Consider the following 57671-nt stretch of genomic DNA (forward strand, 5'->3'; position numbering starts at 1 on the left):
TCACCCTCGGTGAGCTGCTTGTATTTCATAGTGTTTTACTTCTTGGCGGGAGCAAAAAACTAAGGATATCGCAGTTCATCGTTTTTATTAACTTGGGTGTCGCACTTAGTATATGAATTCGGCAAGGGTAACAATATTAGTCTGTCGACGCTAAATTTCGTAGCACATAATGTAATATGCCACCATGTTGGAAGTATTTGAATTCGTTGGGTGTATCAATACGAATTTTCACTTCAAAGGAACGTTCATTACCCTCTTCAGTTTTAACGGATACTTTCACCGTTTTCTGCCCAATACTCACGGCAGGAATACTAAATTGCTCTTCACCGGTCAGCTTTCGTGACTCGGCATCATCATCTGGCATAAACTGCAATGGTAATATCCCCATGCCGACTAAATTAGATCGATGAATACGTTCGTAACTTTGTGCAATTACCGCTTTAACGCCTAATAAGGCAGGCCCTTTGGCGGCCCAATCACGAGAACTGCCCGTACCATATTCTTTTCCAGCTAAGACAATCGAAGCAATTTTTTGTTGTTGGTATTGCATCGCCGCATCAAAAACACTCATTTTTTCACCCGATGGCATCAGTGTCGTCCAACAGCCCTCAGTGCCTGGTGCTAATAAATTACGTAAACGAACATTCGCAAAAGTACCGCGCATCATCACTTCATGATTACCGCGTCTAGAGCCATAAGAGTTAAAGCCTTTAGGCGAGACGCCTTCACTTTGTAAATACTGAGCCGCGGGGCTATCTAGTGCAATTGAGCCGGCAGGTGAAATATGGTCAGTAGTGACACTATCACCCAGTTTTAACAAACATCGGGCATCTTTAATCGGGCTAATACTTGGTATTTTTGCGGTAATATTGTTAAAAAATGGTGGTAATTTGACGTAAGTAGAATCTGGCCAATCATATTTCTGGCTTTGTACTATATCCAGTGCCTGCCAGTCTTTATTGCCACTATACACATCTTCATATCGGGAAATAAACATTGAACTGTCGATAACTTTTTCGATAACTTGCTTAATTTCCTGACTATCTGGCCAGATGTCATGTAAATAAACCGGTTTACCTGTAGGGTCATCACCTAGTGAGCCCGTGGTAATATCTATCTTCATATTACCCGCTAAAGCATAAGCAACGACCAAAGGAGGAGAGGCTAAATAATTAGCTTGGACTTCTGGATGAATACGCCCTTCAAAGTTACGGTTACCCGATAAAACAGAGGTAACAGATAAATCGCCTTGATGAATAGCGTCGCTAATTTCGGTAGGTAAAGGGCCTGAATTACCAATACAGGTCGTACAACCGTATCCGACTAACTGAAAACCAAGGGCATCTAAATCTTCATTTAAGCCAGATTTAAGCAGATAATCAGTGACCACTTGAGAACCAGGTGCAAAACTGGTTTTCACCCAAGGTTTAACCGTTAATCCTCGCTGACGCGCATTTCTGGCTAATAAACCAGCGGCAATTAATACCGATGGATTTGAAGTGTTAGTGCAACTAGTGATTGCCGCTATCACTACAGCACCGTGTTTTAATATAAAATCTTCATCAGCATACTGACAGGGAACGCCTGAATCTTCATTATTAGCAGGTAATAGCACCGAAGGTTGTCCGCCTTCACTTTCAAAGCCACTTTCACTTTCGCTCAAGCCTGCTTGTTTAATACCGTGTTGTAAAGCTAACCAGTCACGATAAGCAAGACCGGCACGGTCCAGTGAAATTCTGTCTTGTGGACGTTTGGGCCCAGCAATAGAAGGCACTACTTCATCTAGTTTTAATGATAATCGGCTATGATAAACAGCATGCTGTTGAGACTGCGTTCCCCACATATCCATCGTTTTTAAATAGGACTCTACACGTTCAATGTGGTCACTGTCACGGCCGGTTAGTTGCAGATAATCGGTAGTTTGATGATCGATGGGGAAAATTCCACACGTTGCCCCATATTCTGGCGCCATATTGGCTATGGTCGCTCGGTCGGCCAAGGTCAGTTCATTCACGCCAGTTCCAAAGAATTCGACAAACTTACCTACCACACCTGCAGCACGTAATTGTTCGGTCACCGTTAAGACTAAGTCAGTTGCTGTAGTGCCTGCCGGTAATTTCCCCGTTAATTCAAAACCAACAATCTCAGGTATTAGCATAGTAACGGGTTGTCCCAGCATCGCCGCTTCAGCTTCGATACCGCCGACTCCCCAACCCAACACACCTAAACCATTAATCATGGTGGTATGTGAATCGGTGCCGACCAAAGTATCAGGATAAAGTAAATTATTTTCGTCGGGATTTTTGAATACCACTCGAGCTAAATATTCTAGATTTACCTGATGCACAATACCGCGACCTGGTGGAACCACCTTAAAATTATCAAAGCTTTGCTGGCCCCAGCGTAAAAACTGATAACGTTCACGATTACGTTGAAACTCAATCGCGGTATTTTTTTCCATCGCATCAGCTTGACCGAACACATCGACCATTACAGAATGGTCGATGACTAATTCTACTGGATTTAACGGATTTATTTGTTTGGCTTTTCCACCCATTTTTACTATCGCATCACGCATAGCCGCTAAATCAACTACGGCGGGTACTCCCGTAAAATCTTGCAAAATTACGCGAGCAGGAACAAAGGCAATTTCAGTATCTTGCCAGTTGTCTACATCCCAATTGGCTAAGGTTTCAATATCCGCTTGTTGAACAAAATCACTATCAGCATGACGTAATAGATTTTCTAAGAGAATTTTAGCGGCAAAAGGCAAACGTGAAAGGTCATACTTATCTGTTAAACCATCAAAACTGTGGTAGTGACAAATTTCACCATTAATTTCAAGCTGCTTCAAACGTTGTATAGAGTTGGCCATTGTCGTTATCTCCATTAAAAGTAGTAATCTGATTGGTACACGCATTATGATAAACGTAGTCAATATACCCTAGCATACATGGACGAAAACATAATGTGGCAGCCAAAATAAAGGGCTGGTGACATGTTTAATTATATAGCAATCAGTAGGGGGTTTATTAAAAATGAGACTCGAGTCAAATAATTTATCATGATAGGTCGATTTGATAAGACAGGATAAATTAGTGATACGAGCCGCGATGAACACCTGTTATGAAAAGGTAAGCCTAGCGGCAACCGATAGATAATTGACGATGTTCTATTAATTACCGACTCAATTGATTGGGTCGCTCACAGCAGGTTCGTTACCATCATAATATTCAAGGCAATATATTTATTGCTTAAATCAATGCTTATTGCTCTTTAAAACGCACCGCCAAGACATCACATATTGCGCCGTGTAAAATGGCATTTGTGGTAGAGCCTAACAATAATTGTAAACCATGAACGCCATGGCTGCCTGTTATAATTAAATCGACATGTTCGTGCTCTGCAAAAGCCAATATTTATTCGTTAATATATCCGACCGATATACACAATCGTTGTTCGTTGATATTTAGCCTTTTAGCTAATGGTTGAAGTACCTCTTTGGCTTGTTCTTTTCGTTTTTCTGTATTACCAAAACTGCCAACTGGGTCTGGACCCGGAACAACACCGAGTGCTCCTCCATAATTAGGTATCGGCTCTACCACATGAATAATACTGATCTTAGCTTTGGTGAACTGTTGTAATTGCGCGACTTTATCTTCAATATAACTTTTTTAATCATTAAGTTTTCTGGCAAATAAAATATGTTTATACATAAATTTTCCTTTCTTAAATTACAATATTTCTTGATTGGTGGCTGGCAAAGCTTAAATTTTTGTCTTTAAATATTATTGTTGTTTGTTATGTTGTTATCTGAACTTAAGGGCATGTACTGCTAGTGGCATAGAATTTTGATTACAGCGAAAGATACTTTTTGTTTACTTACTACCTAAATTAAAGAGAATTGTGTACGGTATCGAACTGAACAGCGAGTTTGTTTTTGTTAACGTATCATTATAACCTTTAGCTGCTTCATTCAATTATTAAGAAGGGACGCATATACGATGCAAAAAATAATCAACACCCAAATTACTCCCTTACAAAATCACTTACTAGCTGTCTTACCTGATGAAGTAAAAGAACGACTTTTTCCTTTTGTTGAGTTAGTAAAATTAGAGTTAGGAGAGGTGATGTACGAAGCAGGTGATAAACTCGCTAATGTGTACTTTCCCGTTGACTCCATTGTGTCTTTATTATACGTAATGGCGAGTGGCGCTTCGGCAGAAATCTCTGTGGTAGGTAATGAAGGCGTCGTTGGTATTGCGCTGTTTATGGGCGGAGAAAGTACGTCAAGTCGAGCCGTAGTTCAAAGTGCGGGTTATGCATATCGACTTAAAGGAAAACGCTTAACCGAAGAGTTCCACCGGCATGGAAAATTGTTAGGTTTAATGCTTCGTTATACCCAATCACTCATTACTCAAATGTCACAGACCGCAGTATGTAATCGCCACCATACTATTGATCAGCAATTGTGCCGTTTTCTTCTACTGTCGCTTGACCGTTTACCGGATAACAACCTAACGATGACTCAGGAACTTATTGCTAATATGCTAGGGGTACGCCGTGAAGGTGTGACCGAAGCTGCGGGGAAACTTCAGAAATTGGGTGTGATTGATTATCATCGCGGTCATATCACTGTGTTAAATAGGCAGAAACTTGAAGACTTAAGTTGTGAATGCTACGCGGTTGTAAAAAAAGAAACCGACCGATTACTCCCTCATGAAAACGAAAAATTTTATTATACCTCACAAAATGTTACTAATCTTTAATCAACGTTATTTATTCAAGTGAGTAACATTGTCTTTTATCTCCATAAACTGATGCTTTTTATGAATATAAAAATTTATTTTTAATCAATTTATGATGGTCGGCACAATATCAGCTACTGTGCTGAATAAGGCGCCACTCTATTTACTTTTATAAAACTCTTCCTTCAATATCCACGTAAAACGTTATGACTTTAGCGCTGACATTGAATAAATCCTCGCGACATTTTAGACACCGCTATTGCTTAGAACTTAATTATTTTAAATAATTAAGTTCTAAGCTCATATAATTAGCAATGTTTGCCAGCGCACAGAACCCATATTTTATAAGGCTTACACTTGATTATTGCTGCTATAAAGTTCAATTATTTAACGCAATATCATTTTTTCTGTATCAGAGAGCAAACATATGCGATCAAAAGAAAAACAAGAAGTCACCAATAAGCTGTTAGATGGGCTACCAAGTAAACTAAGAAAAACTATTTTAGCGCAATGCGAGCAGGTCCATTTAACCTCTGGTGATATATTACATGAGCGTGGGCAAGGTATTGACTACATATTCTATCCATTAACAGGGTATATTTCACTGGTCACTACCTGAACTAGACACCCACCGCTTGAGTTGTGCATTATTGGTAATGAAGGCATGTTGGGTATTTCCAATATTTCAGGAGTAAAATCGGCACCAGATAGAGCTGTTGTCCAGGGTTCTGGAACGGCGCTGCGCTTATCTGTTAAGCAATTCCAGTATCAACTGAAAAACTTTCCATTACTGTTAAAAAGGTTGAATGATTACCTTTATATTTTGTTTGTGCAAGGTTCTCAATCATTAGTCTGCATGCGATTTCATCCCATAGCATCTCGTCTTGCTCGTTGGTTACTCATGACTGATGATAGGGCACATTCTACTCATTTAAATCTAACACATCAATTTCTTGCTGATATGCTTGGCGTTCGAAGAAGCGGTATAACAGTAGCCGCTTGCCTATTAAAAGATAAAAAGTTAATTAGCTATAAACGAGGTACCATTCAGATACTTAATCGTAAGGGCTTAGAGCTAGAAGCTTGTGAGTGTTATCAGCTAATAAAAGGTAATTATACCAATATGTTAAACTAGACCACTTTAGCCATACATTTTTTGAATCTATTCTTTTATTGGGCTCTCCTCAATAAGTTTTATTATAGTAGAATTTTTTTTTAGTATTGCTAAATCAATAAGATAGCTTTTCTCAAGTGCTTGTATTGGCTGTTTTTCTAATAGCTCTCTTACTGATTCTACTTCTCCATTTGCGATGCAAGTTGTTAAAGCCGCAAAAGTAGCGATACTGCGTTCGTTTTGATTACTCATATTAAATCCCAATAGTTACGATCTGTTAAACTAGTTAAGTTATAGGTTACGACTATTATTTTGCACTGCATGTGAAAACAAATATGTACGCCATCACACACAACTTAACGGTTTTCTTATTTAGAAAGCTTACTACCCTCTGTATGCGCTATATTCTCAGTAGTATAGGTTATATTTAAATATGTATGTTGGCGGTATAAGCAATATCCCCCTTTAGGCTTTTATAACGCTAAAAATTGATTTTTGTTCTGATACATCAATATTTAAGTATGTGCGCTAGCGCACATCTAACAGGCTGATATTTTGTTACTTTGAGATGTGAAATAAATCCTACATGAAGAAATCATTCATGAATCAAAAAAATTCAAGCCGTGTTGTGCAATTTATAAGTTGATTGTTAGGTTCTTGGAAAATAGGATTATAAATCTAAAAATAGGCACACAGAAATTCAGAATAGAAAGGAAAGTTATGCGTTATCACCAATTAAGTGAAGTATTTGAACACCTAATAACATTGAATACCGCAACGTTAGCGTTTTATGAGAGAAGTCTTAAAGTGACAGAGCAAGAACGCGCTAGCATGTTTTTACATTATTTAACAGACAAGCAAAAAATCAGAAACCAATATTTAATCAGCTCATTGATAGAGGCGCCTATTAAAATATTTGAAATGTGGTTTGATGATGATATTGACGAGCAGTTATTAGTTTATATAAAAACACTAGCGTTAGCTCCTGATGCAAACAGTGAAAAAATAATCGCTGTAATGTTAGAGGTAAATGAGAAGATAGAAATGTGGCTAATATCTATTTTACCCCTGATAATCAACGATTATAGTAAAGAGTATCTTCAAGACTTGATCAATAATTTACATCAAAAAAATCAGCAAATAATGCATGGCATCCAAAGGATGAATGATGTGTGACCCTACCTTTTTCATTCTTAATATCGACGATGTAGTGATTTTCTCAAAGCGATAATAAGTTAAATTGGCCTGTTTTATAACAATCACGATGACTATTTGTGACCAAATATGTGAACAAAAAATATGATGTATTTAAATGAAACGGACAGAAAATGCAAATCTTAGCTTATTACTTGCCTTAACGCCGGTTGTGTTGACTCTGCTTATTATTGGGACACAAATCTTTTACGTTATTCACGTCGCTTTACCTTTAGTGTCTTTGTTAATAACGGTTGGGATGATTATTGGGGTCTGGATTGCTAGCGGTACGGGTGGTTTGGCCTTAATGGGCATTGGTGGGGGCTTCAACATTCCTGCATATTGGACCGCTGGCACTTTAGTTTCGGGTGCATTTTTTGGTGATGAAATTTCACCACTTTCCGACACCACTAATTTGGCCCCTGCAGTGACTTGAACCTATGTGTTTTCTCATATAAAAAATATGATGGCAACGATTATCCCAGATATGCTCGTCGCTATTATCATTTATTTGTTGGTTAGATTTTTCGTTATGGGTTTAGCGATAAAAAAATATCCCCCCATGCCCTCATTATTCGCTGGCGTTGTTGCGGGTGGTGCAACGGCAATGATTGTTCAGGGGCAGAGCGGGCAATCAATTTTTGATTTTGCCAATAATGGCTACTCAATAAGTACCGGGATTGAAGAAATTGACAGTTTGTTAAATCGGGGGGGATACAATCGATGATGTGGACTATTTCTTTGATATTAATTGCGCTGGGGTTTGGCGGTGCGATTGAAAAAACAGGTTGTGTGAAGTTAATTATTAATGCTATCAAGAGTAAAGTCAGTAGTTTTCTGGCATTCAAACCGCGGCGATTGGCACTGTTTTTCTACTAACCTAGTTGCCAGCGACCATTACTTATCGATTGTTTTACCAGAGCGAATGTACTCGCCTGTTTATCGTGTATGGGTTATTCAACCTTAAATCTATCACGTGGAATCGAAGAAGGTGGAACATTAATGTCTCCGCTAATTCCATGGAATGTGGGTGGTGTATTTGTAATTTCAGGGCTCGGTCTTGCTCATGGCAATATAGAAAACCTTTTGTATATCCCCCTTGTTTTGCCTGCTGGATGGCACCGATTATTGGAGTTTTCTATGCTTTTACTGGGTTATTCTCGCCAAAGCAACCGAAGAAAAAAGAGAACATTGGGGATCTTCTGGTGAAGCGATAGCAGAATTTAATGCTGATGGTACACCAAAAGTCGAAGATACTGAAAAAGACAATGTAGTGAATAAGTAAAATAACATTGGCCAGAGTGGTAGCTTATAATTTAGGTGTGAACAAATTGTAAGCTCGGTTTAGCGCATTAAAATTAATAGCACGACAACAAAGTGAGTCTCCCTTCAATGACTTTATCGTAAAGTGAATGTTGTTTTTTTAATCATTTATATAGCAAATACTCACAATTTCAGTCGTTTTATTGTTCTATGTCGTAGTTTTATAAAATGTGGGGATTATACTATTATTTTACACATTATTATCGTTAAGGGATTTACGTAATGAAAGCAGCCGTGATTCATCAGTTTAAAGAGAAGCTTGAGATTAAACAGCTTGATAAACCTACTATTTCTAGTAAAGAAGTGTTGGTAAAAATCCATGCTTGTGGTGTTTGTCATACAGATTTACATGCGTGTCATGGAGATTGGCCGGTAAAACCTAAAATGCCACTCGTACCTGGTCATGAAGGCGTAGGAGAAATTGTTGAGGTAGGGGAACAAGTAACACACCTTAAACTTGGCGATCGCGTGGGCATACCTTGGCTTTATAGTGCTTGTGGATATTGTGACTACTGTTTAACCGGAGATGAAAATTTATGTTTATCTCAGCAAAATGCGGGTTACTCTGTTGACGGTAGTTATGCTGAATATTGTAAAGCAGACGCGAGCTATGTTGTAAAAATACCCGATGGTATTAATTATGTTGATGCAGCCCCTTTATTCTGTGCGGGCGTGACCACTTATAAAGCCTTGAAAGTTTCTACTGCTAAGCCTGGTGAATGGGTCGCCATTTTTGGTATTGGTGGTTTAGGACATTTGGCGGTGCAATATGCAGTCGCTATGGGATTAAATGTTATTGCCATTGATACAGGAACAGATAAATTAACCCTTGCTAAAGACCTTGGTGCTGCAATTTGTTTAGACTTTAAATGTGATGATGTTGTTGCACAAGTGCTCGCTAAAACAGGTGGTGTTCACGCCAGTATATGCACCGCTGTTAGTAAAAGCGTATTTGAACAAAGTTATAACGTTATTCGCCGTGGCGGTAAGTGTGTTTTAGTTGGCTTGCCTGCTGAAGATATGCCATTACCGATATTTGACACGGTATTAAATGGTGTGAGCGTTGTGGGCTCTATTGTAGGGACACGTAAAGATTTAATTGAGTGCTTAGACTTTGCCGCCCGTGGAAAAGTTAAGGCTATTACCATTGAAAAGTCACTGGAAGATATCAATGATATTTTTGACGATATGGTTAAAGGGAAAATTGTAGGTCGAGTGGTGATGAAATTTTAATGATCCTCCTGGTTGCTAAAGACTTTGTTACTGTCACGTAGATAGCTTTTTTTGGTGGGGTGGGGACGATAAGAATAAAAATGATTAAATCATCAGTTAAACTCATTATTAGTTAAGCGGGTCATAAGGTTAATTGAGTGATAAGTAAAGCAGCTAACCGCCACTGGCGGTTAGCTGCTTTACTTAAAGCGTTATTAAGCTTATTTCAAGTCAAATCGGTCTAATTGCATGACTTTAACCCATGCTTTGACAAAGTCGTTAACAAAATTTTTATCCGCATCGTCAGAGGCATAAACTTCAGCAATCGCTCTTAATTCAGAATTTGAGCCAAAGATAAGATCAACAGGTGTTGCTTGCCATTTAACTTCACCTGAAACACGGTCATGACCAACATAAACACCTTCAGTAGACTTATCTTTAGTCCACACGGTAGACATATCAAGTAAGTTTACAAAGAAATCATTGGTTAACACACCGGGTTTATTCGTGAATACGCCATAAGACGAACCATCATAGTTTGCATCAAGCGCACGCATACCTCCTACAAGTACGGTCATTTCAGGCACATTTAACCCCAAAGTATTTGCTTTATCTACTAACATTTCTGTTGGTGACATATAGCTTTCTGTCGAGTAAAAATTACGAAATCCGTCAGCATTAGGTGCTAAATAATTAAATGACTTTACGCTTGTTTGTGCTTGTGTCGCATCGGCGCGGCCAGGTACAAAAGGTACAGATACTGATTTACCTCCTTTTTCGGCTGCGTTTTCAATGGCGGTAGCACCACCTAATATGATCAAGTCAGCTAACGATACTTGCTGCTTAGTTGATTGCTTGTTGTATTTTTCTTGAATCGCTTCGAGTGTCATTAAGATTTTATTTAACGCTTTGGGACTATTGACCGGCCAACTATTTTGAGGTTCAAGGTTAATTCGTGCACCATTGGCGCCGCCGCGCATATCAGTTACACGGTGGCTTGACGCTGAAGCCCAAGCCGTTCTGATTAATTCAGCCGTGGTTAAGCCCGACTGTGTTATTTGCTTTTTAAGCGCAGCAATATCTTGAGCGTTAATCGCTTGGTAGCTTATAGCTGGAATGGGGTCTTGCCACGTTAGCACTTCGCTTGGCACTTCTGTACCCACGTATCTTGCGCGAGGTCCCATATCACGGTGAGTTAACTTAAACCAAGCCCTAGCAAAGGCTTTTTCAAACTCAGCAGGCTCTGCTCTAAAGCGTTCAACAATTTTACGAAATTCAGGATCTTCTTTTAACGCAATATCGGTGGTAAACATAATAGGGGCATTACGTTTATTAGGAATATGCGCGTCAGGTACTAAATTAACGGCTGCTTTATTTTCGGGTGTCCATTGTTTACCACCAGCAGGGCTTTTAGTGAGTACCCAATTGAAGTTCATTAAGTTATCAAGATAGTTTGTTGACCATTGTGTAGGGGTTGTTGTCCAAGCGCCTTCTAGGCCGCTTGTTATAGTGTCAGCGCCAACACCGCTGTCGCATTTGTTTTTCCAACCTAAGCCTTGTTCTTCAATGTCAGCTGCCGCAGGTTCGGCACCTACACATCCACTTGGTTTTTTAGCGCCGTGCGCCTTACCAAAGGTATGTCCACCAGCACTTAAAGCGACAATTTCTTCGTCATTCATCGCCATACGTCTAAATGACATTCTAATGTCTTGAGCCGCTAGAAGTGGATCAGGTTTACCATGAGGGCCTTCGGGGTTAACATAGATCAAGCCCATTTCTACAGCAGCAAGTGGGCCTTTAAGTTTGCCTTTTTTATCGCGACGTTTATCAGTAAGCATCGCAGTTTCAGCTCCCCAGTAAACTAAGTCAGGTTCCCAATCGTCCGTTCTACCACCAGCAAAACCAAAGGTTTTAAAGCCCATAGACTCAAGCGCTACATTACCTGAAAGCACCATTAGATCAGCCCAGGAAATACTACGACCGTACTTTTGTTTAACAGGCCACAATAATCGACGTGCTTTATCTAAATTAGCGTTATCTGGCCAACTATTGAGGGGCTCAAAACGTTGTTGCCCACCAGATGAACCGCCACGACCGTCATGCACACGATACACACCAGCGCTATGCCAAGCCATACGGATCATTAATGGGCCATAATGTCCCCAATCTGCTGGCCACCAGGCTTTTGAGTCAGTCAAAGTGGTTTGAATATCTTTTTTAAGCTGAGTTAAATCAACATTGCTAAATTCTTTCGCATAATTAAATTGCTCGCCATAAGGGTTTGATTCAGCACTATGTTGACGTAATGGGCTTAAACTTAACGTTTCTGGCCACCAAAATTCATTCGTTTTTATCTGATTGCCTGCTAAGGCTTTTGACGGCATTACCATTGCACATAAGGCAACTGAAATTACCGCTGCAATAGGGAGTATTTTGTTAAACATTGTTTATTCCTTGCTTTTAATAAGTGGGTTATAAGAGCCACATAAAGCATAGAAACAAAAAGGTAATTTGAATAATTGATTTTATTGAAGATAATGTTCTATTTTTACAGACCATTAATTTAAATAACCGCAAAAAAAACCTTGCTACAAGGACTATGCTGCTTGGTAATAGAGGCTTAACCTATCACTTACATCACCTTTATTTAGGCAATAAAGCGACTAACAGTTGAATGCTATTTAAGCATCTAATTGCGTATAATATGATTATGATCAGTATATCGTACGATTTATTAATTTATAATATAGCCTTTAAAAATTGTGTTTTATCTTCAATGATTTACCCATGCTCAAAGGTAAGCCCTTGAAATTACTATTGTATTGTATTGTATTGTTATAGTTGGTCATTAATAGTAAAAAGACCTATTAGGGACACTCATGTTTCAAATGTTTACAGATATAGCCACATGGTTAGTTGTTGATGTGTTTGGTTTATCAAAAGCAACAAAGCTAGGTGATGCTCTTCATTTTTTTATAGAAGATACCACTAAGATATTCTTTTTATTGCTTGTCATGATTTACGCGATTGCCTTGTTAAGAGCGTCAATGAATGTCGAGCGTGTTCGTGACTATTTAGCGGGTAAACACAAAGGGGTAGGTTATATATTAGGCTCTAGTTTTGGTGCAATAACACCATTTTGCTCTTGCTCAAGTATTCCGGTATTTTTGGGCTTCACCTCTGCTGGTATTCCTGTTGGGATAACAATGTCGTTTCTAATCACCTCTCCACTTATCAACGAAGTGGCTGTTTTATTATTACTGAGTTTATTAGGGTGGAAATTTACACTGTTTTACGTGGTGGTTGGCATGTCGGTTGGAATACTCGGTGGTGTTTTTCTTGATGCTATTAAAGCTGAACGTTGGTTGGAGTCTTTTGCGGCAAAAGCATTAGAACGAGGTAAAAATACAGTGAATACAACAACAACAGCACAACACACTCAATCGTTATCTTTAGAAGAAAGACATGCTTTTGCAAAAGAAGAAACCTTAGAAATATTTAGTCGAGTATGGAAGTGGGTCATCATTGGTGTTGGCTTAGGTGCCACTTTACATGGATTTGTTCCTGACGGTTGGATCCAAGAACATCTAGGTGATGGACAATGGTGGTCGGTTCCTTCAGCGGTATTACTTGGCATACCATTATATTCTAATGCTACGGGTGTTATTCCGGTGATGGAAAGTTTAATTAAACAAGGACTTCCTATAGGCACAACACTCGCTTTTTGTATGAGTACGGTTGCAGCGAGTTTTCCTGAGTTTATTCTATTAAAGCAAGTGATGCAGTGGCGATTATTAGCCATACTTTTTATTTTATTGCTGGTTGCCTTTACACTCATTGGTTGGATTTTTAACTTTTTAAGCCCTTTTATCTAAGGAATATTATAATGAAAGAAGTCAAAGTATTAGGTACAGGATGTACTAAATGTATAAAAACAGTCGAGATAATTTCAAAAATAGCAGATGAACTCAACGTTGAAGTTCAAATAAGTAAAGTGACAGACCCAGAAACTATTATGGGTTATGGTGTAATGACCACGCCAGTAATCATTATTAATGACGTTAATGTTCACAGCGGCTCGATTCCACATAGAAACGAAATTGAGACTTGGTTGCGAGATGATTAATATTTAGCGCTACACTTAATAGTTAAAATATTTAATAGTAAATAACAAGAAATACGGCTGCTAAACAGGCACTTTAAACATGACTTTAAAATTATTAATTCTATATTTTGTATTACTTATCTGGGTTAATAATCAGTGATTCTTTGCACGCTTTCACCAGGTAAAACACGATAAAAATTTTTTCTTTATAAACCACTGAAAATAATGGTTTTAATGCTTGATATACCATTAAAACAAAGGCTCCTATATTATAAATAAAGTAGAACGTTAATCTCCTTTAGAACAAAAGGTTCTTGCGCGTCTAACAGACTGTTATGAGCAAAGGAATGCTAATGATGTATTGGAAGACTTATAATTATATCAAAGCGCTAGCTTTAATTGCCCTCATTACTATAAATTACGAATATTGGGACGCTGGGCTTTTTAGCGTATTGATAGTGTCAGCATCGTATTTTATAATTTTTACTATTGCTAATGAAAATAGGTACAAAAGCGGCTTAAGTCATTTATTTAGATCATTAGCGGGTATTATTGTTTTTATATTAGCTTTAGGGTTGTTTTTTGGTGAAGGTTGAGAGCCTCAATGAGCCATCGGAGCTATGTTTGCAATGGTAATTTAGTACGGTGTTATTTTCGCGAGTGAAGCATTAATTGCTTTACTGACCTACAGAGAAGATTCCACATAATAAGTTATTGTAACTGACAATAAACAGTTAGCTAGCACTCGTTACTTGTCTATTTTAGCCAACTATTTATTATCACTTAAACAGGGTTATAACTTCTAGGTGAAATTATGTATCAAGAGCATGGTAAAAATGTCATTTCAGTTGAAGGTGATGTAATAATATCTAAAATTATAGGGGCATTTAATGTAGAAGGAGTTAATAAATCAATTGCAAATCTAAAAGTTGTCGTTGATAGTTTTTGTCAAAATGCATTTAAATTGTTGATTAATTATACTGATACTGAGGGAGGTACACCCGAAGTGTATGAGAAAATAAATGAGTGTAATATCTGGTTGAATAGTCAAAATATGGTAGCAAAAGCATTAGTCATAAATTCTAATGTAGCGCTTAACATTTTAGAAAGTAGAACGCCTGCAAGAAGTTCGTTAAACGAGAAAGTTTTTGACGACGAGGTTAATGCAATGAGTTGGCTTAAGTCGCAGACATAACAGGCGGCTCAATACGGACAATAAACAATGGGCTATGTTCGTTTTAGGAAAATTATAACGAACTTTTATACTTAAGGATTAAGTCTATTTGAAATGTATCTTTTTTGTTTTATTACTTTATTGCAGTGGCAGAGTTCAAGCAAGTGACCATTACATCATATTGCAAAATACTGATTTTACGTTGGTTACCGACGTTATTTTAGTCAGTATTTAGTTTTTAATGCGTTACCTTAAAACAAAGTGGTGAACTTAACTTATTGGGGCAGCAGACCAAAAGCTGAGATTAACGACACTGGCAAAAGCTTATTGATTACCGGCCATAATAACGAAATCGAAAGAGTATATTTAACGCTCGGTCAAAAAGTAAAAATGATTTCATTCAATATACAGATTGAACCGGCGCATTATAATAAAGAATATATTTAACAATATCCTGGAAACGTCAGTACCGAGCCCCCCAAATTTTCGAACTGAGTAACATTATATTAGCGTTGTCTGACAAATTTTATCAAACGAATTATAGGAAGCACTCAATAGAAAAATATTACGCCGATGTTTTAAAGTGGTTTGCCCCTTTTAAAAACCATGAGATTTTTCAGAAGCTCAATCAGGTTGACTGTTATGCTTTTGTTGAAAATGGCCTCGCGTATTTTTTTAAAGGAGACAAAATAGAAAAGTCATCTGTCTATTAAGGATCTCGAGTCGTTGATGCGATTAAAGACCATATAGTATTGTTAGAATATTTTGCCAAAAATAGTGATTGTCAAAAATTTTATAAACAACATCAATATTACCTACAGTTGAGTAATATATTTCAATTAGGTGCTCAACCAAAATATATTGGGTAGTGGTTAGAGTCGCACTTTCCTGCAAGGTATCAACGTTATAAGGTTTTCTTTTCTCCATTAGGTCCTGGCAACAATAGTGCTCGAATGTATGCCAATAATGATTTTAATTAAGTCAGAGTATCGTGGGATATAACATGCCGTTTAAGTGCGAAAAAATTTCACCCAATCGAAATTATTCCTTTTTCTATGGCATTTACTGTCAGCAACCTGACAGTAAAGGCCATACGCAAAATTTATTTTAAAGCATCTAGACAAATACCAATGTGGCACCACATTAAATTTCTAATCAGGTTATTCACGGGCAATATTCATGACATAACAATATGTTACTGAAGACTAACCCGCTTCTTAATGACATTTATATTAATAAAAGTGACATGTTTTCTTAACCTAAACGTCATTACTTTGAACATATGTAGTCATATTTCAAAGGCATGCTATCGGCATTATAAATACTCAAAAATGTCCTAAAGGGAAAACAATGTCTAACTCTCGTAAAAAAAGTTTAATTGCTTTAGCTATATCATCAACATTTGCGTTTAATGTTTTAGCAGAAGAAGTGAAAACCCAAGAAAGTACCATGGAAGAAGTGTCTGTTGTTGCTAAAAAATCATCTCATGCCAACCATGAAATTGACGTGAAAATGGCGCAACAACAGTCGAGCATAACCAGTGTCTTAGCGTTAATGGACAACTTGCCTGGTATCAGCATTAACGAAGGCGATGCTTTTGGTGGTGATGATTGGTCTACTTCCATAACGATGCGTGGCTTTAGTATTGATGGTAATCAACAACAATTAGGCATGACTATTGATGGAATTCCTAATGGTGGCTCTAACTATGGCGGTGGTGCAAAGGCCAACCGTTATCTTGATTCAGAAAACATGGAGACTATACAAGTATCACAAGGTACTTCAGATATTTCTTCGGCCTCATTAGATGCCTTAGGGGGAACATTTAACTTTGTCAGTGCGATGCACGCTTTTGAAAAAACAACGAAATTTGCCTTAACTAAAGGTGATCATGATGCGACAAGATATTTTGTTCGCCACGACACTGGCCTATTGTTTGACAATACGTACGCCTACGCTAGCTATTCATCAACATCAACCAGTCGTTGGGTTGGCGAAGGTTCAAATGGTGGAATGGCAAGAGAGCATGCTGAATTTAAATTTGTTACCGAATTAGGCCAATTAAATATTACTGGGCGTTTGTCTTACGATGATGCCGATGAAGACAATTATAACTCAGTCAGTAAGACCCAATTTGATCAATCACCTGACTGGGACCAGTTAACGTGGAATTGGACGGGTGTTCCTCATTTTGATCAAATGTTTGCTGAAGGCTGGTCAACCTTGCGTGAAAATACGTTAGGTTATTTAAAATTTGAATACGATATTTCATCAACGATGGGTTTTCAAATCTCACCTTATATGCACAACAATACCGGACGCGGTGATTGGATCCCACCTTATTTAGTGTCTGCAGTTAATACTCAAGGTGAGCCAACCACAGAAGGTGGTACTATCGACAGCCAATATGGCTTTACTGATCAACTAGGTAACCCTTTAGCACCTTCGACTGGGTGTACCGATAATTTGGCTTATCCTTGGGACTCAGGCCCAGAGTTAGCGCCTTCTTGTTATGACCGAAGCGCCGTTCCTGTTATGTCATATCGTCATACTCACTACAAAAAAAGCCGTTTAGGTATGACCGCTAATTTTGATTGGTCAATTGGTATCAATGATATTTCTCTGGGGTTATGGACTGAAACTACAGACCGTGATGAGTCACGTGACTGGCATAAAGTTATAGACGCTCGTGTTTATCATCATTTTGACGAAACGCCTTATTGGACACAATATAGTAATAGTTTTCAAACAGACACCTTAAAGCTCTACGCCCAAGACACGCTAGATTTTGGTGATCTTACGGTTAACCTAGGCATGCAAAAATACTTTGTTGATGTAGAAAAATACGATAACTTTGCAAAAAGTGTTACAGGTGAAGTAAACAGTGACTCTGATGTTTTATTAAGTACGGGTGTTATTTATAGCGTGAATGACACGACTGAAGTCTTTGCGGGTTACAGTGAAAACTTCTCAGCAATTAAAGATGGTGTTTTAGAGCGAGATTCATCAACACTTAATGAAATTGAGCCTGAAACAGCTGAAAACATTGATGTTGGTGTACGTTATAACAATGAAAACATTGATTTTTCTGCAACTTACTATTCAATCTCATTTGATAACCGCATCACGTTTATTTCTCCAGGTAGCGATACCTCAGGTATTGATTACAGCATAGGTACCAATGGTACTTATCTTAATGTAGGTGGCATCGACTCTACAGGGTTTGAAATAAGTGCCAGTTACCGTTTTAACGAGAACTGGGATATTTATTCGTCGTACACGAACAACGATTCAACATATGTCGGTAATGCCCCTGGATTTGAATCAGGTAGTAAAGTGATTGATTCGGTTGACGATATGTTTGTTTTATCAACTAACTACACACTTGAAAGTTTTCGATTGGGGCTTTCTGCCAAGTATACCGGTGAACGTGGCGATGCAGATTCCTATACGGTTGTTGACTTTAACGCAGGTTATGGCGCAAATATTGACAGCAATGTCTTTAAATCTTTTGACTTAGCATTCGTGGTTAATAATTTAACCGATGAAAGTTTCTTGTCGACAGGGACAGGTAATGGCACTGCTTTCTTTATTGGTGCACCTCGTACAGCATCAATGACCTTAACGGTAAGCTTTTAATCTTAGCGTTGGATGAATGAGCGTTATATTTAATAAAAACCAAGTAAATTTTATTTACTTGGTTTTATCTATTTTTAACCCCTTTAAATGGGCTACAAAAATGTCTAAACATTTATTTTTTGCTTTACTATTTCTCAGCATTTCTTCTTTCGCTGAAACAACGTCCTTAGCGCCGAATACTCCTTTAGTGAAAGACAGCGCTAAAAACTTAATATTAATTACGATAGACGGATTACGCTGGCAAGAACTCTTTGGCGGCGCTGATAAAAAATTACTCAACGATGAAAATTTTGTTCGAGAATCAAACCACATTACTGAAAAGTTTTGGCATGAAAAAGAAGAAAAACGTCGTGAACTTCTTATGCCTTTTTTTTGGAATACCATTGTTAAAGAAGGTATTGTTATTGGTAATCGAAAATTAGGCTCTACGATGTCTGTTGCTAATAACTGGTATTTTTCGTATCCGGGTTACAGTGAAATATTTACAGGTATTACCGATCCAAAGATAAATAGTAATAAAAAGGTGCCTAATCCGCATGTTTCATTTATTGAATGGCTAAATAATAAAGAGTCATATGTTAATAAACTTGCCGCTTTTGGCAGTTGGGATGTTTTTCCGGCAATCTTCAATGTTGAACGTAATAACATGCATATTAATGCTGGGTTTACGCCAGCACACGGGTATCCCTTGTCTGATGAGATGACGTTACTTAATGCCATGCAACAAGAAATCCCTAGCCCTTGGCATAACGTAAGGCTCGATAGTTTTACCTATCGCTTTGCTAAAGATTACTTATTAAGCCAGAAACCAAGAGTGATGACTATTTCGTTTGGCGAGACTGACGATTTTGCCCACGACGGTCAATACGACAGTTATTTGAGTTCTGCTCATCAAACCGATAAATTTATTGAAGATTTATGGCAGACTATTCAAACAACTCCTGAATATAAAAACAAAACGGTTTTATTAATTACTACCGACCATGGGCGTGGCAGTAACGCTGATGATTGGCAACATCATGCGTCTGAAAATGCGGTAAAAGAATACATGAAAAATTTAGAGGCTTTTCCTCAAGGCATTGTTGGCTCAGAAAATATTTGGTTTGCGGCAATAGGAACGGGCATCAAAGCAAAAGGACAAGTGATCACTCAAAATGAGGTTAAGCAAAGTCAAATTGCTGCAACGGCCTTAACGTTATTAGGTGAAAACCCACAAAAATTTAATGCTGATATAGCGTCAGCAATTAAGGACGTATTTTAATGAAAAAAGTTAAGTTAATCGCGTTACTGTTCGTTAGCACTTCGTGCATGGTGCTAACGGCACAAGCAAAAGTAGAAAAAATACTGTTTGGCTCTTGTAGCCACCAAGATAAAAGTATGCCGATTTTAGAGGCAATAAACAAAGAACAAGCCGATTTATTTATTTTCCTTGGTGACAATGTCTATGGCGACACTGAAAATATGCAAGCACTCGCCGATAAATACACACGTTTGGGGAATATACCTGGTATTAAAGCCTTGCGTGCAAGTACAGAAACAATCGCGATATGGGACGACCATGATTACGGTGAAAATGATGCTGGTGCTGAGTATCCTGAAAAGGAAACCTCACGAAAGTTAATGCTAGATTTTTGGCAAGAGCCTAAAGACTCTGACCGTTATTCTCAAAAACATGGTATTTATACTTCCTATATCTATGGCACAGGTCAAGAAAAAGTACATGTTATTTTACCTGATTTACGCTGGAACAGAGCAGCGCTAAACCCCGTATCAATCATTGACTACAAGCTTGAACGCAAACCTAACCATATGGGACCATATTCACCGAGTACAGTTGAAAATGCGTCAATGTTAGGGGAAGAACAATGGCAATGGTTGGAAAGCGAACTTAAAAAACCTGCTGCAATTAAAATTATTGGCTCAAGCTTACAGTTACTGTCTGAATTTACCGGCTGGGAATCATGGGCTAATTTTCCGAGTGACCGAAAGCGACTGTTCGCTTTGATTAAAAAGCATAAGGTTAATGGCGTACTGATTATTAGTGGGGATACACATTGGGGAGAAGTATCCAAAGTTTCTACCGATGTTGATTATCCGCTCTGGGAAGTAACAAGCTCTGGATTAACGCAAGAATGGAAAAACGTTAGCCCGAATAAACATCGCGTCGGTGATTTTACCAACAAAGTAAATTATGGTGAAGTACTTATAGACTGGGCACGTAAAGATCCAACCATTACGCTGCGCTTAAAAAATGTAACAGGTGATGTTTTTACTCAGCACGTTATTAACTTGTCAGATATTAGTACTTATTAATGTATAGCTAAGGGTTGTCCTTGGTTTTATCTTTAGAGAGGGCGTTTTCAGCGACTTCTTTAAAGATAATATTATCAACAACAGATAAAATAAACCAAGATGACTCTTGGTTTAATAGCGCTTCAGTTCATCAGTCAACCGTTAAGGGGTCTTGAAGCGGAGCTTGGTTTATCTGTATTATAACAATATATCAACTATTAACAGGTAAATAACCAGACCAGACGTTCAAATTGTTTGTGCGACTAATTATGGAAGCAGTAGACATCAATTAATGTATTGTACGTGCTTGTTTGTCCCAGATACTTTCTCGCCAATTTGATATGGTTCCGGTCGCTTCGCAGGTGTCACAATGCCACTCAATATTATCAAGCTCAATAGACTTTGCCTTAATCTCACCCTCACAAATAAGTCCACTCGCTCGGGTGTCACATTTGACTTGAACATCGATGAGGGGCTGTTCAATATTTTCAGACACTGACGATACAATTTTTATTAAAAATTTGAAAATCGTTTTAGCTTGTTCAGTCAATGCGAGTACATGACCTTGCTCGTTGAGAAATTGTCTTAAATCTACTTTTAATGTCATCAGGTTTTTAATCAAAGGGTGTTATTACGCCTAACATATAGTACTTGAAGCTACGGGTATATCATTTCTAATGTAAATCAGTTTGAAGTTTTGCAAATTATTCGTTCCATATCGCTTAATGGGCTTTAATAAAAGTATAAACGTAACAATAAGAACAAAAAATAGTTGGTTTTTGTCTCTTCATCGCTTATTTTAGTCAGGTATTATTTTTACGTTATCTGGCTTTAAAACCCCAGGAGCAGTTCCGGTATGGATGCCACTATAGATTATTCAACATATACGCTTGATGAACTTTTCGACGAGCATTCCTACCATATTTGTTTATACGCCAGAGATGGAATAATAAATACCAAAGATGACAAACTACCATCCCAATAAAAAGGTGGGATTAATCGCTGATCACTCGGTGGAAGGGCATTTACAACAATATAATAAAACTCACTAAAAAGCGGTTGGCTCATGTCTTTTCTCCATATTAGCCAACTATTTACCGCGTTAAACCTACATTATTATATGATGTAAGTTTCAGATAGAAGTGTTCATAATGAAAAGTAGAAAAATACATAAAATTATAGGTTTGATCTTAGTATTGCCAATGCTAGGTTGGACATTAACTGGATTAATCTTTTTTATAAAACCAGGTTACAGTGAAGCCTACGAACAGCTAAGTTTAAAAACTTATCCGCTTGAGAAGTCATTGCTCGTCTCTGCTCCTGATTGGCAGGAGGCAAAGTTGATTAATACCATTTTAGGGCATCATTTATTAGTAAAAACAAAAGGAAAAGTTGAACATTTAGACCCTGTTTCTCTTTTACCTAAAAAATTTCCCACTCAGTTGCAATACGAAGCGCTTTTAGAGGATGCTTTTTTAAACCATAAAGAACGGTACGGAAAAATAATTAAGATTAATGGTGATCATGCCCTTACAAGTACAGGTGTTGAAATTAAGCTTAATTGGGATCGCTTAACCCTTAATCAAAAAGGTAATGATACTAGGCTTATAAACTTGTTATATAAAATACATTATTTGCAATGGACACCCTTTAATGGTTTTAACCAGTTAGTAGGCATTTTAGGGTTATTTTTACTGTTCACCTTAACGCTCTTTGGTGTGAGAATATATATAACAAGTAGAAAGTAAGATATGTATAAAACCCATGAAGTTATGCTATTGGAGGAAGCCCATTGAATGTGTTTAAATTTATCTTAATTTTGTTATCCATCTATTCATTAAATGTTTTTGCTTCAACCCAAGAAGATGAAATTAATCATCTGCTACGTTTTATAGCATCAACAGATTGCCAGTATGAACGAAATGGCAACCTGTATAATGGCAGAGAAGCCGTTGAACATATAAAAAAGAAATACCAATATTACTCAGATGATATTGAATCTAGTGAAGACTTCATTAAATATTCAGCGACCAAGAGTAAAATTTCAGGCAAATATTATAAAATTCATTGCACTGATAAAGCCGTTGTTAAAAGTAAAAATTGGCTTTTAACGGAGTTAACCGTTTACAGAGAAACACAAAAGTAGTGCTTAGTTTGGAGGGTTTTGTCAGCATCATTGATACCAAATGGCGAAATACCGCATCAGTGGTGATTAATACCGTATTGAACCCATAAATATCATCTCATTGATAAATGGGGTAAATTAGGCATGTTGAAAATATATGAGGATATTTAAAATGACGTTAGCGCAAAAGTTTTACTGGTTAGTTTTGACTGTTGGTAACATCAGTAGCTTTATACTGGTTTACCGTATAGGCGGATGGTTTCCCGATTTTGTTATGTGGCTTACGCTTGCCTATTCGGTAATTGGCGCTTATGACCTTACCCTTAGCAAGCATACCTTAAATAAATTATACCCCGTCATTGCCTATTTTCGTTATTTTTTTGAGTCGATACGCACTGAAATTCAACAGTATTTTATTGCTAATAACACAGAAGAAATGCCCTTTAATCGTGAGCAAAGAGATTTAGTTTATCGACGGGCCAAGTCTGTAACTGACACTATTCCCTTTGGTACTCAGCGAGACTTAATGCAAACTAACTATCAAAGTATATGGCATTCGTTAGCACCCAAAACAATAAAAGAAGCATCTAAGCACGTTATTATTGGTGGAGATCAATGCGGGCAGCCCTATAAAGCTTCAAGACTCAATATATCTGCACTGAGTTATGGGGCATTAAGTGCAGAGGCCATTGAAGCCATGAATATAGGCGCTCAAGCAGGTGGGTTTTACCATAATACGGGAGAAGGTGGCGTTAGCCCTTATCATTTAAAGCACGGTGGTGACTTAGTGTGGCAAATTGGTACGGGTCTTTTTGGCTGTAGAAATGAAGAGGGGAGATTTAATCCTGCTGCTTTTACCAAAACAGCCCAATTACAACAGATTAAGATGATTGAAATTAAGCTTTCGCAAGGTGCTAAACCAGGTCATGGTGGTGTGCTTCCTAAAGCAAAAATAACAGATGAAATCGCACAGATAAGAGGGGTTAGCAAAGATAAAGACTGTGTTTCTCCTGCGATTAACCCAGAATGTAAAACCCCGTTTGAATTACTTTCATTTGTAAATCAACTGAGAGAGTTAAGTGGCGGGAAGCCTATTGGTATTAAACTCTGTGTAGGCAACCCCGCTGAGTTTTTATGTTTGGCGAAAGCGATGATTGAAAGCAACATATACCTTGATTTTATTACTGTTGATGGCGCGGAAGGTGGAACGGGCGCGGCGCCTGTAGAGTTTAGTAATAGACTGGGCATGACTTGTTTAGAGGGTACATACTTTGTCCATCAAGCACTGGTTGGTTTAGGTCTTAGAGAGAAAATAAGTATAATTTCAGCGGGTAAGACAGCGTCGGGTTTTGACATACTGAACAAGGTTGCCTTTGGTGCAGATGCCGTTAACGCCGCCCGAACGTTTATGATGTCTTTAGGGTGTATTCAATCTAGGCAATGCGATACTAATATGTGTCCGACGGGGGTTGCCACTCAAAATAAAAATCGCTCTAAAGCGATAGATGTTGATGTCAAAGCCAAGCGAGTAACCTCATTTCATCATCACACTTTGAATAGCTTTTTTGAGTTACTGGGGAGCATGGGGTTAGATGATGTTAGCCAACTGACTTACAACATGATTAAACGTAGAACACCTAATGGCATGTTAGAATCAAGTACTCATACAGTGCCTGAATTAACAGACCATCAATTGATGCAAGGAAACCTTGATGGAATATGGTTAACTTGGTGGGATCAAGCATCGAGTGATTCTTTTTATGTCAACGATATTGTCCCTTTGGTACCACCCGAATTAGTGGTAAAACAGGTTTGTTAATATACAGCTTTATTTATAAGGTTATATTAGAGTTCTGTTAGCTTGATTTTTTTCTAAGTTGAAATCATGAAAACCCTCAGCATATGTGATTGTGTATAGTGTTTTATATTGGTCTCATATACCACAGTAGGTTTTTAAATGGCTGTAGTTATATTTACTCATTTTAGGAAATAGCGTTTTATTCATAATGTATGAGATTCAGCCTACAACTTAAATGATCACTTTGTGCGCTCATTACTTTGATGATCCCCTTATTGCTTTCGATGAGCTTTAGCATACATGCTGACAATACTAATTGGAGGTTGTTATGACTACGTTTAATGGTAATTATTCTGTTTATGTTGGAATAGATTGGGCTAACGACAAACATGATCTATGCATTCAGCAAGCTAATTCAGATAAACGACAATTTAAGGTAATAAAGCACTCATCGAATACGGTAAATGATTGGATAATCAAGTTGCATAAGCAATATAAGGGGCAGATTGCCATGGCCGTAGAATTATCTAAAGGCCCTATTTTTTATGCTCTTCAGAAGTCTAAATTTGTCACTATTCATCTCGTTAATCCTTCGATGTTAGCCCAGTATCGTAAAGCCTTTTCTCCTAGTGGAGCCAAAGACGACCCAACGGACGCTGAGTTAGCACTTGATTTAATGCTGAATTATCCAAAAAAGATTAAAGCCTTGAAGATGGAAAATCAACCTGTTCGAAAACTTGGGTATTTAGTCGAACAATGCCGAAGACTGGTAGGAGATAGAAGGCGATTTAGTAATCGATTAATTAATACGCTCAAGCAATATTACCCAAAATTACTTGATTGGTTTTCACATTGTGGCTTAGGTATGTTTTATGACTTCATCACACCCTGGCCGAACCTACAAAAATTAAAAAGAGCGAAAGTGGACACCATAAAAAGTCTTTTTATGCCTATTCAGGTCGTATTGTAAGTTGCACAGAAAAACGCCTTGTGCTCATTAGTCAAGCAGAACCACTTACCTTAGATAATGCGATTATTGAGTCACACCAACTCTTAGCTGTTGCTCTGGCTAATCAAATGCTAGTGGTCGTCGAGCCAATTAAAGTATTTGATAAAGAAATTAATGCCTTGTTTGAGACATTGCCTGATGCTGAATTTTATAAATCATTACCAGGTACAGGGTCTTATTTGGCACCAAGATTGTTAGTTGCCATAGGTGGACATCCTCGTCGCTTTACTCGTGCGTCAGAAATTCAAATGTATACGGGTATAGCACCTGTGACGGAGCGCAGTGGTCAAAAGTGTTGGGTTCATTGGCGATACCAGTACTCTAAATTCAATCGACAGTCATTTGTTGAATGGGCAGCTAAAAGCGTTCATCAATCTTATTGAGCAGGTCTTTATTATCAACAACAACGGTCAAAAGGTAACACCCCTCAATCATCTGTAAGATCGCTAGCATTTAAGTGAATACGGGTTTTATACCGTTGTTGGAAGACCAAAGAACCATATGATGAGTCAAAGTATTTAAAAGCATTAAGGGATCAAAATTTTCCATTACTTTTTAAAGAAAAAGCTTGCTAAAGGTCTCAGGGCGTAGTGTTAACGTTAACTAGTAGCTAATCTTTAGGTCAGCTGATCGGCTAAAACTGACATGAATTTGTGTACCCATAACAGACATTCGTTAACAAATGATATTACTCCGTTAGTATGCATTATTAATCATTCTTACCATGTTTTATATTAATTAGCCCTTTACAGGGAGTTATATTTTTTACTTTAAATCCTATCAAATGTCAGCTATCGTATCTTTGTTAACATTGGCAAGTGACTATCCGAGATTTCTTCATTTAGCCAATTGCGGACATTAAGCCTTTACAAATTCAGGAGCATATTTAGGGCAATATTAGCCAAAATTTACTGCTCACTTGTAGGGCAAGTTTAAGCTCATACCTGCCTGTGGAATTTTATCTCAGAACGCTAACTTTTGCCACATTAGAGTCTTTAACAACGATACAATTTTTAGGTTGTTTTTAGTCACTATTGGTATGGAAGCAGTCATAAATATTTTAAACACTATGTTCGCAATATGGTCGTCATACAATTTCAAAACAACAATTAGTAATAGTGTAAAAACAACTAGCGTTGAGATTGAAACCACTTATATTTTTATATTAATAACATAATCTTTTTCTCTTTCGCCTTTCTACTTCTTTTTTTACACCGTCTAGATCTGGTTGAATAGTCGTCCAATTAATATTTATGAGATCCAAATATCTTGTTATCTCTCTTTCACCACAGTGTGAAAGTGTAAAGAGCATTGGTTTACCAATCCTTTCATCCACTATTTGTCTTTGATTATCAGACAAGTCAGATAACAAATATTGGTCAAGAGTCTTAATTTTATCATCAACATACAAGTTTGGTTCCGCACCTCTCTTTTCGATGTAATTTATAAATAGCCCCTTTTGAGCGACCATATTTCTATTTTGAAAACCATTAACAAATATCCGTTCAACAAATTTTTTTTCATTAACGACTTCAATTAACTTCTCTGGAATAACCCATATCCCAATATTTCCTTTGCTTTTAGAACCTGTTTCTATACCTTCCGTTGCAAAAAATAATGCAACTAAAGGATTTAAAGTAAAATCAAGTAAGCGTGTGGGCACTCCATAGTGTTGTGCTAGAGCTAAATCTTTAAGCATTTTTCCATGTGCGTAATCACCAAATTTAGCAGAGCTATATCCCTTTTTTTCATCAGATAATTGGTTTATATATTCAAAGGATTCTGGTTCTATGTGAAGACCTATCGCATTCATTCCTTCAATGAAACTGATAAAACCATCTGATTCTATTCCCACATAGTTACCTTGCCCAGCTTTATGTGCACTGATGCTATTAGCACTTAAATCCCTAAAAGCACTTGGTAACAATTTGTATCTTTTTTTCTCGTGACCTCTAAAAAGTAGTGGAGGAATATTCTTCTGGTTATTAGTTTCGAACAGTTCAGAGCGGTTGGTGTCTAGAGCATTCATGAACCCCTCCCAATCTTTACCAAAATTATATTCAAAGTGAGTATCGAACTTTTTTGGTCTAACCCCAATAATTTTTTTTCCGTTTGGGTTAATCTCAGCAATGGATCTTAATTTCTGTTCTAAAGATGCTTCTTCATCGTTCATACTAAATTCCTTTTACTACACATCAGCTAGATAGAGTAATGCTCCACCTTTTGACCAACAAGGTTATATTGAAATGGTACTTAATCACATAATTAATCAACTATTTTTAAAAACTCTTGGGAAATCACTCTACATATCTAGCATCGGGACTTTTAAGCCAATAATTAACAATGTAACTCTAACCAAAAGGGCAGTTATTGAGTCAATTAAGGGCGTTAATATTAACGAGTTGCTAGAGTCAGCAATGCGCACATTTTTGACATAGAAGGTGAACGCTGAATGACTGCTATGGTGGCTTTGTTGTCTATCAAGATGAAGGTAGCTCAACGTCTAATAAACACTAAAAATAGCTCGAAAACCCATTGGTGTTAATGTCCGGTTTCGTATCAAACTGAACACAAAACAGGGATATTTTGACCAGTGAATTAGGTCAGGTTTCTGGCAAAAGTGACCATTAAGAACCAATTTCATTTGCTGATTTATAATCTCACACATATAGGCAAATGTAGAATATGGATAAGTGTGGTTTTCGTTAATAGTGGTCAACTACCTTTGACCACTATCATAAATATAAATGTTGTTACTGAGCTGTCGATATTTATTGAATACTAAGAACGGGTGACAATTAACCTTTAATGATATTTAAGTTAATTATATTATCTCTTTATCTGATAACCACTCTTAAATATCCAAGTGACCGCGAGTAAACAAAAAGCTAAAAAACCACTCATTACAAAAAAACTTGTCACTAAACTTACGTCAGCGACTTCATAAAAACTCCACCTGAAGCCACTAATCAAATAAAATACGGGGTTAAATTGGGTCACCGTTTGCCAGAACGGTGGCAACATACTAACAGAATAAAAAGTGCCTCCTAAGAAAACAAGTGGGGTAATAACTATAAGCGGGATCACTTGGAGTTTTTCAAAATTGTCAGCCCATATGCCAATAATAAAACCAAATAAACTAAAGGTGATGGCTGTCATGACTAAAAAAAACAACATCCAAAAAGGATGCGCTATTTCAAGCGGGACAAAGAAATGTGCGGTTGCCAAAATAATTAACGCTAATATAATCGATTTAGTCGCAGCGGCCCCCACATACCCTAATAACACTTCAAAAGACGAGACTGGAGCCGATAGTAATTCATAAATAGTGCCGGTAAATTTAGGAAAATAAATACCAAACGACGCATTAGAAATACTTTGTGTTAATAGCGATAACATTATTAACCCAGGTACAATAAAAGCACCGTAGCTAACACCGTCTATTTCAGTGATACGAGACCCAATTGCAGAGCCAAAAACAACAAAATAAAGTGAGGTTGAAATGACCGGAGAAATAATACTTTGAAAAATAGTGCGTTTAGTACGAGCCATTTCAAATTTGTAAATAGCCGCTACAGCGTAACGATTCATGTTGATTCCTTTACTAACGAGACAAATATATCTTCCAACGAGCTTTGGTCTGTTTTAATATCTTTAAACCCAATGGACGCGGCAGATAAGTGCTGAAGTAACGCAGAAATGCCAGTGTGCTCTTTGGTTGTGTCATAACTATAAATTAATTGCATTCCCTCATTTTGAATCTGTAAATTAAAATCAGCCAAATCCGAAGGTATGTCAGTTAAGGGGTCTTTTAAATCAAGGATCAATTGCTTTTTACCTAACTGATTCATTAACGCTACTTTATCTTCAACTAAAATAAGTTGACCATTTTTAATTACGCCAATACGGTCTGCTATTTCTTCTGCTTCTTCAATGTAATGGGTAGTTAAAATAATAGTCACGCCATCGTTACGTAGTTGCCGTACCAATTCCCACATGTCTTTGCGCAGTTCTACATCAACACCAGCGGTGGGTTCATCTAAAAATAAAATAGCAGGTTCATGAGACAGTGCTTTAGCAATCATCACACGGCGTTTCATGCCACCAGATAATTCTATCATTTTACTGTCTTTTTTATCCCAAAGTGACAATGACCTCAGTGTTTTCTCAATAAACGCTGGATTTGGTTTTTTGCCAAATAAGCCTCGACTAAATGAAACTGTCGTCCAAACTGTTTCAAAGGCATCAGTGGTTAACTCTTGTGGAACTAAGCCTATAAGTCTGCGAGTGTGCCGATAATCATAGACAATATCTTTACCTGCAACGGTAATTTGTCCTGATGTTGCATTAACAATGCCGCAAATAGCGCTAATGAGTGTCGTTTTACCTGCGCCATTAGGGCCTAGTAAGGCAAAAACTTCAGCAGGTTTTATGGCTAAGTTAATATTATCAAGTGCTTTAAAACCACTGGCATAAACCTTATTAACATCTGTAATTTGAATAATGGGGTGCAAGGTATTTTTCCATCAATATTTGAATAGTACTAAGGTATACGAGATGCCCTATTGATGGCTAGGGAAATCATTGAATTAACGGTTAAATCTTTCTACGTCTTAGGTAATGGAGACGTTTTTTTACTAAAATAAAATGAATTTACATAATTTTTTATTTCTATGAATGAATCCAGCCAGCACAGTGTTGTGAAATAATGCAAGCCCAACCTATATTAATTTTAACACTTTAAAAATATTGATATTTTTTACTATAGATAATAATGTAATATGAAGAGTTATGGTCACTGTTAGACGGGGAGGGTTATTAACTAAGGTAAATAGTTTCTAATTTATAAGTGAGCGCACATACAGGATATTCATGTGGTTAAATGGCGTTGATCATTCAAAAACACACCGAAATTTTGCCCATTTTTTAACACTGATTAGCATCTTACTGTAGTCTACAACCACTTGCTTCTTAAAGAGGCGTTAAGTTTTTAGGGAAATATGAAAAAAAATTCTATTCCACTTTTTATTGGTGTACTTGTTAGTTTTATGGCCATTTGGTTAGTTAATGATTATCTCTTAGTAGACCAATGCCTAGATAATGGTGGTAGTTTTAATTACAGTAAAGGCTTGTGCTTACTGGCTAATGGTGAAATTAAAACATCAGCGCTAGGGAAGTATTTAATTGCTATATATTTTTTTATGGGAATATTGATTTCGTTATTTGTTTCATTTTCTATTCGAAAAATATTTAAAATAGCGCAATAAAAGCTTAAGGGGTTACCCAAACGTGTGCTTGAAAATGTAGGTGTATCTCATCACAGCGATAGGTTATTAATGATGTGTCTGAGTATGGTCATGATCGTTAGTCCGACTTATTGGTTAAATAAAATAATAGGCTTTAGTAAAAATATTACTTTCATTGGTTGATGTTATTAGCCGGATAATCATCGGACTTTTTAATGAGTCGACACTGTATTCACTCTTTTCTCTACTTATATCACTACTATTGGTGTAAACAGCCATCAATGATACATTGAAGCACCTAATCGTTGGCTGTTTAACTCTTTACTTCTTTTAGCCAACAATTTTATCGTTTAATGTGGCGTTATATCGCAAGGCAAGCTATGTTTCGTTATCACCAGACTAAAAGTGCACAAACATGCAAATGCATGAAGTGTGGTTTGGAATATAAAAAGAGTGATTTACATTGCCCTTATTGTGTCGGCAAGTCGAATGCTCAAATTATTACCTATATTCATATTCCTTATTCAGAGCAACTTAAAAACACATCATGTCTTGGTCGGCAATTTATTTATTTAGCCATTATTATTGCTTGCCTGTTATTCGTTAATTTAGGCTTATCAGTAATATAAAAAGCAGTTTAATAGGAGGAATTAACCCATGGCTATTTTTACTGCATTCCACATTCAAGTAACAATTTTTAGCCTCTAGCGGGGCATTATAATTTATTACCATTCTAAACAAGAGGAAATAAAATGACAGATATAGATATTGGCATAAATAAAGTAGATAGAACTGAAATATCAGACGGTTTGAAGCGTCTTTTAGCTGACTCTTACACGCTATATTTACAAACACATAATTTTCACTGGAATGTTACAGGGTTACAGTTTCGTGAATTACACTTAATGTTTGAGGAACATTACACTGAGTTGGCGATTGCTGTTGACGATATTGCTGAACGTATTAGAACACTTGATGTTCCAGCACCAGGGACTTATAAAGAGTTTTCAAAACTGAGCTCTATAAAAGAGGTTGACGGTGTTCCAAGTTCAGCAGAAATGGTTACGTTGCTCACCAAAGGCCATGAACAAGTTATTAAGACGTCTCGTGAAGTGTTAAAAATTGCACAAAATGCTGACGATGAATCAACCGCTTCACTCGTATCAGATCGTATGCGTATACATGAGAAAACAGCTTGGATGTTGAGAGCGACTACAAAGTCATAATCGATTATTCAAACTGACACTAAAAATAAGCTAACGTCACTTAATATGGCGTTATTTTATCCCCCTTTATGGAGAATTATTATGTCTACACCCGTACGTGCATCTGATACACCTTTTGCAGTTGACGTTGAAGAAGGTAAAAAATACGCTTGGTGTTCTTGTGGTCAAAGCGAGAAACAACCTTTTTGTGATGGTTCTCACAAAGGATCTGAATTCTCACCCGTAAGGTTTACCGCGACCGAGTCTAAAAAAGTGTTCTTTTGTGGCTGTAAGTTAACAGCATCACAACCACTGTGTGATGGTAGCCATAAACAAGCATAATTAGGTATTAACGTGGGTGAAAAGGTTGAGCGGCTCATTTTCAATTTTTATTACCCGCATCTATGCCTGCTAGTGTATATCGATACGATACTTGATAAATCTAAATTGAGACGTGTTTTTGGCCAATAAAAATTATCGTGATGAATTCGAGTCTCTTGAAGTGAAGGGACTCATTCCTGCGAGCTATAAAATAACGAAAGGTGTAACGTTAGACCCACTATCTGAAAGCTCAAAATATGCAGGGTTAGTTTTTTCTATAGATGAAAAAAAAATTGTTTATCGTAAAGGGAAGGTTACTACCGATAGGCCAGGTGCATTTCTCGCCATTTGGCAACGCCCATTTGTTGACTCTCTCAATGATAATAAACCTATCCCATTAAAGTCGAATGATCTTGATTACTTATTCGTACAAGTCACGAGTCAACCAAGCGTTAAAGCTATAGAAAGATCGGTAAAGAGTACTCAGCATGGAATGTTTATTTTTCCCATTGCTCTATTGCTTGAAAAAGGCATTGTTTCTTCCACAAAAAATAAGGGTAAAACCGGATTGCGAGTATTTCCTCCGTGGAGTCAAAATAGAGGTGAAATTGGCACAAAAGTATTTTCTGAATCGGGTAAAAAACACAATGTTGGCAATTGCCATAGTTTGTAGATATTGATAAAAATGGTTTAATTAAACCTGACCAATTAGATAAAATTCTCTGCCATAAAAACTTCTAACCTAGAATATTTGACAGGCGAGGGTATATTTGATGATAAAGCATAAGTGGCAACCAACACTGAATATTTTATATCGAAAAAAGGTTTTTTATTAAAAAATCGACTGTCGAATTTAGAAGACTAACGAAGCGTTTTAGGCCTCTTTTGTTGTCTTCCTTTAACACTTAAGCGTATTTGCTTTATTTTACGTTCACTGTTCGCTGCAATGATAGCGAGCAGTTTAGACAAAACAGGATCGTGTCTTGAGGTTCAACCAGCCAATGAGCAGGTTGAACATGATGTTTAATTTCTTTACCAAAACCAATAAATCTCTAAAAACACTCCAGTTAACACACAAGATAAAAAAATTTTATGATTCCTGAGCTATTTGTTTTAATGCCTGGATAAAAGTGGCCTTGGTCTGCCCTCCAGAGATAGAATACTTATGATTAAAAATAAACGTAGGTACCGAGTTTATCCCTTTGTCTATGCTTATTTTTTGCTCTGCTCGTACTTGTTCAGCATAAGCCTCTGAGTTGAGTACTTCTTTCGCTGCAATAACATCGAGACCGAGATCACTGACTATTCTTATTAAATTTTCATGCTCATTTAAGGGAGTGTTTTGGGTGAAATGCTCAGTAAAAAATGCCATTTGCAATTCATGCTGCTTACCCTGATTTTTAGCCCACGCTAATAATCGATGTAAATCAAAACTGTTGATCATGCGCATTTGCTGTGAAAAGTTAACGTCAAAATTAACCTCTTTGCCGCGCTGAGTGATCATCTCTGTGTTTTGTGCACTTTGTTGCTCAGTAATGCCATATTTTTCAATCAAATGTTCTTTAATATCTTGGCCTTCAATGGGCATTGTTGGATTGAGTTCAAAAGGAAGCCAGTTGACTGTTACTTCTAGATCAAATTCAAGCGCGTTGAGTGCTGACTCAAGACCTTTGTATCCGACAATACACCAAGGGCACATTACATCTGAAACGATATCAATGTGTAATTTATTCATGTGAGTTCCAATTTAATAAGTCATTAACGATTGAACGTTTACTCGGGTATCTACGTCTCATAAATCAAGTTTATAATCGATGTGGTACTAACAAATAATGAATATAAGGCTTAGGGTAAAGTAAGCACCAAAAGCCTTTTAGTCATTATAGTTTTACAATCAACTTACCTTTATTTTCGCCTTTAAAAAATAAGTTTAAACCATCTATAGCTGATTCTAGTCCTTCTAATACATGTGTTCTGTGTTTTATTTTACCGGCCATAACGTAAGGCGTCAGTTTTTCAAGTAATGCAGGGACCTCATGAAAATGATCCGGCATAGTGAAACCTTGAATGTTGAGACGACGTTTAATGACATTTATCCAGCTTGGGCCAGGGGTTGCCACTTGTTTGTTGTAATCAGCTATAAGTCCACATACGATTACGCGACCATGTGCGTTCATACGTTCAAAAATTAAATGTTGAATCGGTCCACCTGTATTTTCAAAATACAAATCGATACCATCAACGGCATGTTTAGCTAGTTGTGCATCTAAATCGTCACTCTTGTAATTAATCGCCGCATCAAAACCTAATTCATTGACAATCCAATCAGCTTTTTCTTCACTCCCGACAACACCAATGACTTTTAAACCATCTGCTTTAGCTAACTGACCCACAATCGAGCCAACAGAACCTGCGGCACCCGTAACAATAATTGTTTCGCCTTTCTTAGGCTTACCTACGTTAAATAAGCCTTGTGTTGCGGTTAATCCAGGTAAAGCGAAAACCGATAACACGGCTTCATCGGGTAATGGAGCCGTTACTTTATTGAGACCCTGTCCGTTGCTCAGAAAATATTCTTGCCAACCCATCATACCCATTACACGGTCACCCACACTAAAATCAGGGTGGTTACTTTCAACAATTTCTCCGATACCCGAACTACGCATGACATCACCTAAAGCTACCGGTGGAATATAGCTGGATGTATCAGGGCTCATCCAGCCAAACATTGCTGGGTCAAGTGACATATAATTTTGTTTAACTAAAAACTCACCTGTGCCTAACGTTGGCATATCTTTTTGGACAACGTCAAATAGTTCGGCATTAATGGGTCCGCCAGTTGGGCGTTTAATAAGATTGATCGCAGTATATGTTTTCATGCGTTTTCTTCCTGTCGGTAATATTTGTTGGTGGTTATTAAGTAGGGTTATTATTCCTCTATTTTACGATAAGATATAGGGGCTAATTAACCAATGTTTATTGTCATAAAGACAATAGTTGCAGAAGAGGGTATATGGATCAGTTAAGAGCACTAAAATATTTTGTAAAGGTGGTTGAGAATGGTAGCTTTAGTAAAGCCGCTGAGCTTTTTTCAGTGCCCCCTTCGTCACTCTCACGCAGAATAGCTGATTTAGAGCAGAGTTTGGGTGCGACACTTTTAAAACGTACCACAAGGTCTGTAAGTTTAACCGAAATCGGACAAACCTATTATCAGCAGGTTAGCGAAGTACTGTCTTTATTAGCCTACAGTGATGAAACCGTGAAAAACTATCAGTCTACGCCGATGGGGGTGCTCAATATTAGTTCGATGGTGGGTTTTGGAGAACGAATACTATTACCACTTTTAGACGAATTCAGTGAGCTGTATCCGAAAATAACATTAAATGTAAGCCTCAGTGATGATCTGTCAACATTGGCTCGCGATCAAGTTGATTTGGCTATACGCGGGGGTTATGCACCTGACGAACGCGTTATAGCGATAAAATTAATGGAGAATAACTTTATTGCTGTCGCTGCACCCCGCTATTTAGAAAGATTTGGGGTGCCTGTTAATGCATTGGCCTTAAAACAACATAAAGGGCTTTACTTTAAAACGCCTAATGGACCTACACCTTGGCTTTGCGAAATAGATAATCAATGGCAAGATGTTTCAGCCGAGCAGGTGTTAATTAGTAATAATGGTAAGTGGTTAGTCAACAAGGCTATCGAGGGCTTAGGCATCTTAATGATGCCACGTTGGGCATTAAAACCATATATTGCCTCGGGTGAACTCACCGAACTGACTATAAAACCAAGTATTGATATAACGCAACAGGCAAATCTTGGCGTTTTTTTATTGTATCAAAAGCAGCGCTACCAAATACCTAAAATAAAAGCTGCCGTTGATTTCTTAGTGGAAAGGGTGAGTGGGGTTTATTAAATCAACACGAAATTAAAAATGAGTAGCTCTTATTCATAAGGGCAAAGAGCTACTGACATTATGCTATTTTATTTTATTATGACAAGTATTCAGTTTGTTTTGCTCGATTTTGTCGTTTTGCAACACTTGTTTTAAATCTTCTGTACGTTGTTTAACCGCTACGCCATAGCTTTTATCATCTCCCCACTTGTGGGCTAAAATGTTCATTGATTCAAGATCGTGTTCAGTAAAGAGTTTCCCTGCTCTGTCAGATTCAGCTTGCTCATTACCGAGCAGTACTAGCGCCTCGATGCCAAGATTTACTGCTGAGTCAAATGTTTCTCGTTTAAAGTTTGTTACACCAAGCTGCATAATTTGGTAAGCGTGTCGTCGGTCAATCGCGCGAGCAATAATTTTTAAGTGCGGGTAGTGCTTTTGAGCCAGCTTAATAATATCTAATGTTTTGTCGGGTTCATCTACAGCAATCACAAGCATTTTTGCTTCTTTTGCTCCTGCCGCTTCTAATAAATCTTGGCGAGCCGCATCACCATAAAAAACTTTACTGCCAAAGCGTCTGAGTAAGTCAATTTGGCTAGGGCTGTGATCAAGAATCGATAAATGGTATCCCTGAGCGGTTAATAGCCGACCTATTATTTGGCCAAAACGTCCGTAACCCGCAATAATAACATTTTTGGTTGCTTCAATTTCTTTAGTTGAATCAAAATCAGGTACTGTCGAGCTATCTCTAGCTAACGATTTTTCATATATAATGAGTAGTAATGGTGCGCAAAGCATCGATATTGCAACGATAAGTGTAATTAACTTAGTTTGCTCTGGCGATGTAATAAGTAGGTCACTGGTGAGTGAAAGTAAAACAAAAGCAAACTCACCTCCTTGAGCCAAAGCCAAAGTGAATAATATTTTTTGACTTCCTTTCATGTTAAAAAAGTGAGCAAGTACATAAAGAACAAGCGCTTTAATCGCAATAAGGGCTACGACAGCAAATGTAACAATAGTAATTTTTTCAAGGAGTAATGGAAAGTCTATTGAAGCTCCGACGGTGATAAAAAACAGTCCTAACAGTAGTCCTTTAAAAGGTTCAATATCAACCTCTAACTCGTGCCTAAATTCGCTTTCAGCTAAAACTACCCCCGCTAAGAAGGTGCCTAAGGCTGGTGACAACCCTATTTTTTCCATAATAAGTGCAATAGAAATAACTAATAATAACGCTGCAATGGTAAATATTTCACGTAATCTTGTTTCTGCAATATATCGAAATAAAGGTGAAGATATGTATTTTCCAGCTAAAATAATAGCCGCTATTACTGCCAACGAAATAGTCACCTGAGCGTAAACAGGTAGATGGGCAATTAAACTATTGCTTGACGACGCTACCGAGCTTAAATCTTGAAAGGCGAGTATCGGTAATAGAGCAAGAATAGGAATTACCGCAATATCTTGAAAAAGGAGGACAGAAAAAGCGTTTTGTCCTGCAGCTTGTTTAATCCAACCTTTTTCTGTCAATGTTTGTAAAACAATCGCTGTTGAAGACAACGCTAACATTAGCCCAATAGCTAAAGCTGTTTGCCAAGCAAAAGTAAATATATAAAAGCAAAGCGCAAATATAATCGCGGTTGTTGCTAAAACTTGTAACCCGCCTAAGCCAATAATTGAATGTCGCAACTTCCAAAGTCGCGCCGGTTGTAGCTCTAATCCCACTAAAAATAGCATCATTACTACACCGAATTCAGCAAAATGCATAACACTTGTTTGGTCGCCAACGAGGCCTAATAAATTAGGTCCAATTAAAATACCGGCTAACAGGTAGCCCAAAACAGACCCTAGGCCAAGCCTTTTGGCGACGGGTACGGCAACAAATGCTGCAACTAAGTAGATAACCGCTATTTCTAACATCTTTGAATGCACTCCTGAAATAGCGAGTGTCTGAATTATTAATGCAGACACTCGCTATTCGTATAAATTTGAATTGTTTTTATGAATGTTCTCTGCACTACTTTAACCTATTGCTGTGATAATCTCCTTAGAATAAGTCTTTTCAAATAAACATAAATACCTTGCATCGCTGAGGTGAATTTATATTCGCTGCTTATGTTTACTGATTAAATAAAGTTGTATCGTGATGCTATTAGTTGATATTGTTTTAGCATCCTTGGCACTTTAATAGGGGTATATTGAATGATATCAATTATGTTAAATAACGTGGTCATCATATTATGCAAAGTTTAGTTTCAGCAATTTTAGCTCAAGTAGGCGGTATTGTTTTAGGTAAGCCTCAAGAAATACGTTTGGCACTTGCCTGTTTATTAGCAAAAGGTCATATCCTGATAGAAGATTTACCCGGTATGGGTAAAACTACCCTTGCACAGGTGTTAGCAAAAACCCTTGGGCTCAGCTATCAACGAACTCAATTCACCAGTGATCTGTTACCCGCTGACGTTATTGGTATTTCTATTTTTAACCCTGAAAGTAAAAAATTTGAACTTCATCAAGGTCCGATTTTTAATCAGGTAGTACTAAGTGATGAAATTAATAGGGCAAGTCCTAAAACACAAAGTGCTTTACTCGAAGCGATGGAAGAACACCAAGTTAGCATTGATGGGACAACTTACGTATTACCACAACCTTTCTTTGTTATTGCTACACAAAACCCTCTAATACATGCAGGAACATACCCACTGCCTGAGTCTCAACTCGATAGGTTTATGATGCGTATATCGCTCGGTTTTCCTGATATTGCAGCAGAAAAACAAATTTTAATGAGTGAAAGTAGTCACGATAGCTATAAAAAGCTACAGCCTTGTGTTAATACCAGTAAACTTATAGCTATGCAATCGATGGTGTCACAGGTGACTGTCTCAGATAATATTATTGAATATGTTATCGCCTTAAATCATGTCAGTAGGCGTCAAGGTTTTGCGGGCAGACCTTTGTCACCAAGAGCAGGACAAGCATTGGTGAGTGCCGCTAAAGCATGGGCTTTTATGGCAGAAAGAACGTATGTAATACCCGAAGATATTCAAACGGTATTTGGCGCTGTATGTCAGCATAGGCTTGAGTCAACGGCAACTCGCTTTGGTGATCACGCTGAAAAAATTTCCAACCAAGTTATTGCACAAGTTAATGTCTTAAATCCATTTAATACATAACACTATCAAAAATATTTTCCATAAATATAGAGATACTCGTGACGAGATTTGTAATACCGATACAAAGTTTTATTAGTTGCATTATTAAGAGGCGACTTAATCGGTGGCTAAAACGCCGAATTCCACCTGCCAGTCAGCATACGCTATCAAACCGCAATATTTTCATTATGCCAACACGCTTTGGCTTTGTTTATCTTGTTTTTGTGGTGTTGTTATTCCTTTTGGCCACTAACTATCAAAATAATGTCATTATGCTATTGAGTTACTTAATGGCGAGTGTGTTTATTACGACGATGATGCACAGTTTTTTTAATTTATCGGGCATCGAGGTATCTACCGATAAGCAAGTGGAGGGATATGCAAAACAATATATTATGGTGCCAGTAAAAATATTATCCCCCAACAATCGTCTAGACTTCAATTTTTGTTTTGACCACCAGAAAATGTCTCATCTTCCTCAAACTGTGCAAGGGAATCAAACCGTTTATGTCTCTTGTCGTTACGAAAATAGAGGGGTTCATTATCCGGGTCGCTTAAAAATATGGAGTGAATATCCATTAGGCTTATTTATAACATGGACAAGAATAGATTTTGATTTTAAGTGCATGCTGTATCCAGCAGCTGAACCTGTTAGGCATATACCCAGCAACTTTGCTGGCTCTGTAAAGCAAAATTCATTTTTAGAAAATACTAAACCAGGCATCGATGAATTTTTCGAGCTTAAAACACATATTCCTGGCGAACCACTATCACGTGTTGCATGGAAACAATTTGCCCGAGGGCAAGGTCGATTGACTAAGCATTACCATCAACAACAAGGAGCAACGTGTTGGTTGAAACTCACGGATATGCCAAAGCATGGTCTAGAGAAGCAATTACAGTATTTGTGTTTTCTGGTAAAAGAATACAACGATGGGGCTCAAATATTTGGTTTGGACTTAGGACAAGAAAAAATCAAACCCTCGCAAGGCCAACAACATTTTAACCAGTGTTTGATGGCGTTAGCGCTTTATCCTAAGTTACTCTGATGAAAAATAGTCACGATGGTTTGCAATGTTTCAGTTTATCCCGCAAAAATGCTTGGGGTTTATTCGTATGCCAATGCCTTAATTTATCTTTGCTTATAAGTGAATTAAGCGTTTGGATGTTGGCGATCATTAGTTTGTGTTTATGCTGGCGTTCGTTAACGCTTATTAAGCCGACAGTAAAACCTCACCGATATGTTGTCTTATTGCTTGCTTGCTCTGGATGTATCGCAATAGCGGTTAATGGTCGAGAATTAGGCGTACTATTAAGTATGTTGCATCTACTTTGTTTTGCTTATTCATTAAAAAGTTTAGAGTTAACGACTCGAAAAGATTTTTACCAAATTATCTTACTGGGTATTTTCATTCTTGCGTCTGTACTTATTTTTTCTCAGTCTTTATTCATGTCGCTGCTTGTCTTTGGCTTACTTATTTTGAATTTAACTGTTTTGCTTGCGTACTTCTTACCACCGGGAAAGTACAAACAGCCCTTTATTAACAGTGCTAAAATGGTCATTCAAAGCATTCCTCTTGCTGTGGTGTTATTTATTGTTTTCCCTCGGCTCTCTCCATTTTGGCAGGTGCCGTCAGCCAAATCAGCGCAAACAGGTTTGTCAGAAAGTGTTACTCCTGGGGATATTGCTCATTTAGCAAGATCTTCAGCGCTTGCTTTTCGAGTGAATTTTTTTACTGATATACCTCAATACAATCAGTTGTATTGGCGAGTAATGGTGATGGATGAGTTTGACGGGCGTACATGGCAACAAAACAAAAATAACCTCTCAACTAAAATAGGTAAGCCAGATAATGTGCCTGTTGATGTTCTCCCCTTAACGGGGTTACCAACACGTTACCAAGTGATGGTTGAACCGAGTTATCAACCTTGGCTTTTTTCATTAGCGGTGGTTGACCCTAAAAGTTTGTTGAGTAATCAAATAGATATCAGGCAATTAGCTAACTACACCATTAAAAAGAGTAAGCCTGTTAGTCAAACAACGAGTTATGAAATTACCAGTTATACCCACTCATTTCTTAATTCGCCATTAGGTGATAGTGAAAGAGCCAAAAATTTACACATACCAGCTAACAGTAATCCTAAACTCCAGGCACAAGCAATAGAACTCAATGGTGCTTATCCAAATGAAATTGAAAGAGCACAAGCTGTTTTGGATATGATTCGAGAACAAGACTTTTATTACACGTTATCGCCACCGTTGTTATCTGGAGATGTTTTAGATCAGTTTTTTTATCAAACAAAAAAGGGATTTTGTGTTCATTATGCCAGTGTATTTACCTTTTTAATGAGAGCGTCTGGCGTTCCTGCTAGGTTAGTGACGGGGTATTTAGGGGGTGAATACAACAAGCAAGGTGGCCACTTAAGTATCTACCAATATGATGCTCATGCTTGGGCCGAAATTTGGGTTAAAGACAAAGGTTGGGTAAGGGTTGATCCTACCGCGGCGGTAAACCCTGAGCGGGTCGAAAGCGGGCTCTCTCAAATGTTACAGCAAGATGCATTTTTTAATAATGATTTGCTGAATTTACATCGTTACAAACACCTTGCTTTGATTAACACTTTTCGCTTACAGCTTGATGCACTAGATTATCAATGGACACGCTTGGTGCTAGGTTATTCTTCTGCGAGACAATATGATTTACTCACTCAATGGTTTGGCGATTTACGCGCATGGAAAATAGGAGGTGCTATTGGTGGCTCATTATTTTTAGTGATGATTATTATGTGGTTAACAAATATAAAACGTTCTAAAAGTAAACCTTTAGTACAATGGTTAGCTCAGTATCAGCAAATATTAGCAATATTAAAAGCTAAAGGACTAGAAAAACCAGTTGCTATGCCAGCCAGTCAATTTTCAATGTTAGTTACTCAACAATTTCCTTCACTGACGGTCAGCTTTATCTCGTATACACGATGTTTTGACGCATTAATGTATCAGGTACTAACGGCTAAACAAAAAGAAGAGTATTTAACTGATATGAATAAATATCAACAACAGATAAAAGTACAATTGAAAAAGGTGCAGAAAAACACTGAGAAATGAGGAAACTAAGTCTCTTGATACGTTGCACTTGCCATTTTGCACTGTCTAAGTAAGTGGTTGAATTCATTAATACCTCGGTCAAAGCTATCGGCAGGTAGGAACAAATGATAGCCAAATGCCGCAGATAATTGCTCCGATTGATGAAGAAATGCGGCGATGGGGCCTTTTATAGATTCGCCATTTGACAAGACAAAGGGATCAAAATTAATTTGAGCTTGTTCAAAGGTCATTAATTGATGTAATACACTATAAACAATTAGCCCTTTTTGTTGGTGAATCAACCGATTAGCCAATCGAATTGATATGTTTTTAGCGATTTTATCTATATGTACTAATCGTATACCTATGTATGGCAATGCTTCTCTATCTAGGCCAATAACTTCAGAAACTGGCTGAATATTTTGTATGTCCTGCCATGTTAATTGCCAATGGCCATAACGGTGATTGAAGATGATTTTATCCGGTGTCAAATACAGACTAATATCAGGCTCTAAAAGTTTAACGACCCCAACCAAGATAATAACGAGACTGAGTAAAATAACAAAAATATGGGCAAGTCTAAATATTTGCCAATAAAATTGAGCCACTAATACCGTAGCACACAAAAGCAGGCCACCCAAAACGCAGAGAAACATGCCATTATGCTTCGCGATAGGTTTGATTATTATGCTCGGCTTTTGTTGAAATTTAATCGTCATTTACGCTCATTATTCCCATTAATAAATACAATATGTCTAATTTTTAGTTAGTTTAAAAGCGTGTTGTATCAGAATTTTAAGTACCAGGAGTCGCTTGAATAACTTTGTTTCTTAACCACTTATTTGCAGGTTCGAAGTCCAGATTTGTGTGCCAATATAAATGCATATCAATATCGGGTAACTCTACCGGTAATGGATAAATAACTAAATCGAGTAATTGAGCATACATTTTAGCGGTTGTCTCTGTAGCTGTGAGTAACATATCGTTAGCGGCAAGCACACGACATGCTGAAAACGTGTGTTGGCACCTTAAGCCTATTTTTCGCTGTAATCCAAGACGAGCGAGTTCAAAATCCTCAATACTTGGACCGGTTGAACGAGATGAAACCAATATATGGTCTAGCGAAAGATATTGGTCTAAAGCTAATGTAGATTTAATCTTAGGATGATTTTTGCGGGCAACAACCACAAGTTTATCCTTTTCTAGTTGGGTATGTATTATGTTGTCACTTACGGGCAATAATGTATCAATAGCTAAATCAATATCCCCACTGGCGAGTTTGTTTTCTAATTCATGGCGGTTGACTCTGCGGCTACTTTGTATATTAACCCATGGTGCTTCTTTGGCTATTCTTTGTATTAAAGGAGGTAAATAAGAAGCCTCTAAAGCTACGTGTAAAGATATCGTAAAGCTTTTGCGGGAGCTCATTGGCTCAAATTGTTTGGATTGTGCTAAGCATATCTGTAACTGACGTAAAGCTTCGCGCACATCCGATACAACATTGTTGGCAACAACGGTAGGGCGCATTTCATTACCTTGTCGAACAAAAAGCGGATCGTCAAAATGAGCACGTAGTTTACTCAGTGAATGACTCACCGCGGGCTGTGATAAGTTTAGTGCAGATGCTGCTTTAGTAATATTTCCTTCACAGTAAATCGCTTCGAATACCACAAACAAATTTAAGTCGACCTTCATATATAAATACCTAATCCATCAAATAATGATCATTATTATAATTCCACTCTATTCATAGAATGAATAGTTGATTATAAAATTTATTCATTTGTTTAATTTAACGGTTGCTCCTAGCATAGTCAAGTAGCGTAAATATTGTGCGATAACTGTGTAAAAAACCAAGGGTAACTTGGTATAGCATTTCGGTTTGATAAAACTTTGTCTACGCTTAAACAAGAATCATGCTCAAACAAAGTATTTGAGCAGAATCGCATGTAATCAATAAGTGTTTAGTAAAAATAAATGGGGATACAGCATGACGCCAAGATTAGCATCACAACTCTTTAAGAGATCATTACTCGTTTCAGCAGTCATTAGTGCATTGGGTACTTCTGTGCTTAATGCTCAAGAAATAAAATTAGCCAGCCAAGACGATGAGAAAGGTATCGAACGTATAATGGTAACCGCGTCTAAACGACTTACCGGGTTACAAGAAACGCCTATTGCCATTACCGTTGTCAGGGGTAAAGATATTGAAGAAGCAAAAGTTTTAGATATTAATGATTTGCAAACACTCGTGCCAACATTAAGAGTCACTCCATTACAACGTTCAACGAACACTAACTTTTCAATACGTGGTTTTGGTAATGGTACCAACAACACCGGTATTGAACCTTCGGTGGGGGTATTTATTGATGGTGTATACCGTTCTCGCGCCGCTGCTCAAATTGGTGATTTACCCAGACTGCAGCAAATTGAAGTACTCAGTGGTCCGCAAAGTACCTTGTTTGGCAAAAATGCTTCTGCGGGTGTTATCAATGTGCGCACTATGGAGCCTTCCTTCGATTTAGAAGGTAATGTTGAAGTGGGGTATGGTAACTACAATCAACAATTGGTGAAAGGTTATATCACTAACGGTGTTACAGACGAATTGGCTTTTAGTTTATCAGGTGGTTACAACACGCGTGATGGTTACACTGACAGCGTAAGTGGTTTAAATAAACTGAATGACAAAGACCGTTGGAATATGCGTGCACAAGCATTATATCAACCTAACCAAGATGTTACTGTGCGTTTTATTGCTGACTACAGTGAGATTGATGAAGCTTGCTGCACTGTTTCCAATGCGATTAATGGCTCCACAACGGGCGCGGTTCAATTTTTAGGTGGAATGGTTAATGATTCAGCCGAGCCGTTCTCCTATACATCAGCCCTTAATATGGACCCTCGAAATACCGTAGAAGATAGCGGGATATCTATGCAGGTCGATGTTGATTACGATGGTTTTGCTTTCACCTCAATTACCGCATTACGTAGTAATGAATCTACTTTTATACACGATATAGATTACACCAGTTTAGATATTATCCGAGAAAGTGGTGACACTAAAATTGATACCTTTACGCAAGAGTTACGTTTGAATTCTATTGGCGTAAACAAACTAGACTGGATGCTAGGTGCGTTCTTCTTCCAAGAAGACGTTGACGCCCAAGACGCCTTATTTTATGGCGATGATATGAGAAACTATTTTGATGTCTTGTTAGCTGCAGGAGGTGCTGCTGGTTTGCTTAGTGGGGTAGAGGGGGTTTACGGCCTTGCGCCGGGTTCATTTATTTCATCAGATACTGTTGTTGATTCTCAATTTATGCAAAATAATAATGCTTATTCTATTTTTGCTAATATTGATTATCGAATTTCAGCAAAGTTCACGACAACCTTTGGTGTGAGTTATACCCATGATGAAAAAGATGTCACTGTTGCTCAACAGAATAACTCTACGCTTTCAGCGATTGATTTAGACAATGATTTAACCCTTTTTGGTGTGCCAATGCCTTTCATACCGACATTAGCGCCAGCTATTCCGACATTAAAAGGTTTGCAGTTCATGCCACCCATGCTTGAATTACCAAACTCAGTTGAAGACGATAATACCGCTGATAGTAAAACTACGTGGTCATTACGCTTAGCCTATGAACTTAATGACAATATTAATTTGTTTACCACCGCTGCAACGGGCTTTAAAGCATCATCATGGAATTTATCCCGCGATACCCGTCCATTCGCTGCAGACAGTGATGCGCTTATAACTAATGGTCTAGTACAAAAAAATCAAAGCTATGGCGGTCGATATGCTTTACCAGAAGAATCAACGGTTTATGAATTGGGTATGAAAGCCAGATTTGATAAAGTTGCCTTCAACATAACGGCCTTTGACCAAACGATAGAAGGGTTTCAGTCGGCTATTTTTGTTGGCACAGGCTTCGTTTTGGCTAATGCCGGTAAGCAAAGTACTCAAGGTATCGAATTCGATTCTGCTTACAACCTAACCGAAAACTGGGCATTTACCTTAGCGGGTATCTTTCTTGACCCCACCTATGATGCTTTTAAAGGTGCATCAGGTGTTGATGGTCCTATCGATTTATCGGGTAAAAAACCTGCAGGAATACATGAACAAAGTATTACAGCAGGGGTGACTTACCATTTCGAATTAAGTGAGGGTATTAATGGATATGTTCGTACCGATTACCTCTATGAAAGTGAGGTTAACCTTGCTGAAAATGTACCTGATTCCCTAACACGAGAAGTGAGTACTTTTAATGCCAGTGCTGGGCTTAACTTCCCCAATGGGGTTAACTTACAAGTTTGGGCACGTAATTTAAATAATGATGAATATTTTCATTCTGCCTTTCCTGTGCCTATTCAAGCGGGTAGCTTTAATGCCTACCCGAGTCAGCCGAGCACTTATGGAGCGAGTATTTCTTATAACTTTTAATGCGTTACCTTAACTGAAAAAGTATTGCAGTCCTTTAAAAGTAATCAGCCTTGCATTCTAGATGTGCAAGGCTTTTTTATGTAAATAATAAAAATATTACGGGTTAACATTTTATAAAGTGGACAATTAACACTGATTCTTTATTCTAATAATGAATAGTGGGTTATAAGAACTATTCATTTGTTTAATTAAGAGCTTGGGATTACTATAAATAAATCAAAGTTTTGGCGATTAAATAATCATAGTGAGTGATAAAAAATGATAATAAGCAAATTTTTTAATCGATTCGAAAATCCATCTATTAACGGGCTGTCTTAAGCGAATGACTGCTCTGTATCTTATACGGCACGGACAGGCATCCTTTGGTAAAGCCGACTATGACTTGCTCTCTGAAAAAGGCAATGAACAATCGCGTTTGCTTGGTGAGTCTTGGCGATTTGCACCTGACAAAATTTATTCAGGAGATTTACTACGCCATGGACAAACCTTAGAGCATTTTTTGCTTGGTTACCAAGGTGCACTTTCACCCGTTACCTTGCATTCAGGGTTTAATGAATTTAATCATGAAGAGCTGTTGATTTGTTATGACTCACAATGGCGAGACTTTGCTAAAATGGCTGCGGTCATAAGTAAAAAGCCCAACGCAAATAAACGCTTTCAAAAAGAGTTTGCGCTTGCGCTTGACCGTTGGATCAGTGGCAAGTACGACCAAGATTATAAAGAAAGCTGGAGTCAATTTAAAAAACGCTGCATTAGTGCATTACAAGATGTTATTAAACAAGAATTAACAGCCAGAAAATTATCATTAATCACTAAAAGTAATCAACATGCTAATCATATCTGTATTTTTACTTCAAGTGGCACCATAGCGGTGATTATTCAACATATTTTAGGCTTGTCTGATGAAAAAACATTAGTGATTAATCAGCAATCACGCAATACAAGCGTTACTAAATTACTCTTTTCAGAAAATAATTTAAACATTGATTATTTCAATAACTATAGCCATTTAACCTCAGCAGGTAGTGACTGGGTAACGTTTAGATAATCAATAAACATTAGATATTAAGTAGGAAACTTAACATGAATAATCTATTTGACTTAACAGGAAAAATTGCCTTAGTTACAGGCGCAAGTCGTGGCATTGGTGAACAAATTGCAAAATTACTGGCACAAAGTGGTGCTCATGTGATTGTGTCGAGCCGCAAGGTGGCTGGGTGTCAAACCGTTGTTGACGATATTATTGCAGCAGGCGGTAGTGCTCAAGCGATAGCTTGTCATATTGGTGAGATGGAGCAAATAGAACATATCTTTTCTGCGATAAAAAAACAACACGGCAAGCTTGATATCTTAGTGAATAATGCTGCGGCCAACCCTTATTTTGGTCATGTATTAGATACTGATTTAAGTGCCTTTCAAAAAACAGTAGACGTTAACATTCGTGGTTATTTTTTCATGTCTGTTATGGGCGCTAAACTCATGAGAGACAACGGTAGTGGCGCTATTGTTAATGTTGCTTCTATTAATGGTGTTATCCCGGGTGACTTTCAAGGCATCTATTCAATTACCAAAGCCGCGGTTATCTCAATGACTAAAACATTTGCCAAAGAATGTGCCCAATTTAATATCCGCGTGAATGCTCTATTACCTGGCGGCACTGATACTAAATTTGCCTCAACGTTAGTTAATAATCCCAAAATACTCGACCAAATGCTACATCACGTACCAATGAAACGTATTGCTCAGCCAGAAGAAATGGCAGGCACGGTACTTTACTTGGTTTCAAATGCGTCAAGTTATACCACAGGTACCGCGATTAATGTTGATGGTGGTTATTTAATTGGTTAGGTAATCCATTGATTAAAAATAAAAAACACAATGCGATACCATAAAGTCACAGGTGTCAGTGAATGTATAACAGTATTAAATTTAGGAAATAAGATGAGTAACAATAATTCAGATAAACTTTTTGAGTCATTTACAGTCGGTGGACTAGCCTTAAAGAATCGAACGGTTATGGCGCCCATGACGCGAACATTCTCGCCTAACTACATTCCTAATAGCGATGTTGCAAAATACTATCGCCGAAGAGCTGCAGGGAATGTCGGCTTAATCATTACAGAAGGGACCTTTATTTCCCATAAAGCGGCGAATGGCTATGAACGCGTACCTGCTATTTTTGGTGAAGAAGCGTTAGCGGGTTGGAAACATGTTGTTGATGAGGTTCATGCTGCGGGTGGCAAAATTGTCCCACAAATCTGGCATGTTGGCTCCGTAAGAAAAGAAGGTATTGGCCCTGATAAATCGGTGCCTGCTTATAGCCCTTCAGGATTATATAAGCCTGGAACACCTAATGGTGTTGAAATGAGCCAAGTTGATATTGATGAAGTGGTTGCTTCTTTTGCACAAGCCGCTCTTGACGCTAAAAACGTAGGTTTTGATGGCGTCGAAGTTCATGGCGCTCATGGTTACTTGGTTGATCAGTTCTTTTGGGAAGGTACAAACCAGCGGGTTGATGGCTACGGAGGTTCATTAGAAAACCGTACCCGCTTTGGTGTAGAAATTGTACAAGCTATCCGCGCTGCGGTAGGTAATGACTTTCCTATTATTTTTAGATTTTCTCAATGGAAGCAGCAAGACTATCATGCAAAACTTTGCCAAAACCCTGAAGAATTAGCGCTCTTTTTATCGTTATTAAGTGAAGCAGGTGTTGATATATTTCATGCCAGTACGCGTCGTTTTTGGTTACCTGAATTTGAAGGTTCAACGCTAAACCTTGCCGGATGGACAAAAAAATTAACACAAAAGCCCGTAATAACCGTTGGTAGTGTTGGCCTCGACAGTGATTTTACCGGTGAAGGAAACACGGATTTAGGCGGTGCTTCTAATCCTACAGGTATTGAGGGCTTACTCACGCGCTTAAATAACGATGAATTTGACTTGGTGGCTATTGGTCGTGCGTTGCTAGTCGACCCTGAGTGGGTAAATAAAATTCGAGATAAAAAAGAAGACCAAATAGCCCCGTTCAATAAAGACGCATTAATGAAGTTGAGTTAAATTAATTACTGTTAGCTATTAACTAAAAAATTCAATAGCGGATTGATTTTCAAAATGTTATTACCACAGCGTATTAATCACTAGCGCATGTTCAACGGGCGTTATTAAACTAAAAGGATCTCTCATGGATTTCGAATACAGTGACAAAGTTAAGGCGTTAATCAAGCGTGTAAACTTATTTATGGACACCTATGTTTATCCTGCTGAACAGGAAATGCATGAACAAGTTACGCAAGCACCCTGGTCAACGCCGCCGTTAATGGAAACACTAAAAGCGAAGGCTAAAGCACAAGGGCTGTGGAATTTATTCTTACCGCTAAGTTATGGTAAATACAGTGCCGGATTAACTAACTTAGAATATGCACCTTTAGCTGAAATTATGGGCAAAGTGATGTGGGCGCCAGAAGTCTTTAATTGTGCGGCACCTGATACCGGTAATATGGAAGTTCTCGCCAAATATGGTAGTGAAACACAAAAAAAACAATGGCTAGAGCCCCTGCTAGAAGGGAAAATTCGTTCAGCTTTTGCGATGACAGAGCCTGAAGTAGCATCGAGTGATGCCACCAATATTGAATTACGCATCGACCGTGACGGTGATGAATATGTCATCAACGGTAAAAAGTTTTACATCAGTGGCGCTTGCCGTAAACAGTGTGAAATTATGATTGTTATGGGTAAAACAGACCCTGATAATGACAATCGTTATATTCAGCAATCTCAAGTACTCGTGCCGATGAAAACCCCTGGAGTTACGATGGTACGACCAATGAAGGTGTTTGGTTATGATGATTCACCTGAAGGGCACGCGGAAATTATTTTCGAAAATGTTCGCGTTCCCGTTGAAAACATTATTGTTGCTGAGGGTAAAGGGTTTGAAATAGCTCAAGGTCGCTTAGGTCCGGGTCGCATTCACCATTGTATGCGATCGATTGGTGTTGCTCAACGCGCCCTTGATTTAATGTGTAAACGTGTCAATGAGCGTATTGTTTTTGGTCGCCCGATGATCAAACAACAGTCTATACGTGAAGACATTGCTATTTCAGCGTGTCAAATTGAACAAGCTCGTTTGATGACGTTAAAAGCGGCTCAAAAAATGGACCTTGAAGGCAATAAAGCGGCGAAAGATATTATTGCCATGATAAAAATAGTGGCGCCAAATATGTCACTTGATGTTATTGACCGTGCCATTCAATGCCATGGTGCAGTGGGGGTTAGCCAAGATACATTTTTAGCCCATGCTTATGCGGGACAGCGAACCTTGCGTTTAGCGGATGGTCCTGATCAAGTTCACATGATGCAGTTAGGCCGAGACTTAGTCAAAAAATCTACGTAATTATATCGTTGTTTAAAATAAAAGTCTTACATATGAAAGAGAATAAATACATGGCGGCAATAGCTCCTTTTGATGTTGAAAAACTCACCTCGTACCTTGAATGCCATCTTGAAGGTTTTGTTGGGCCGATAACACTCGACAAATTTTCAGGTGGACAATCTAACCCTACCTATAAAGTAATGGCGAAGTCAGGAACTTATGTTTTACGCAGCCAACCACCAGGGAAATTACTCAAATCAGCTCATGCGGTTGACCGTGAATATAAGGTCCTTGCAGCGCTAAAAGATTCTAATGTGCCTGTGGCTCAGGTCTATCACCTTTGTGAAGACACAAGCATTATTGGTTCAATGTTTTATATCATGGAATTTTGTGATGGCAGCGTTTATTGGAGTGCCTCGTTAGCTGAGATACCCACCAATACAGAGCGTAGCCAAATGTATGATGCAATGAATCATGCTTTAGTGGCTTTACATCGCGTGAATGTTGACAACATAGGGCTAAGCGAATATGGAAAAGCAGGTAATTACTTTGAACGTCAATATGGTCGTTGGTCTTCACAGTATCGCGCTTCAGAACTACAAAAAATAGATGCTATGGATAATTTAAGTCGATGGCTTGAGGTTAACTTACCCCAAGATGACGGCAAAGTTTGCCTGGTACATGGTGACTTTCGATTAGACAACATGATGTTTGCCAAAAATAAGCCTGAAATTATCGCCATTCTTGACTGGGAGCTCTCTACCTTAGGGCATCCGTATTCTGATCTAGCCTATCAATGTATGGGGTTAAGAATGCCACAAGGCATGGGCAGTATAGATGGACTAAAAGGCGTTGATAGAACACGTTTAGGTATACCCAGCGAAGCCGAATATGTGGCTACTTATTGTCAGCGCATGGGCATTGAAAAAATAGACAACTGGACCTTTTATCTCGCGTTTAGCTTTTTTAGGTTAGCCGCTATTGTGCAAGGTGTTGCTAAGAGAGCTTCCCAAGGGAATGCTTCGAACGAAAATGCTAATAAAGTTGGTAAGTTTGTCGAGCCTTTAGCTCAAATGGCATTACAGATCATTGAGCAAGAGAGTCAGGCGCAATAATAATTAAAGATGAATATAAAAATAGGCATAAACGCAAGCTTGAGCAACAGACCCAAACAACGGTCAGGCAATATTTTACTGTGAGGAAAAAAACATGGATCCATTATTAGATTTTACTGGAAAAGTAGCGGTTATTACCGGTGCAGCTCAAGGATTTGGCAAATTATTGGCTGAAGAACTGGCTAAACGTGGCGCTAAGTTAGTGATCAGTGATATTAACGAAGCCGGTGTTCATAGCGTTGCGGATGAAATTGCGGCAACTGGGGCACACGTTATCGCATTAAAATGCAATGTTGCTAAAAATGAAGACTGTAAAGCGATGGTTGATGCCGCCATTGAACATTTTGGTCGTGTTGATATTGGTGTCAACAACGCGGGTATTGCCCATGAGTTCCATGCGTTACACGAGATTGACGAAGCGCTCATGGATAAACAATTTGCGGTGAATGTTAAAGGTGTTCAGTTTGGTATGAGTCATCAAATTCAACAAATGTTAAAACAACAAGGCGGCGCTATTTTGAATGTTAGCTCAATGGCCGGGCTTGGCGGCGCGGCAAAGGTAGGCGCTTATTCTATGGCGAAACATGCTGTGATTGGTCTAACCAAAACAGGCGCTGTTGAATACGGTCGTCATAATATACGCATCAATGCCATTTGCCCATTTTTTACCTTAACGCAAATGGTAACAGATATGGCTGATGAAAATATGCAAAGCAAAATGAGCTTAGGTGCGCCGATGAAACGTCTCGCTGAACCTAAAGAAGTGGTTGCGGTAATGCTGATGATGTTGTCGCCTGCTAACACTTATATGACAGGGCAATGCATCGCGATAGATGGCGGCGTATCTGCGCAGTAAGCCTTAAAGGTAAGCTCAAATCACTGTTTTTGTTTACCTTTATTTTAATACTACTTTTAATCTAGCCTTTGATTTTATGTTTTGATACCAGAATAAGAAGAGAACAGTATGCTCAATGAATTAATGAATGCACGTGATATCGAATTCATGCTTTATGAATTTTTTGATAGTGAATCACTATTAAAAAGAGAACGATATCAAGACCATGATCGTCAAACATTTAATGATGTTATTGCCACGGCTAAAACAATAGCAGAAAAACACTTCTTACCTATTCGTCAAAAACTTGATACGCATCAGCCTACTTTTGATGGTAAAAACGTACATTTAATCCCTGAACTTAAACCCGCTATTGATGCCGTTATTGCTTCAGGTCTACCCTCAGCCACCGCTAATTACAACACTAATGGTATGCAGCTTCCGCCAATCATCGCAAGTATTGCCAGTTCATATTTGACTGTCGCGGGTGGTGTTGGTTTGGGCTACAACATGTTAACCACCGCTAATGCTAATTTACTTGAAGCACATGGCAGCGACGCACTGATTGAAAAATGGGTGAAGCCTATGCGTGCTGGACGTTTTATGGGTACGATGGCCATGACAGAACCGGGCAGCGGTTCAGGCTTAGGTGATTTAATTACCAAAGCGACCAAGGCAGCAGACGGCAGTTATCGTATCAGTGGTAATAAAATCTATATCTCGGGTGGCGATCATAACCTAAGCGAAAATATTGTACATCTAGTGCTGGCTCGATTAGCTGGGGCGCCAAAAGGTATAAGGGGCATCTCACTCTTTGTTGTGCCTAAATTCTTAGTGAATGATGATGGCTCAATCGGTGCAGACAATGAAGTTGCCTTGTCAGGGTTATTTCACAAAATGGGTGGTCGAGCACAAACGTCTACTTCGTTAAGTTTTGGTGAAAAAAATGGCGCTGTTGGTTACTTGGTTGGTGAAGAAAACCAAGGGCTAAAATACATGTTTCATATGATGAATGAAGCCCGCATTATGGTTGGTACAAGCGCTGCTGCTATCGGTATAGCGGGTTATCTGTACTCATTAGCGTACGCAAAAAACAGACCACAAGGTCGTTTGCCTTCATGCAAAGACCCGCTTTCTCCTATGGTTAATATCATAGAGCACGCCGATGTTCGCCGTATGTTATTAGCACAAAAAGCATATGCAGAAGGTGCGTTTTCGTTAGTGCTTTACGGCACACAATTAAGTGACGACGAAAAAACAGCACCGAGTGTTGCCGCTAAAGAACACGCCCACTTATTACTCGACTTCCTTACCCCCATTATTAAAACTTGGCCTTCAGAATATGGCACTAAAGCCAACGATTTAGCCATTCAAGTATTAGGCGGACATGGTTATATTAACGAGCACCCCGTTGAATTATTTTACCGTGATAATCGTTTAAACACGATTCATGAAGGTACAACGGGTATTCAGTCATTAGACTTATTAACGCGCAAAGTACCGATGAACAACATGGCTGGATACTTAGCCACCCTAGCTGAAATACGTAAAACCATCGAACAAGCTAGACAGTATGAAAGCTTATCAGAGTTTACTCAGCAACTAAGTGAAGCGGTGGCTACGTTACAGCAGACCACTGAAGCGGTGTTGGCCGCGATGACGACTAAAAATATAGATTTAGCATTAGCTAATTCTGTTAAATATTTAGAGTTATTTGGTCACGTTATTATTGCCTGGTTATGGCTTAAACAAGGCCTTGTTGCTACTAAAGGTCTTGAATTAAAGCCTCATCAAGATGATGCTTGTTTTTATCAAGGGAAACTGCAAACGCTTCAGTATTTTTATCGCTTTGAATTGCCACAAATATCGTTATGGGCAGCGCTTTTACTCAACACCGACAACAGTACCTATGAGATGAAAACCGCATGGTTTTAAAGCACTTTAATTAGGTAAAAAAGTCATAAGCCTATGAAAAAATACTTAATGGTAAGCCCCCTAATAGAAATAATAATAAAGAGATAGCTTATGCCAACAATAATTAAAAAAGATGAATTAGCACAGTACATTGGTTATCAAGCCGCACCTACGCCTTGGCATACCATTGACCAAGCGCAAATTAATCTATTTGCAGATTGTACACTTGACCATCAGTTTATCCATGTTGACGAAGTGAAGGCTAAAGCAACACCGTTTGGCACTACGATAGCGCACGGGTTTTTATCCTTATCGATGTTGTCTTATTTTGCCAAAGATTTTAGCGTGATTATTGATGGCTTTTATATGGGCTTAAATGCGGGTTTTGACAAAGTGAGATTTTTACAGCCGGTTCATGTTAATAGCCGTATTCGTGCACATGCAAAAACGTTGGCGATTGACGAAAAAAAGCTCGGTCAATACCGCTTATGTACAGAAGTCACGGTTGAGATTGAAGGTGGTGATACACCCGCTTTGGTTGCTGAGTGGGTTTCAGTACAAATGGTTAAATAACAACGCAACTTAGCGAGTTTATGCGTGCTAATAAATTAAAAATGATCATCTAGTTTTATAAATTATGCACTTTATATTTTTAAAAGCTAATTTACAGATTTAAGCCTTTATTGCTGAGGTTAACGTGAATAGAATCATTAGAAAATCGATTAAGGAAATATTATGACAATCAGTTTTGTAGGTAAAGTCGCTATTGTTACAGGCGCAGGTAATGGATTAGGTCGTTCGCATGCCTTAGCGCTTGCTGCACGTGGCGCTAAAGTTGTCGTCAATGATTTAGGTGGCGCCCGAGATGGTCGCGGCGCTTCTTCACAAGCCTCACAAGATGTAGTGCGTTTAATTGAAGACAATGGCGGTGAAGCGATAAGCCATGGCGCCAATGTTGCCAACTTTGATGAAGTACAAGATATGGTTAAACAAGCTATGGATAAATGGGGACGTGTTGATATTCTCATTAATAACGCGGGTATTCTACGCGACAAATCATTCACAAAAATGACCTTAGATGACTTTAAAGTTGTTATGGATGTGCATGTGATGGGGTCCGTTAACTGTACTAAAGCTGTTTGGGATATCATGCGAGAACAAAACTATGGGCGCATTGTGATGACTACCTCATCAAGTGGTATGTACGGCAACTTTGGTCAGTCAAATTATGGTGCAGCTAAAATGGCTGTTCTGGGGCTAATGAATACGTTAGTCATTGAAGGTGCTAAAAATAATATTCGTATTAATGCACTTGCACCCACAGCGGGGACACGAATGACCGAAGATTTAATGCCAGAAAATATTGTCAAAGCCTTTGCCCCAGAAGCCGTAACCGCTGGCATGCTGACACTGTGTGATAATGATGCGCCTAATCGCTTTATTTTATGTGCGGGAGCGGGGGGATATTCAAGTGCCAGTATGTTTGAAACCGATGGCTGTTTTATTCCACAAAACAGTCAAAGCCCCGAAAAAGTGCGTGAATGTTGGAGCGAGCTTAGCCGTCAAACAGACCAAGTTGCCTTAACCTGTGGTGCTAAACAGGGTGAGAAATTTGTCAGTAAAGCGATGGCATATATGCAATCACAGCAGTAATAGCCATGATTAAAGCGCGATTAATAAATAATAACGAATAAGGAACATCGATGAGAGAAGCCGTAATAGTATCTACCGCCCGAACTCCAATGGGTAAAATTTACCGTAGGGGCTTTAACGATTTAAAATAAAACATTTAACGTGGCATAACTATAATAATAATGTCATGCATAAAATAAGTGATTGGGGAGACGAAAATAATGGAAAAAATTTGGCTTGAAAAGAGTTATCCAAGCGGTGTTGATTTTGAAATAAATCCAGATAAATATAGTTCTTTAGCTGGCTTATTTACTAAATATACTAAGCTATATCAAGATAATACCGCGTTTATTAATATGGGCGCGAGTATTACTTATCAAGAACTGGGTGAGCAAGCTAAAGACTTTGCTGCCTATTTACAGCGAGACTTAGGATTAGTTAAAGGTGATAAATTTGCCATCATGATCCCTAATCTTTTACAATATCCTGTCGCCTTATTTGGTGCGTTAATGGCAGGTTTAACCGTCGTTAACGTTAACCCGTTATATACACCCCGAGAATTACAACATCAACTAAAAGACTCAGGTACAAAGGGTATTCTTATCCTTGAAAATTTTGCCCATGTACTTGAAGCGGTTATTGATAAAACAGATGTTGAACATATTGTCATTACTGGTGTGGGCGACCGATTAGGAAAAGTAAAAGGCTTACTGGTAAATAGTGTA

Annotated in this window: 52 protein-coding genes and 2 pseudogenes (1 of these 54 running past the window's edge); 39 read left to right on the forward strand and 15 right to left on the reverse strand. The window is 38.1% G+C overall.

Translation table 11 applies throughout. The annotated features are described in order from the left end of the window. Positions 1–136 precede the first annotated feature (136 nt). From acnA to H4J73_RS10645, 3 genes are all read right to left on the reverse strand, one after another. Entirely contained in the window at positions 137–2875 is a 2739-nt protein-coding gene (gene acnA, locus H4J73_RS10635; RefSeq protein WP_182180995.1) for an aconitate hydratase AcnA, read from the reverse strand. A gap of 391 nt (positions 2876–3266) precedes the next feature. Then, entirely contained in the window at positions 3267–3416 is a 150-nt protein-coding gene (locus H4J73_RS10640) for a universal stress protein (protein ID WP_220460082.1), read from the reverse strand. A gap of 3 nt (positions 3417–3419) precedes the next feature. Further along, positions 3420–3605, reverse strand: coding sequence for a hypothetical protein (locus H4J73_RS10645; RefSeq protein WP_182180994.1), 186 nt, complete (start codon positions 3603–3605; stop codon positions 3420–3422). Positions 3606–4004: 399 nt separating this feature from the next. Here H4J73_RS10645 and H4J73_RS10650 point away from each other — a divergent pair, with 399 nt between their 5' ends. The 3 genes from H4J73_RS10650 to H4J73_RS10655 all read left to right on the forward strand — a co-directional run bounded on the left by H4J73_RS10650 (position 4005) and on the right by H4J73_RS10655 (position 5883). Continuing rightward, complete coding sequence (locus H4J73_RS10650) at positions 4005–4769, forward strand: Crp/Fnr family transcriptional regulator (protein ID WP_182223559.1); 765 nt, start codon at positions 4005–4007, stop codon at positions 4767–4769. A 406-nt stretch (positions 4770–5175) separates the two neighbouring features. Beyond that, positions 5176–5367, forward strand: coding sequence for a hypothetical protein (locus H4J73_RS20235; protein ID WP_220460081.1), 192 nt, complete (start codon positions 5176–5178; stop codon positions 5365–5367). 45 nt (positions 5368–5412) lie between these two features. Then, a complete protein-coding gene (locus H4J73_RS10655; RefSeq protein WP_220460080.1) occupies positions 5413–5883 on the forward strand; it encodes a Crp/Fnr family transcriptional regulator in 471 nt (156 codons plus the stop codon). Positions 5884–5910: 27 nt separating this feature from the next. On the opposite strand, the gene H4J73_RS10660 is transcribed toward H4J73_RS10655, so the two are convergent. Continuing rightward, positions 5911–6114, reverse strand: a complete 204-nt coding sequence (locus tag H4J73_RS10660) for a hypothetical protein (RefSeq protein WP_182180992.1) — start codon at positions 6112–6114, stop codon at positions 5911–5913. Positions 6115–6582: 468 nt separating this feature from the next. Between H4J73_RS10660 and H4J73_RS10665 the strand changes: the two genes are divergently transcribed. From H4J73_RS10665 to adhP, 6 genes and pseudogenes are all read left to right on the forward strand, one after another. Then, positions 6583–7038, forward strand: a complete 456-nt coding sequence (locus tag H4J73_RS10665) for a hypothetical protein (RefSeq protein WP_182180991.1) — start codon at positions 6583–6585, stop codon at positions 7036–7038. Between the two features lie 136 nt (positions 7039–7174). Beyond that, positions 7175–7492 (forward strand): hypothetical protein, encoded by a 318-nt coding sequence (locus H4J73_RS20500; RefSeq protein WP_259366691.1) that lies wholly within the window; start codon positions 7175–7177, stop codon positions 7490–7492. 6 nt (positions 7493–7498) lie between these two features. Then, entirely contained in the window at positions 7499–7783 is a 285-nt protein-coding gene (locus H4J73_RS20505; RefSeq protein ID WP_259366690.1) for a hypothetical protein, read from the forward strand. After that, positions 7783–8064: pseudogene (locus H4J73_RS20510) on the forward strand (Na+/H+ antiporter NhaC); the annotation flags it as partial. The gene H4J73_RS20505 and the pseudogene H4J73_RS20510, both read left to right, overlap by 1 nt. Before the next feature lie 91 nt (positions 8065–8155). Further along, on the forward strand, positions 8156–8341 hold the full coding sequence (locus tag H4J73_RS20515; protein WP_259366695.1) for a hypothetical protein: 186 nt from the start codon (positions 8156–8158) through the stop codon (positions 8339–8341). Positions 8342–8601: 260 nt separating this feature from the next. Continuing rightward, positions 8602–9612, forward strand: a complete 1011-nt coding sequence (adhP, locus tag H4J73_RS10675; protein WP_182180990.1) for an alcohol dehydrogenase AdhP — start codon at positions 8602–8604, stop codon at positions 9610–9612. A gap of 200 nt (positions 9613–9812) precedes the next feature. Here adhP and katG read toward each other — a convergent pair whose 3' ends face one another. Beyond that, positions 9813–12035, reverse strand: coding sequence for a catalase/peroxidase HPI (katG, locus tag H4J73_RS10680; protein ID WP_182180989.1), 2223 nt, complete (start codon positions 12033–12035; stop codon positions 9813–9815). Positions 12036–12470: 435 nt separating this feature from the next. Between katG and H4J73_RS10685 the strand changes: the two genes are divergently transcribed. From H4J73_RS10685 to H4J73_RS10710, 6 genes are all read left to right on the forward strand, one after another. After that, complete coding sequence (locus H4J73_RS10685; protein ID WP_182180988.1) at positions 12471–13466, forward strand: permease; 996 nt, start codon at positions 12471–12473, stop codon at positions 13464–13466. Between the two features lie 11 nt (positions 13467–13477). Beyond that, a complete protein-coding gene (locus H4J73_RS10690; protein ID WP_182180987.1) occupies positions 13478–13717 on the forward strand; it encodes a thioredoxin family protein in 240 nt (79 codons plus the stop codon). Between the two features lie 793 nt (positions 13718–14510). After that, positions 14511–14891: a hypothetical protein gene (locus H4J73_RS10695; RefSeq protein WP_182180986.1), complete on the forward strand. Its 381-nt coding sequence runs from the start codon at positions 14511–14513 to the stop codon at positions 14889–14891. Positions 14892–16220: 1329 nt separating this feature from the next. Further along, positions 16221–18509, forward strand: coding sequence for a TonB-dependent receptor domain-containing protein (locus H4J73_RS10700; protein WP_182223558.1), 2289 nt, complete (start codon positions 16221–16223; stop codon positions 18507–18509). 100 nt (positions 18510–18609) lie between these two features. Beyond that, positions 18610–19770: an alkaline phosphatase family protein gene (locus H4J73_RS10705; RefSeq protein WP_182223557.1), complete on the forward strand. Its 1161-nt coding sequence runs from the start codon at positions 18610–18612 to the stop codon at positions 19768–19770. After that, on the forward strand, positions 19770–20822 hold the full coding sequence (locus H4J73_RS10710; RefSeq protein ID WP_182223556.1) for an alkaline phosphatase D family protein: 1053 nt from the start codon (positions 19770–19772) through the stop codon (positions 20820–20822). The genes H4J73_RS10705 and H4J73_RS10710 overlap by 1 nt, the downstream gene beginning before the upstream one ends. Before the next feature lie 268 nt (positions 20823–21090). Here H4J73_RS10710 and H4J73_RS10715 read toward each other — a convergent pair whose 3' ends face one another. Together H4J73_RS10715 and H4J73_RS10720 are read right to left on the reverse strand one after the other, a co-directional pair. Then, on the reverse strand, positions 21091–21408 hold the full coding sequence (locus H4J73_RS10715) for a hypothetical protein (RefSeq protein WP_182223555.1): 318 nt from the start codon (positions 21406–21408) through the stop codon (positions 21091–21093). A gap of 308 nt (positions 21409–21716) precedes the next feature. Further along, complete coding sequence (locus H4J73_RS10720; RefSeq protein WP_182223554.1) at positions 21717–21869, reverse strand: hypothetical protein; 153 nt, start codon at positions 21867–21869, stop codon at positions 21717–21719. Positions 21870–21952: 83 nt separating this feature from the next. Between H4J73_RS10720 and H4J73_RS10725 the strand changes: the two genes are divergently transcribed. From H4J73_RS10725 to H4J73_RS10740, 4 genes and pseudogenes are all read left to right on the forward strand, one after another. Then, the gene (locus tag H4J73_RS10725; RefSeq protein ID WP_182223553.1) at positions 21953–22549 is read left to right on the forward strand and encodes a hypothetical protein; all 597 of its coding nucleotides are present in this window, start codon (positions 21953–21955) and stop codon (positions 22547–22549) included. A 50-nt stretch (positions 22550–22599) separates the two neighbouring features. Continuing rightward, the gene (locus tag H4J73_RS10730; RefSeq protein WP_182223552.1) at positions 22600–22947 is read left to right on the forward strand and encodes a DUF5329 family protein; all 348 of its coding nucleotides are present in this window, start codon (positions 22600–22602) and stop codon (positions 22945–22947) included. A gap of 151 nt (positions 22948–23098) precedes the next feature. Further along, positions 23099–24745 (forward strand): FMN-binding glutamate synthase family protein, encoded by a 1647-nt coding sequence (locus tag H4J73_RS10735; RefSeq protein ID WP_182223551.1) that lies wholly within the window; start codon positions 23099–23101, stop codon positions 24743–24745. Between the two features lie 307 nt (positions 24746–25052). After that, positions 25053–26308: pseudogene (locus H4J73_RS10740) on the forward strand (IS110 family transposase). Positions 26309–26898: 590 nt separating this feature from the next. Here the strand turns inward: H4J73_RS10740 and H4J73_RS10745 are convergent. From H4J73_RS10745 to H4J73_RS10755, 3 genes are all read right to left on the reverse strand, one after another. Next, positions 26899–27906, reverse strand: coding sequence for an FRG domain-containing protein (locus H4J73_RS10745; RefSeq protein WP_182223550.1), 1008 nt, complete (start codon positions 27904–27906; stop codon positions 26899–26901). Between the two features lie 656 nt (positions 27907–28562). Then, a complete protein-coding gene (locus H4J73_RS10750) occupies positions 28563–29324 on the reverse strand; it encodes an ABC transporter permease (protein WP_182180978.1) in 762 nt (253 codons plus the stop codon). Next, entirely contained in the window at positions 29321–30247 is a 927-nt protein-coding gene (locus tag H4J73_RS10755) for an ABC transporter ATP-binding protein (RefSeq protein ID WP_182223549.1), read from the reverse strand. Before H4J73_RS10755 ends, H4J73_RS10750 begins: the two co-directional genes overlap by 4 nt. Before the next feature lie 486 nt (positions 30248–30733). On the opposite strand from H4J73_RS10755, the gene H4J73_RS10760 reads away from it, so the two are divergent. The 5 genes from H4J73_RS10760 to H4J73_RS10780 all read left to right on the forward strand — a co-directional run bounded on the left by H4J73_RS10760 (position 30734) and on the right by H4J73_RS10780 (position 33178). Beyond that, entirely contained in the window at positions 30734–31000 is a 267-nt protein-coding gene (locus H4J73_RS10760) for a hypothetical protein (RefSeq protein WP_182180976.1), read from the forward strand. A gap of 359 nt (positions 31001–31359) precedes the next feature. After that, on the forward strand, positions 31360–31608 hold the full coding sequence (locus tag H4J73_RS10765; protein ID WP_182180975.1) for a hypothetical protein: 249 nt from the start codon (positions 31360–31362) through the stop codon (positions 31606–31608). Positions 31609–31731: 123 nt separating this feature from the next. Next, complete coding sequence (locus H4J73_RS10770) at positions 31732–32205, forward strand: Dps family protein (protein WP_182180974.1); 474 nt, start codon at positions 31732–31734, stop codon at positions 32203–32205. A gap of 81 nt (positions 32206–32286) precedes the next feature. Further along, a complete protein-coding gene (locus H4J73_RS10775) occupies positions 32287–32526 on the forward strand; it encodes a CDGSH iron-sulfur domain-containing protein (RefSeq protein ID WP_182180973.1) in 240 nt (79 codons plus the stop codon). 118 nt (positions 32527–32644) lie between these two features. Then, positions 32645–33178, forward strand: a complete 534-nt coding sequence (locus H4J73_RS10780) for a MepB family protein (RefSeq protein WP_259366688.1) — start codon at positions 32645–32647, stop codon at positions 33176–33178. Positions 33179–33595: 417 nt separating this feature from the next. Here the strand turns inward: H4J73_RS10780 and H4J73_RS10785 are convergent, their stop codons facing one another. Together H4J73_RS10785 and H4J73_RS10790 are read right to left on the reverse strand one after the other, a co-directional pair. Then, positions 33596–34240 carry a DsbA family oxidoreductase gene (locus tag H4J73_RS10785; RefSeq protein ID WP_182223548.1) on the reverse strand — a complete coding sequence of 215 codons (645 nt, stop codon included), beginning with the start codon at positions 34238–34240 and terminating at the stop codon, positions 33596–33598. Positions 34241–34385: 145 nt separating this feature from the next. Beyond that, positions 34386–35384: an NADP-dependent oxidoreductase gene (locus H4J73_RS10790; protein WP_182223547.1), complete on the reverse strand. Its 999-nt coding sequence runs from the start codon at positions 35382–35384 to the stop codon at positions 34386–34388. A 134-nt stretch (positions 35385–35518) separates the two neighbouring features. Here H4J73_RS10790 and H4J73_RS10795 point away from each other — a divergent pair, with 134 nt between their 5' ends. Further along, positions 35519–36424: a LysR family transcriptional regulator gene (locus tag H4J73_RS10795; protein ID WP_182180970.1), complete on the forward strand. Its 906-nt coding sequence runs from the start codon at positions 35519–35521 to the stop codon at positions 36422–36424. 63 nt (positions 36425–36487) lie between these two features. On the opposite strand, the gene H4J73_RS10800 is transcribed toward H4J73_RS10795, so the two are convergent. Beyond that, positions 36488–38317: a monovalent cation:proton antiporter-2 (CPA2) family protein gene (locus H4J73_RS10800; protein ID WP_182223563.1), complete on the reverse strand. Its 1830-nt coding sequence runs from the start codon at positions 38315–38317 to the stop codon at positions 36488–36490. A 320-nt stretch (positions 38318–38637) separates the two neighbouring features. Here H4J73_RS10800 and H4J73_RS10805 point away from each other — a divergent pair, with 320 nt between their 5' ends. Genes H4J73_RS10805 through H4J73_RS10815 form a run of 3 tightly spaced genes read left to right on the forward strand, consistent with a single transcriptional unit; the run spans position 38638 to position 42655 of the window. Then, positions 38638–39570 carry a MoxR family ATPase gene (locus H4J73_RS10805; protein ID WP_182180969.1) on the forward strand — a complete coding sequence of 311 codons (933 nt, stop codon included), beginning with the start codon at positions 38638–38640 and terminating at the stop codon, positions 39568–39570. Positions 39571–39608: 38 nt separating this feature from the next. Continuing rightward, positions 39609–40598 carry a DUF58 domain-containing protein gene (locus tag H4J73_RS20785; RefSeq protein WP_182180968.1) on the forward strand — a complete coding sequence of 330 codons (990 nt, stop codon included), beginning with the start codon at positions 39609–39611 and terminating at the stop codon, positions 40596–40598. Then, positions 40598–42655 carry a DUF3488 and transglutaminase-like domain-containing protein gene (locus H4J73_RS10815; RefSeq protein WP_182180967.1) on the forward strand — a complete coding sequence of 686 codons (2058 nt, stop codon included), beginning with the start codon at positions 40598–40600 and terminating at the stop codon, positions 42653–42655. The genes H4J73_RS20785 and H4J73_RS10815 overlap by 1 nt, the downstream gene beginning before the upstream one ends. Positions 42656–42660: 5 nt before the next feature. Here the strand turns inward: H4J73_RS10815 and H4J73_RS10820 are convergent, their stop codons facing one another. Together H4J73_RS10820 and H4J73_RS10825 are read right to left on the reverse strand one after the other, a co-directional pair. Next, on the reverse strand, positions 42661–43353 hold the full coding sequence (locus H4J73_RS10820) for a DUF2982 domain-containing protein (protein WP_182180966.1): 693 nt from the start codon (positions 43351–43353) through the stop codon (positions 42661–42663). A 76-nt stretch (positions 43354–43429) separates the two neighbouring features. Continuing rightward, positions 43430–44329 carry a LysR family transcriptional regulator gene (locus H4J73_RS10825; RefSeq protein ID WP_182180965.1) on the reverse strand — a complete coding sequence of 300 codons (900 nt, stop codon included), beginning with the start codon at positions 44327–44329 and terminating at the stop codon, positions 43430–43432. A 295-nt stretch (positions 44330–44624) separates the two neighbouring features. Between H4J73_RS10825 and H4J73_RS10830 the strand changes: the two genes are divergently transcribed. The 11 genes from H4J73_RS10830 to H4J73_RS10880 form a co-directional block, all read left to right on the forward strand. After that, positions 44625–47081, forward strand: coding sequence for a TonB-dependent receptor (locus H4J73_RS10830; RefSeq protein WP_182223546.1), 2457 nt, complete (start codon positions 44625–44627; stop codon positions 47079–47081). A 322-nt stretch (positions 47082–47403) separates the two neighbouring features. After that, positions 47404–48129: a histidine phosphatase family protein gene (locus H4J73_RS10835; RefSeq protein WP_182180963.1), complete on the forward strand. Its 726-nt coding sequence runs from the start codon at positions 47404–47406 to the stop codon at positions 48127–48129. Positions 48130–48164: 35 nt separating this feature from the next. Then, positions 48165–48929 carry an SDR family oxidoreductase gene (locus tag H4J73_RS10840; RefSeq protein ID WP_182180962.1) on the forward strand — a complete coding sequence of 255 codons (765 nt, stop codon included), beginning with the start codon at positions 48165–48167 and terminating at the stop codon, positions 48927–48929. A 93-nt stretch (positions 48930–49022) separates the two neighbouring features. After that, complete coding sequence (locus tag H4J73_RS10845) at positions 49023–50138, forward strand: NADH:flavin oxidoreductase (protein WP_182180961.1); 1116 nt, start codon at positions 49023–49025, stop codon at positions 50136–50138. Positions 50139–50262: 124 nt separating this feature from the next. Further along, positions 50263–51471: an acyl-CoA dehydrogenase family protein gene (locus tag H4J73_RS10850; RefSeq protein ID WP_182180960.1), complete on the forward strand. Its 1209-nt coding sequence runs from the start codon at positions 50263–50265 to the stop codon at positions 51469–51471. A 32-nt stretch (positions 51472–51503) separates the two neighbouring features. Next, positions 51504–52565, forward strand: coding sequence for a phosphotransferase family protein (locus tag H4J73_RS10855; protein ID WP_259366687.1), 1062 nt, complete (start codon positions 51504–51506; stop codon positions 52563–52565). A 94-nt stretch (positions 52566–52659) separates the two neighbouring features. Beyond that, positions 52660–53421, forward strand: coding sequence for an SDR family NAD(P)-dependent oxidoreductase (locus H4J73_RS10860; RefSeq protein WP_182180959.1), 762 nt, complete (start codon positions 52660–52662; stop codon positions 53419–53421). A 108-nt stretch (positions 53422–53529) separates the two neighbouring features. Next, positions 53530–55335 carry an acyl-CoA dehydrogenase gene (locus H4J73_RS10865; protein ID WP_182180958.1) on the forward strand — a complete coding sequence of 602 codons (1806 nt, stop codon included), beginning with the start codon at positions 53530–53532 and terminating at the stop codon, positions 55333–55335. A gap of 90 nt (positions 55336–55425) precedes the next feature. Then, a complete protein-coding gene (locus tag H4J73_RS10870; RefSeq protein WP_182223545.1) occupies positions 55426–55887 on the forward strand; it encodes a MaoC family dehydratase in 462 nt (153 codons plus the stop codon). Between the two features lie 162 nt (positions 55888–56049). Then, positions 56050–56967 carry an SDR family NAD(P)-dependent oxidoreductase gene (locus H4J73_RS10875; RefSeq protein WP_182180956.1) on the forward strand — a complete coding sequence of 306 codons (918 nt, stop codon included), beginning with the start codon at positions 56050–56052 and terminating at the stop codon, positions 56965–56967. 200 nt (positions 56968–57167) lie between these two features. After that, on the forward strand, positions 57168–57671 hold the beginning of the coding sequence (locus tag H4J73_RS10880) for an AMP-binding protein (RefSeq protein ID WP_182180955.1). It continues 1155 nt past the right edge of the window; 504 of the gene's 1659 nt are visible here — the first part of the coding sequence; the start codon lies at positions 57168–57170; its stop codon lies beyond the right edge, outside the window.

Origin of the sequence: Colwellia sp. MB3u-41 (assembly GCF_014076845.1) — a bacterium.
Lineage (GTDB): Bacteria > Pseudomonadota > Gammaproteobacteria > Enterobacterales > Alteromonadaceae > Colwellia_A.

Excerpts from the sequence above, each read along its gene's own strand:
- acnA (WP_182180995.1), bottom strand. The coding sequence starts at position 2,875 with ATGGCCAACTCTATACAACGTTTGAAGCAGCTTGAAATTAATGGTGAA.
- H4J73_RS10650 (WP_182223559.1), top strand. The coding sequence starts at position 4,005 with ATGCAAAAAATAATCAACACCCAAATTACTCCCTTACAAAATCACTTA.
- H4J73_RS20235 (WP_220460081.1), top strand. The coding sequence starts at position 5,176 with ATGCGATCAAAAGAAAAACAAGAAGTCACCAATAAGCTGTTAGATGGG.
- H4J73_RS10655 (WP_220460080.1), top strand. The coding sequence starts at position 5,413 with ATGTTGGGTATTTCCAATATTTCAGGAGTAAAATCGGCACCAGATAGA.
- H4J73_RS10660 (WP_182180992.1), bottom strand. The coding sequence starts at position 6,114 with ATGAGTAATCAAAACGAACGCAGTATCGCTACTTTTGCGGCTTTAACA.
- H4J73_RS10665 (WP_182180991.1), top strand. The coding sequence starts at position 6,583 with ATGCGTTATCACCAATTAAGTGAAGTATTTGAACACCTAATAACATTG.
- H4J73_RS20500 (WP_259366691.1), top strand. The coding sequence starts at position 7,175 with ATGAAACGGACAGAAAATGCAAATCTTAGCTTATTACTTGCCTTAACG.
- adhP (WP_182180990.1), top strand. The coding sequence starts at position 8,602 with ATGAAAGCAGCCGTGATTCATCAGTTTAAAGAGAAGCTTGAGATTAAA.
- katG (WP_182180989.1), bottom strand. The coding sequence starts at position 12,035 with ATGTTTAACAAAATACTCCCTATTGCAGCGGTAATTTCAGTTGCCTTA.
- H4J73_RS10685 (WP_182180988.1), top strand. The coding sequence starts at position 12,471 with ATGTTTCAAATGTTTACAGATATAGCCACATGGTTAGTTGTTGATGTG.
- H4J73_RS10690 (WP_182180987.1), top strand. The coding sequence starts at position 13,478 with ATGAAAGAAGTCAAAGTATTAGGTACAGGATGTACTAAATGTATAAAA.
- H4J73_RS10695 (WP_182180986.1), top strand. The coding sequence starts at position 14,511 with ATGTATCAAGAGCATGGTAAAAATGTCATTTCAGTTGAAGGTGATGTA.
- H4J73_RS10700 (WP_182223558.1), top strand. The coding sequence starts at position 16,221 with ATGTCTAACTCTCGTAAAAAAAGTTTAATTGCTTTAGCTATATCATCA.
- H4J73_RS10705 (WP_182223557.1), top strand. The coding sequence starts at position 18,610 with ATGTCTAAACATTTATTTTTTGCTTTACTATTTCTCAGCATTTCTTCT.
- H4J73_RS10710 (WP_182223556.1), top strand. The coding sequence starts at position 19,770 with ATGAAAAAAGTTAAGTTAATCGCGTTACTGTTCGTTAGCACTTCGTGC.
- H4J73_RS10715 (WP_182223555.1), bottom strand. The coding sequence starts at position 21,408 with ATGACATTAAAAGTAGATTTAAGACAATTTCTCAACGAGCAAGGTCAT.
- H4J73_RS10720 (WP_182223554.1), bottom strand. The coding sequence starts at position 21,869 with ATGAGCCAACCGCTTTTTAGTGAGTTTTATTATATTGTTGTAAATGCC.
- H4J73_RS10725 (WP_182223553.1), top strand. The coding sequence starts at position 21,953 with ATGAAAAGTAGAAAAATACATAAAATTATAGGTTTGATCTTAGTATTG.
- H4J73_RS10735 (WP_182223551.1), top strand. The coding sequence starts at position 23,099 with ATGACGTTAGCGCAAAAGTTTTACTGGTTAGTTTTGACTGTTGGTAAC.
- H4J73_RS10745 (WP_182223550.1), bottom strand. The coding sequence starts at position 27,906 with ATGAACGATGAAGAAGCATCTTTAGAACAGAAATTAAGATCCATTGCT.
- H4J73_RS10750 (WP_182180978.1), bottom strand. The coding sequence starts at position 29,324 with ATGAATCGTTACGCTGTAGCGGCTATTTACAAATTTGAAATGGCTCGT.
- H4J73_RS10760 (WP_182180976.1), top strand. The coding sequence starts at position 30,734 with ATGAAAAAAAATTCTATTCCACTTTTTATTGGTGTACTTGTTAGTTTT.
- H4J73_RS10765 (WP_182180975.1), top strand. The coding sequence starts at position 31,360 with ATGTTTCGTTATCACCAGACTAAAAGTGCACAAACATGCAAATGCATG.
- H4J73_RS10770 (WP_182180974.1), top strand. The coding sequence starts at position 31,732 with ATGACAGATATAGATATTGGCATAAATAAAGTAGATAGAACTGAAATA.
- H4J73_RS10775 (WP_182180973.1), top strand. The coding sequence starts at position 32,287 with ATGTCTACACCCGTACGTGCATCTGATACACCTTTTGCAGTTGACGTT.
- H4J73_RS10785 (WP_182223548.1), bottom strand. The coding sequence starts at position 34,240 with ATGAATAAATTACACATTGATATCGTTTCAGATGTAATGTGCCCTTGG.
- H4J73_RS10790 (WP_182223547.1), bottom strand. The coding sequence starts at position 35,384 with ATGAAAACATATACTGCGATCAATCTTATTAAACGCCCAACTGGCGGA.
- H4J73_RS10795 (WP_182180970.1), top strand. The coding sequence starts at position 35,519 with ATGGATCAGTTAAGAGCACTAAAATATTTTGTAAAGGTGGTTGAGAAT.
- H4J73_RS10800 (WP_182223563.1), bottom strand. The coding sequence starts at position 38,317 with ATGTTAGAAATAGCGGTTATCTACTTAGTTGCAGCATTTGTTGCCGTA.
- H4J73_RS10805 (WP_182180969.1), top strand. The coding sequence starts at position 38,638 with ATGCAAAGTTTAGTTTCAGCAATTTTAGCTCAAGTAGGCGGTATTGTT.
- H4J73_RS10815 (WP_182180967.1), top strand. The coding sequence starts at position 40,598 with ATGAAAAATAGTCACGATGGTTTGCAATGTTTCAGTTTATCCCGCAAA.
- H4J73_RS10820 (WP_182180966.1), bottom strand. The coding sequence starts at position 43,353 with ATGACGATTAAATTTCAACAAAAGCCGAGCATAATAATCAAACCTATC.
- H4J73_RS10825 (WP_182180965.1), bottom strand. The coding sequence starts at position 44,329 with ATGAAGGTCGACTTAAATTTGTTTGTGGTATTCGAAGCGATTTACTGT.
- H4J73_RS10830 (WP_182223546.1), top strand. The coding sequence starts at position 44,625 with ATGACGCCAAGATTAGCATCACAACTCTTTAAGAGATCATTACTCGTT.
- H4J73_RS10835 (WP_182180963.1), top strand. The coding sequence starts at position 47,404 with ATGACTGCTCTGTATCTTATACGGCACGGACAGGCATCCTTTGGTAAA.
- H4J73_RS10840 (WP_182180962.1), top strand. The coding sequence starts at position 48,165 with ATGAATAATCTATTTGACTTAACAGGAAAAATTGCCTTAGTTACAGGC.
- H4J73_RS10845 (WP_182180961.1), top strand. The coding sequence starts at position 49,023 with ATGAGTAACAATAATTCAGATAAACTTTTTGAGTCATTTACAGTCGGT.
- H4J73_RS10850 (WP_182180960.1), top strand. The coding sequence starts at position 50,263 with ATGGATTTCGAATACAGTGACAAAGTTAAGGCGTTAATCAAGCGTGTA.
- H4J73_RS10855 (WP_259366687.1), top strand. The coding sequence starts at position 51,504 with ATGAAAGAGAATAAATACATGGCGGCAATAGCTCCTTTTGATGTTGAA.
- H4J73_RS10860 (WP_182180959.1), top strand. The coding sequence starts at position 52,660 with ATGGATCCATTATTAGATTTTACTGGAAAAGTAGCGGTTATTACCGGT.
- H4J73_RS10865 (WP_182180958.1), top strand. The coding sequence starts at position 53,530 with ATGCTCAATGAATTAATGAATGCACGTGATATCGAATTCATGCTTTAT.
- H4J73_RS10870 (WP_182223545.1), top strand. The coding sequence starts at position 55,426 with ATGCCAACAATAATTAAAAAAGATGAATTAGCACAGTACATTGGTTAT.
- H4J73_RS10875 (WP_182180956.1), top strand. The coding sequence starts at position 56,050 with ATGACAATCAGTTTTGTAGGTAAAGTCGCTATTGTTACAGGCGCAGGT.